Here is a 47,934-nt window from a genome sequence, read left to right on the forward strand (position 1 = left end):
AAGGATATGAGCTAGCTAAGTCTCTTGAACACAATAACTTGTGATCAAGAGACAGAGCATTCTGCTAGCCTTTTTCTTGTCTGATAATCACTATAAAACCCCCTTTTGAGTGATTTAAAATCATACAACCTCAACAAAATGTGCTGCAAAACACATTTTGTCCTCGACATGTGCAAAAAATTAAGCAAACTGGTAAAAACGGTGTTATTTCACCCCTCTATTTCTGTGATTATGTACTCACTTTGAAACAGTCAAACTCGTGTAGTTCACAATTACCCAATAAAACGGATGGATCAAAGCTTTATGAACCCTGTAGTTATAGCGGTATGTATCATGCTGATACTCGCGTTAATGCGAGTGAATGTAGTGGTCGCGCTAACCTTTAGTGCCATTGTTGGCGGCCTGATTGGTGGAATGTCTCTCACTGATGCCGTATCAGCCTTTGAAGGTGGTCTTGGTGGCGGCGCAACCACAGCGCTAAGTTATGCCATGCTCGGTACATTTGCCGTTGCTATCTCGCGTTCAGGTATCACAGATGTACTGGCACAAAAAGTGATCAAGCGTATTAGCGGTCATGATAATGCAGCAGCTGCAACGGGCGTCAAATATAGCGTTCTTATCATTCTAGTCTTACTTGCCATTTCTTCTCAGAACGTTATTCCTGTACATATTGCTTTCATCCCAATTGTTATTCCGCCGCTACTGCATGTTTTTGCCAAACTAAAATTAGACCGTCGTTTAATCGCTTGTGTATTAACCTTTGGTTTAGTCACTCCTTATATGGTGTTACCTATTGGTTTTGGCGGTATTTTCTTAAATAACATCTTGCTTAAAAACTTACACGATAACGGCTTAGATGTATTAGCCAGCCAAGTACCCGTGGCAATGCTTTTACCTGCTTGTGGCATGTTATTTGGTTTATTGATATCTATTTTTATCAGTTACCGTAAACCGCGTGAGTATTCCGTTGAAAAGATCCTTGCCAGTGAGCCTGAGAAAAAAGAAATCGATATGCGTCATGTCTATGTCGCTGTTGCTGCTATTTTTGCTGCATTAGGCGCGCAATTATACAGTGGTTCGATGATCATCGGTGGCCTTGTCGGCTTTATGGTGTTTACTTTCACTGGTGTAATTAAGTGGAAAGAAACCCATGATGTGTTCACCAAAGGTGTTCATATGATGGCAATGATCGGCTTTATTATGATTGCAGCAGCAGGTTTTGCTGCGGTAATGAAAGCAACCGGTGGCGTAGAAACCTTAGTGAATTCCCTTGAAGCTGTGATAGGTAATAACAAACCTCTTGCTTCATTGTTAATGCTCGTTGTAGGTTTATTAGTAACGATGGGAATAGGTTCTTCATTCTCAACTATTCCTATTCTTGCCACTATTTACGTGCCACTTTGTCTGTCTTTTGGTTTCTCACCAATGGCAACCATTGCAATTGTTGGTACAGCAGCAGCGCTAGGTGACGCAGGCTCGCCAGCGTCTGATTCAACATTAGGGCCAACATCTGGCTTGAATGCTGATGGTCAACACGATCATATCTGGGATTCGGTTGTACCCACCTTTATTCACTACAACCTACCTTTAATTGGCTTTGGTTGGCTGGCATCTATGGTGCTTTAAGTCAAACTCAAAAACAAAAAAAACCGCCATATTGGGCGGTTTTTTATTGTTTGAAAGCGAAATACTTAAACAATCATTTCATCTCAAACAATTACTGTGCAGAGAAATTACTCTGCAGAAGCTGCGTCGCGACGTGCTGCAGCTTCTTTAATTAGTGGCTGAAGCTCACCTTTTTGGAACATCTCAAGAATGATGTCACAACCACCAATTAGCTCACCTTCAATCCATAATTGTGGGAATGTTGGCCACTGTGCGTAAATTGGAAGTTCTGCACGAATATCTGGATTTTGTAAAATATCAACGTATGCAAACTTTTCGCCACAGCCCATTAGTGCTTGTGAAGCTTGTGAAGAAAAACCACAGCTTGGTAGCTTTGGTGAGCCTTTCATGTAAAGTAGAATTGGGTTTTCAGCGATTTGCTGCTTAATTTTGTCGATAGTTTCCATAACTTCCTCGTACAACCTTAATAGTAATAACTTAAACCCTACCATTCTACTTGGTTATCGTCACCAATAAAAATACTTTCCCACACTAAGCGAATGCTTTTAATGCAATACCAGATCCCAGTTTCAATGGCCTTGTTAAATAAAAGGTTATTGACGCATTGATAAACGAGGTATAGGGTATTTTTTTGTTTCCAAGTCTTTTAATAAAGAAAAAACTTGCTAAAATAAAGCGGTCAGATTCAAAAAATAAATACGTAGGCCTTGATGCTTACAGGAAGCAATAATGTCGTGGCAGACGCCACAAAACGAATATGGAGAATTGAGCAATGGCATTTGAATTACCAGCTCTACCTTACGCAATGAACGCACTTGAGCCTCACATTTCTCAAGAGACTCTAGAATATCACTACGGTAAGCACCACAACACTTACGTTGTTAAGCTTAACGGTCTTGTTGAAGGTACAGAGCTTGCTGAAAAGTCACTTGAAGAAATTGTACAGACTTCAACTGGCGGCGTATTTAACAATGCAGCTCAAGTATGGAACCACACGTTCTACTGGAACTGTCTAGCACCTAATGCTGGCGGTGAACCAACGGGTGAACTTGCAGATGCTATCGTTAAAGCATTCGGTTCTTTTGCTGATTTCAAAGCAAAATTTACAGAATCTGCAATCAACAACTTCGGTTCTGGTTGGACTTGGTTAGTTAAAATGGAAGATGGTTCATTAGAAATCGTGAACACATCTAATGCAGGTTGTCCTATCGCTGAAGAAGGTCTTAAAATGACTCCTCTTCTAACTGTTGATGTGTGGGAACATGCTTACTACATTGACTACCGCAACCTACGTCCAAGCTACATGGACGCATTCTGGGCACTTGTTAACTGGGATTTCGTTGCTAAAAACCTAGCAGCATAATTACAGATAAGTACCTTAATAAGAAACCGTGAATATTGATAAATATTCACGTTTTTTTTTATTTTTAAATTGAATGGCATCTAACAAAAACTTTAAAATAACATAGCTCTGACAATGGGCAATCCCAGCTAACCATTCACTGACATTATGATTGCGTATTTATTATACGCTTACTGCACACCGACACCCTTATCCCCCATAAGAGTTAAATGACGTGCACTATAAAAAATTATCTCCGCTACTACTCACTATTATCACTTTATCTTCAAGTACTTATGCTTTAGCTAGTGATAATGAAAAATCCCAAGCAATTCCTGTCACTGTCGAGCCTATTTCAACCAAAGAATTTGTTGCCACATTAAATGAAGTGGGAAAAATTAATGCCATTGATTTTGCAGAGCTCACATTCAGTGCTCCAGGTAAACTTGTCGCTATCAATTTCAAAGATGGTGATGTGGTAAAAAAAGGTCAACTAATTGCAAAATTAGATAGCAGTAAAGCCAAAGCTGATCTTGATAAAGCAGCAAGTTCATTAACAACCGCAAGAAATAAAGTTAAACGTGTCATCGAACTGAATAAAAAGCAACCTGGTGCTTTATCAAAACAAGATTTTGAAGAGCTACAAGATGCAGCCAACCTTGCTGCTGCTGATTATCGACAACAACAAGCCATTTTGAAAGATTATGCCATTACAGCCCCGTTTGATGGTGAACTTACCAACTTCACTAAATCAGCAGGAAGTATTATTGATGCAACGACACCTCTGGTAAGTATTTATAACCTTAACCCTGTAGAAGTCTCCTACACCATTAGCCAAAATGATTTAGGAAAAGCAGTAAAAGGCCAGCCAATTACGGTTACTGTAGAAGCATACAAAAATATGACATTTAACGGTATTGTTGATTACGTCGCACCAGCCGTTAATAAAAATACGGGACGTGTGGCTATTCATGCCCGCATTGAAAACCCTAACCATATTTTAGCCCCTGGAATGTTTGCGCAAGTTCGCCAAATGGTAAACGGTCGCACTGAACGCATAGTTGCACCACAAAACGCCATTCTTGCCCACAATGAAGATCGCTATGTTTGGGTCATTGATAAAAACAATATCGCAGTCAAGCGTTACCTGACATTAGGTGACAACCTTAATAATGGATATGTTATTGTAGAAAAAGGCTTAAAAGTGGATGAAAAGGTTGTTGTTACGGGACACCAAAGAATTGATGATGAAACTCTCGTTAATATCATCAAGACCCAAACCTCAACAGCAGATGCACCAGCACAAGCGCCAAAAAAGAAAACAACCGATCCTGCTACTGCTGCAAAAAAAGATGAAAAAAAAGGTGATAACACAGTAACGGAGCTGAACCATGAAGCTACCTGAAGTCTGTATTAAACATCCTGTTTTTGCCTCCGTCTTAAGTATTGCAATTATTCTTATTGGCCTGTTCTCTTTCCAAAAGCTAGCAATTCAATATTTCCCTGAGCACAACACCCCTAAAGCAACGGTTACCGCCAATATTGATGGTGCCAGTGCCGACTTTATGTCACGAAATGTCGCAACACATTTAATTAATGCAGCAACAGGGTTAGAAAGCGTCGACATTATGACGACTGACTGTACTCAAGGTAAATGCACGTTAAATGTGAAATTTGATGATGGCATTACTGATGTTGAATACGCGAACTTAATGAATAAGTTACGAAGCAGTATTGAAGCTATCGCTGACTTTCCACCAAGTATGGTTGATAAACCAACGGTAACCGATGACTCAGGCGACAAAAGCTCTGCCAGTAATATTATTACCTTTATTAATAAAGGTACAATGAGCTCGCAAGAAATGTATGACTACATTGGACAACAAATCAAACCCCAATTTAGACATATTGCGGGCGTTGGTGCTGTTTATGGTCCTTATGGTGGTGCAGCAAAAGCTGTACGTGTTTGGCTTAATCCAAACCGTATGATGGCACTTAATGTAAAAGCGGCAGATGTTGTTACAACACTCAGTGCATACAGCTCGTCATTTACTGTTGGTCAAATCGTGGGCGAAGCCCGTAACTTCCAAATCAACCCTGTCACTCAAGTCACTAGCGTTAAAGATATTCAGGATCTGGTGATCCGTGTTGATGATGGCAATATCATTCGTATTAAAGACATTGCTGATGTCAAAATGGGTGAAAACAGCCTCACACCGAGCAAATTAAAAGTAAATGGTGACACTGCAATGTCGCTTCAGGTGTTACCTCTTAAGAGTGAAAACCCTGTTGACGTAGCTGCTCGTGTGAAAGCTGAAATAGAAAAGATGCAGCAACACTTGCCTGACGGTTTAGAAATGAAGATGGTTTATAATCAAGCCGATTTCATTCAAGAATCTATAGATCAAGGCTTCCATACCCTATTTGAAGCTATCGTTTTAGTCTCTGTGATTGTAGTGATTTTCCTAGGATCACTGCGTATTGCATCAATCCCAATTATCACCATCCCAGTATGTATTATTGGTGTTTTTGCAGTGATGTCATTTCTTGGTTTCAGCATTAACGTGCTGACTATTTTAGCCATTATTCTTGCGATCGGCCTTGTGGTTGATGATGCTATCGTGGTGGTTGAAAACTGTTATCGCTATATAGAGGAAGGTGAAACACCCCTTAATGCTGCCATTAAGGGGAGTAATGAAATTATCTTCCCAGTAATAGCAATGACAATGACCCTTGCTGCGGTTTACCTGCCTATTGGTTTAATGTCAGGTATGACAGCTGATCTGTTCCGCCAATTTGCTTTTACCCTTGCAGCATCAGTGATCATCTCAGGCATGGTTGCATTAACACTGTCACCGATGATGTGCGCTTATTTAATAAAACCAGTAGCACAGCAACCTAAATGGTTTGCAGCAATTGATAAACAAATTCATAGGCTCTCAGAAAGTTACACGAAACAATTATCTAAGTGGTTTAACCGTAAGGCATTGATGGGAGGTATTGCACTGGCACTTATCGCGCTTTCGGGTGCCGCGGTATGGTCTATGCCACAAGTACTGTTACCAACAGAAGATACTGGCTTTATTGATGGTAGTTCAGAAGCACCGACAGGTGTAGGTCGACGTTATCACATCAAACATAACTCAGAACTTAATCATGTTATGGAAGATAACAAAGACATTGCTGCTAACTTATCGTATATCGAGGCCGCACCATCAAATCATATTTTACTTGAGCCTTGGGGTAAACGTACTAAGCCCGCAGATGAAGTTGTGGCAGAATTAACAGATAAATCAGCGAAAACATTGTCGGCATACAGTATGTCATTCAGTGTTCGCTCGGCTGATGGTCTAAATGCGGCAACTAATTTGAAACTGCAGCTTAAAACCGTTAATAGAGATAATACGAAGCTTAATGATACAGCGAACCGTGTCGTTAAAAAATTGAGTGAATATCAAGGGTTAACGCGTGTTAAAAGCTCATTACTGCGTGATCAACTCCGATATGACTTACGCATTGATCGCAATGCAATTATCTTATCAGGCGTAGCTTATACTGATGTAACCAATGCCCTATCTACTTTTCTTGGTTCGTTAAAAGCTGCGAACTTACAGGCTGATGATGGTTATACCTACCCTATTCGCGTTCAGGTTAACCGCAAAGATCTAGGCAACTTCGATATTATCGATAAGCTTTATGTGGCGTCAGAATCAGGACAAAACATTCCTCTGTCTGAATTCGTCTCGATTAAAGCGGTAACCTCCGAGTCTAACTTTAAGACTTACATGGGGCAAAATAGTGCTGAAATTACAGCAACCTTAATGCCGAGCTATACCGCAGGTGATGTGCGTAATTATATTGATGAGAACATACCAGAACTGCTTGATGACTCACAAAGCTATGCCTATGACGGTGTAGTGAAAGAGTTAATGGACTCACAAGATGGCACCCAAACACTATTTTTGATGGCGCTTATTTTCATCTATTTGATCTTAGCTGCGCAGTTTGAGAGCTTTGTTGATCCGTTGATCATTTTGCTTACCGTTCCTCTGTGTATTGTAGGCGCAGTACTGACCCTGTGGATATTTGGGCAAAGCCTCAATATTTACTCACAAATAGGCTTATTAACTTTAGTCGGGCTGGTCACTAAACACGGTATCTTGTTGGTTGAGTTTGCCAATGAGCAACGTAAACACGGTAAAAGCGCCATTGATGCTGCTATTCACAGTGCTCGTTCGCGTCTACGACCAATTTTAATGACTTCGCTCACCATGATCTTAGGTGCCTTACCATTGGCATTTGCATCAGGGCCTGGCTCGTTAGGTCGTGTAAATATTGGCTTGGTCTTAGTGGGAGGGTTAACCGCCGGCACATTCTTCTCCTTGTTCCTTGTTCCTGTCGCTTATGTAGGAATGAGTAAATTAAGAGAAAAAGACGTACTAAAAACTATCTTAAGTGGTCGTGGTTTACGTCAGCATAAACAACACTAAATCAAAGCTACTATAAACAAAAACGCCTGCATTATTGCAGGCGTTTTTTATTATCAACTGACAAATATTATGCTTTTTCAGAAAGGATAATACGCAGTGTACGACGAAGTGGCTCTGCAGCCCCCCATAATAACTGATCACCAACAGTAAAGGCATTAAGGTAGTCATCACCCATCGCGAGTTTACGTAGGCGACCTACTGGTACCGATAGCGTCCCCGTTACTTTTGCAGGGCTTAGCTCTTGCACTGTTACGTCACGATCATTCGGGATAACTTTTACCCAATCATTATGCGATGCTATGATTTCTTCAATTTCATCTAGCGGTACATTTTTCTTCAGCTTCAATGTCAGTGCTTGACTATGGCAGCGCATCGCACCAATACGTACACAAGTACCATCGATTGGGATTGGAGAATCCTCTAAGCCAAGAATTTTGTTTGTTTCAACAGATGCTTTCCACTCTTCTTTGCTTTGACCATTCTCACGCTTCACATCAATCCAAGGAATAAGAGAACCCGCTAATGGCGCACCAAACTCTTGTGATGGAAAATCACTTGAACGTAAGGTATCTGCCACTTTACGGTCAATATCAAGTATCGATGTTGATGGATTAGCAAGCTCACTTGTCACTGAATCGTTAATCACACCCATTTGGTTGATCAACTCACGCATGTTCTTTGCACCCGCACCAGAAGCGGCTTGATACGTTTGTGACGTCATCCACTCAACAAGTCCTGCTTTGTATAGACCACCGACAGCCATCAGCATCAAGCTAACCGTACAGTTACCACCTACGTAGGTATTTGTGCCGTTATGAATGCCTTGCTGAATTTGATCAAAGTTAACAGGATCAAGTGTAATAATTGATTCTGGCTTCATACGTAATGTTGATGCCGCATCAATCCAGTAACCTTTCCAACCAGCTTGTCGCAATGCTGGGTATACCTTTTCAGTATAACCACCACCCTGACAGGTAATAATAGCATCCAGTTTTTTTAAACTTTCAACATCAAAAGCATCTTGCAGCATGCCTGCATCTTTACCTAAATTTGGTGCTGGAATACCAATTTGAGAAGTTGAATAGAATACAGGGTCAATCAGTTTAAAATCGCCCTCTTCAACCATACGTTGCATCAGTACAGAACCAACCATACCACGCCAACCAACTAAACCTACTTTCATCATTTGCTACTACACTCCCTGTCGTAATTTAACTGCTGTTTCCATCTATAGAGATTTAACGGCTTAAAAACAAGCATAATTTTAACATCTAATTAAAAATACTATCGCAAAACAGAGTAACAATCTTCGTTAATTTATTGATATTTGAATTTCTTATCACTGGTATTAGATTTTTTTATAAGCTCAAAAATGCAACAACAAAGAATAATAAAACAGCAAAAAAGCTTAATACTTAACACTTAACGTATGTTTTTAGCGCTAAATATAGAATTAGCCACTCAAAACCATATAATTCAATTAAGCACGTATCTTTGAAAATCCCCCCCTATCCTGATAATCTCTCCAATCGTTTTTTACTAGGCATATTACTTAGTAATTACGTCTGTTTTAGATTTTTAAACTAATTAGAACACTATTATTATGTTTTAAAACAAAAAAACAGAGCAAGAGAACAAATATACAAACACAACATAAAAACCATTATTTAACAAAATAAATACAACAAAAGCAGTAATTTTGCTTATTTAGCAAAGCAAAAGACTCAGGTCACATAAAGAAACATTATTTATCGCGGTTTTAAAGTCACCTGCTACAGTAGCCGAGGTTTGTTACAAGCTGTGATGCACGTGATCTATCAACCAGTATAGAAATATTAATTACTGACTTTGGGCTAGCAGCTCATTTACAGGTACGATAAACAAGGTTAGAAGTATGGAAAAACAGACTGTCGTGAAACTACCCTCGTTGATGCAAGTTCTTGTTGCTCTCGGTATTTTCCTTGCACTAGCATTCTCATTTACCGCTAAGTTAAATTTACCTATTCAGCTAGCACTCTACATCGGCTGGTTCATCATTATAGGTTTGGGCATTAAACTTGGTCATGATTACAAGTCATTAGAAAAAGCCGCAACAAAGGGTATTGCGAACGGTCTTGGTGCCGTATTAATTCTACTTGCCGTTGGTGCACTTGTGGGTACTTGGATTGCAGGTGGTATTGTTCCAACCATTATTTACTACGGTCTAAAAGCCATCCACCCATCCATTTTCTTGCTAGCAACAATGATCATTTGTTCATTAACCGCATTAGCAACCGGTACTTCTTGGGGTGCAGCAGGTACAGCAGGTATCGCTATGATGGGTATTGGCCAAGGTTTAGGTATTCCCGCGCCTATGACCGCTGGTGCTGTTCTTTCTGGCTGTTACTTCGGTGACAAAATGTCTCCCCTTTCAGATTCAGTGATCCTTGCATCTTCTATGTCTAACGTAGAAATTATGGAGCACATTAAAGGCATGTTGCCGATCGCATTAATCAGTTATGTGATCACTGGTATTATGTTTACGGTTGTAGGTTACCACTACGCCGGTAACGTGGACATGTCTCAAGTTGATTCCGTGATCCAAGCAATGGATAAGCAATTTGTTATCTCGCCATTGTCATTTATTCCTGTAGCTATTGTCTTGGTATTACTGGCTTTACGCTTACCATCATTCCCTGTTATTACGCTAGGTTCTCTACTGGGTATTATTTGGGCGGTGATGATCCAAGGTATGGATCCTTTAGTTGCCTTTAATACTGCATGGGCACCGTTTTCAATTAGCTCTGGGGTAGAATTTATTGATGCTATTTTAAACCGTGGCGGTATGTCTTCAATGCTCGGATCTGTTGCTGTGATTATCTTTGGTCTAGGCTTTGGTGGCTTATTAGATAAAGTTGGTGTACTACAAACTATCGCTCGTTTATTTGAAAAACGCGTAAATTCCGCAGGTAGCCTATCCATTTCAACCATCGCTACTGCTTTCCTTGGTAACGTATTTGGTTCTGCAATGTATGTATCGCTGATCCTAACACCTAAAATTTGTGCAAAAAACTACGACCGCTTAGGCTACCAACGTAAGAACCTTTCTCGTAACGCTGAGTTTGGCGGTACGTTAACCTCTGGTATGGTGCCGTGGAGTGATAATGGTATTTACATGGCGAGTATTTTAGGTGTTGCGACGTTCTCATATGCACCATTTATGTGGTTAAGCTTCGTCTGTATTATCGTAACAATTGTCTGCTCATTCATGGGATGGTTTGTTGATCGCTGTCCACCGGCAACAGAAGCCCAATTAGCACAAGATGAAGAAGAGGAAGCACTCGCTGTTAAACAATTAACGTCATAATTTTTAACTAAATATAGAAAAAAGCCCCATTATATTAGCCAAATAATGGGGCTTTTTGTCTTTATACATCTTATACATTTCTTAGTTCAACCATCCCTTCCGTTACAATAAAATCAATAATAACCTCGAGTCCCTCCGCTTGCTTTAAATTGGTAAATACAAAAGGTTTGGTTGGCCTCATTCTTTGAGTATCTTGCTCCATCACCTCCAATGACGCACCGACATAAGGTGCTAAATCAATTTTATTAATAACCAATAGATCGGAGCGAGTGATCCCTGGTCCTCCTTTTCTTGGTATTTTTTCTCCTTCCGCGACATCTATAACATAGATGGTTAAGTCAGCCAGTTCAGGACTAAACGTCGCACTTAAATTGTCACCACCACTCTCAACAAACACGATATCTAAATTTTTATGTCGTCTTGCAAGCTCATCAACTGCCGCAAGATTCATCGAGGCATCTTCGCGTATAGCGGTGTGTGGGCAACCTCCCGTTTCAACACCAATAATTCTATCTGGCGCTAATGCTTCTGCGCGCGTTAAAATTTTGGCATCCTCTTGGGTATAAATATCATTTGTAACAACCGCAATATTTAATTTGTCACGAATCGCCTTACATAACACCTCAAGTAAAGCCGTTTTCCCTGAACCAACAGGACCACCGACACCAATACGTAATGGTTGTTTATATTCTGTCATTATCATAACAATCCTTTTATGAACGAAATAAGCGTGTATATTGCGTTTCGTGACGGCTACTAGCGATAGATAAAGCAGGCATATAGCTACCAATATTTAGATCAGAAATATGAGCTGAATGCTCTATTGCTGATGGAAAATGCTCAACTAATTGTATTAACGCTTGTTGTCCCGCCGTTTGCCCAAGAGGAACCAGTTTAACGCCAGCCATCACCATATTCTCAGCCCAGCTCCATAAATATCCTTGAGATAGTTGTATACATGGAATATTCCAATGATGTGCAGCCAAGACAAATCCTAATATCTGGTTTTGATTTAGCACGTTCATATGCTCAACACCATGTGTCGGTACATTTAATTGGGCTAATAATGTAAATAACGCGCGACCACGTTGCTGCTCTTCAGCGCGTAATTCTTTTGTTTCACGGCACGCATATAAGTACTCACTCCATGACGTTATGCTTTTGAAATCTTGAACTTCAATCGCTCGGTAATAACGTCTTAAAATCGGTAACTCAAGTGTTGCCATACTTTGTTCAACAATAGTTCTTAACCATGATACCAATGCTTTTACATCCTCAATCCATTTCGCCTCAACTGCCCATTCCAACCCTTGTGAATAAGTAAAACCACCAATTGGCAATGATGGACTCATCAATTGATATAATCGATATTGCGCTATTGCCGTTATTTCCTGATTAGAATCGAGATTATTTTTTTGCATACACTGCAACCAAAACGATAACCGTAAAGAGTGCCATACAGATAGATAACGAGAGCAAATCAAGCCACTGAGTAGGATGAAACAATACTGATTGCAATAGGTGATGTGTTGAATGCTCTGTTTGATGCCCCGCATGAGCCCACACTGATGATGAGAAAAAGCATAGTACTAATAGTAAATAGTATTTCATAACGCATATCCTTATCGAGTTATAAATGATTAATGATGATGGTGACCGCTAGAAGATCCACCATAAGCACCACTCTCAGGTTCAAAAGGTTCACAATCACACATCACATCGCCCCCCAACCCCCTTACCATCTCATCAAGTACATGATCATGTTGATAACGTAACCAGAGACGAGATAACTGCAATGGAACATGTCTGTTTCCTAAATGGTACGCAATTTTCATGAGCTTTAATGCATCACCACAATAGACTGTTGATACTTTTTCAGGGGCGGCTTTTATCTCAACGGTAATTCCACAGCGGCTGACCAATTGTTCTCCCCCTCTCAATATATGACCACGAGGTAAAAATAATCCGGCTTCCCGCCCATCGTCTAAATGAACTTTTAATCGACTTTTTATCCGACTTTCTATCGGTAAACTTAAATACGTCTGGGGTGGATTGATGCTATCTTTTTTTATCGCTATCAACTCTATCATTGGTGTCCCTCCATCATGTCTCTGCTTCCGTGACTTCGATTACCTCTTCATTCACTTCTTCTTTAAAATAAAAAATATCGTTGTGCCATTGGTAATTCAGATGCGGGTTCACAAGTTAGCAATTCACCATTCGCTCGTACTTGATAAGTCTGAGAATCGACGTCTATGGTTGGTTGCCAGCTATTCAGCTGCATGTCACTTTTTCCGATCGTTCTACATTGCTTCACAACACCAATTAGGCTACCTAATCCAAGCTGTTCAGCGACGCCTTCTTTTTGCGCTTGCTGTGATAAAAATAACATAGAGGTTTGTTTCGCAGCCTCACCAAAATGGCCAAACATCGGGCGATAATGCACAGGTTGAGGCGTCGGGATCGAGCCATTAGGATCGCCCATTGGTGCCATTGCAATCATTCCACCTTTAATGACTAAACTGGGCTTAACGCCAAAAAAAGCGGGCTTCCACAATACTAAATCGGCTAGCTTTCCTTTTTCAATCGATCCTACTTCATGTGACATCCCATGGGTGATCGCAGGGTTGATGGTATATTTCGCAATATAACGTTTTAAGCGAAAATTATCGTTATCTTGGCTATCTTCCGCTAATGACCCTCGCTGTACTTTCATTTTATGAGCCGTTTGCCACGTTCTAAGGATCACTTCTCCTACTCGTCCCATTGCTTGCGAATCTGAAGCGATCATCGAAAACGCACCGAGATCATGCAAAATGTCTTCAGATGCAATAGTTTCTCGACGAATGCGTGACTCTGCAAATGCAACATCTTCTGCAATAGAGGGAGATAAATGATGGCAAACCATTAACATGTCGAGGTGTTCGTCAACGGTATTAATCGTATAAGGACGGGTAGGATTAGTAGAGGAAGGAAGCACATTATGCTCACCACAAGCTCGAATAATATCGGGGGCATGCCCACCACCAGCACCTTCCGTATGATAGGTATGAATCACCCGATCACCTATTGCTGCTAACGTTGATTCAACAAAGCCTGATTCATTTAAGGTGTCGGTATGAATGGCAACTTGTACATCCATTGAATCTGCAACTGTTAAACAAGTATCAATCGATGCAGGTGTGGTTCCCCAATCCTCATGCAGTTTTAAACCCACAACACCCGCAGCAACTTGCTCTTGCAATGGTCGTGGTTGACTACAATTACCTTTGCCAAGTAAGCCAAAATTCATGGGAAAATGATCTAGCGACTGCAACATGCGGTGGATATTCCAACTTCCTGGTGTACAGGTTGTTGCGTTTGTCCCTGTTGCTGGTCCTGTCCCTCCGCCGATCATGGTGGTGATCCCAGAGGCTAATGCTTCTTCAATTTGTTGAGGGCAAATAAAATGAATATGTGAGTCTATACCTCCCGCTGTTAATATATTGCCTTCACCAGCAATAATTTCGGTTCCCGCTCCTATCTCAATGGTCACTTCTGGCTGAATATCGGGATTTCCAGCTTTGCCTATTGCACTGATCCGTCCGTTTTTTATTGCAACATCTGCTTTTACGATACCCCAATAATCTAAAATGATCGCATTAGTGATCACCAGATCAGGTGTATCAACGGTCGAGGCTTGCCCTTGCCCCATCCCATCACGAATGACTTTCCCCCCTCCAAACTTTACCTCATCACCATAAACGGTATAGTCCTTTTCAATTGATAACCATAACTTGGTATCAGCAAGTCTGACTTTATCTCCAATGGTAGGACCAAACATTTCTGCGTACGCTTGCCTTGGGATAGATGCCATTCTTCATCCTTAACAGGTTATAACTCACCCATAATTTTCCCTTGAAAACCAAAAACCTGACGTTTACCTGAATACTCCACCAGCTCAATGGTACGCTTTTGTCCTGGCTCAAAACGTATTGCTGTTCCTGCCGCAATGTTAGGTCTATATCCCCGGCAAGCCTCTCGTTCAAATACCAGAGCATCATTTACTTCATAAAAGTGGTAATGAGAACCTACTTGGATAGGTCGATCACCGACATTCATCACAACCACTTGTATTGTCTGTCGATCCGCGTTAATAGTAATATCACCTTTAGCAACCATGATTTCACCGGGTATTAGAGGCGGATCGGTTTGCTTTATTTTCGTCATAATCCCTCAAACAATCGGTTCGTGAATCGTCACCAGCTTTGTTCCATCAGGAAATGTTGCTTCCACTTGCACATCTGGGATCATTGACGGTATCCCTTCCATAACATCTGCCGATGTCAGTAATGTACGACCATAATCCATTAACTCTGCAACCGTCTTGCCCGCTCTAGCACCTTCCATAATCTCAGCACTGATAAAAGCCACACATTCTGGGTAATTCAATTTAATACCGCGCTTTAAACGATCTTTGGCCAGTAACGCCGCACAATAAAGCAGTAATTTATCTTTTTCTCGTGGGGAGAGCTCCATCCTTCACTCCTTATCCCTAATCGTTAAGTAGCCCAAATTCTTGGTTTCACGGGGATTTCTTGAAACCACTGTTGGCGTACTAATTGCCAAATCTCAACAAATACAGACAATATCGTTTCACTCCAATTAGCGAGAGCTCTAATCACCATTAATCCCTCTAACTGGGTTACACCTATTACCAAATCAAATAAGTGATACCTCTTGCATATAGTATTGAGCAACACTTGTACCATTTCAAATACGACAGGGTCTTTATTGGTTATATATAAACTTGACGATAAATTAAATTTTTGTAACCCATTGATATAAAAATGACTATCCGCCCCTTCTAATGCAAATCGCTCAATTAATATTTTTTTTTCCGCTATCTGTATTTCCGTCTTACCCATTAAGTAGCCTTTCTCAAAGCCCTCATTCAGTGCAGGTCGTCCAAAACAGTGCATTTCCCACCCCATAAATCGAGCGGTTTCTGCCAATATAATTGTGGTGTTTAGCTTCACCTTGGCATCGTTAAAAAAGATATTTTCTTGTGGTAACCACTCTAAAATCCCCCCATCAGCCACTGTCAGACGCTGTGTTTGCTCTGCCCATTGATCTGCAGAACGATAAAATTTTGTGGCGCCAGGGGTGGTAACTAATGCATGTGCATAACTATCAACATCAGTATGAATGGTGAGAGTATCCCCCCCTACAACACCACCAGGAGGATGTAGCAAATAGGTATGACAGATATTTTTTTCCGGATAAAACGGTCGTTGAACAGCCAGTGGACCATACTGCTGTCGATGTGCTAATACTGTTTTATGATTTTTGACAGCAAAGCCTAAGGCCAATTTGGCTTGCCAGCCTGAGTGTCGTTTCTGAGCATCGAAATCAATTGCGAAAGAAGGATCACTCATACAGTTAGATACTCCGTGATTAGCCCTTGCTCTAAATCTTTCATTGCGCCATTAGCAACATTTCTCCCACGATCCAATAAACAAAAATGATCACCCACTCGACGGGCAAAAGGCAACTTTTGTTCAACCAATAAAACGGTTAAGCCAAAATCGATATTTAGTTTTTGGATAATATCGCCAATTTCTTGCACAATATTAGGTTGAATACCTTCAGTTGGTTCATCCAGAATAAGTAATTGAGGATCAACAACTAGCGCTCTGGCAATCGCAAGTTGTTGCTGCTGTCCACCCGATAAATCCCCGCCGTAACGATGACGCATTTGGTGTAAAACAGGAAAAAGTTGATAGATATAATCAGGAATAGTCCGATTTGCCTTATCGCGCACAGGCAAACCAACAGATAAGTTCTCTAGCACAGTAAGCATGGGAAAGATTTGTCGGCCTTGGGGCACATAACCCACCCCTAAATAAGGGCGCTCTTCAGCTTTATCTTTCGAAATATCACAGGTATTAAGTGAGATAGCTCCCTGCTTTATCGGTAATAGCCCCATAATACATTGCAGTAAGGTGGTTTTCCCTACCCCATTGCGCCCCATAAGTACGGTACATTGCCCTTTTGGAACATGTAGGTTCACATCCCACAATGTATGACTTTCACCATAAAATTGATTAACGCCAGTGACATTAAGCATCTTCATTCCCCTAAATAGACTTGAATAACTTCAGGATCAGCTTGTACTTGCGCCATTGTGCCTTCTGCTAAAATCCCACCTTGATGCATAACTGTTACATGACTGGCAATCGAACGAACAAAATCCATATCATGCTCAACCACCACTACAGAATGCTTACCTGCAAGACTGTTTAACAACTCAGCAGTACGATCCATTTCTTTGTGTGTCATGCCTGCAACGGGTTCATCCACCAACAGTAATTTGGGGCTTTGCATTAACAACATACCAATCTCTAACCACTGCTTCTGACCATGAGAAAGGTTACCTGCAAGCTCGTCTTTCTCATTATGTAAGTTGATTAAAGTAAGTACTGACTCCAATGCATCTTTTTGCTCACCATTTAATGTTGCACGTAACAATTGCCATACTTTCCGCTCACCCGACATTGCAAGTTCAAGGTTATGCCACACTGATAAACACTCAATGACAGTGGGCTTTTGAAACTTACGTCCAATACCGGAATTCGCAATATCTGCTTCAGACATCCTCAATAAATTAAGTGATGAGCCTAACCAAACTTGTCCTGAATCTGGTTTAGTCTTCCCTGTAATAATGTCCATCATGGTGGTTTTCCCTGCGCCATTAGGCCCAATAATGCAGCGTAATTCCCCTTCTTTAATGTATAAATTCAGATCATCAATTGCTTTAAAGCCATCAAATGATTTATTCACCCCTTCTAAATACAATAAAATATTGTGGCTGGTATCGACTAAAGGATGCTGCTGTGTTTGCATAAACCGAAACACTTTTTCACGTTCAGTCAGCGCTTGAAAAGTTGAGCTTAACGGCAATATTTTAGATAACGCACTCATGATTTTGCCTCCTTAAAGTAGCGCTTAATGTGGCTAAATGTGGGTAAGCGGAAACGACGCAATGCTTGCGTAGAACAAACACCAATCACACCTTTCGGTAAATACAATGTTGATAAAACAAACAGCGCCCCTAGGGCAAATAACCACACTTCAGGTAACTCAACCGTAAACCAACTCTTGGCATAGTTAACAAGTAATGCCCCCACAATGGCACCAAATAAGGTTGCTCTGCCTCCAAGCGCAACCCACACGACAATTTCAATTGAGTTTAATGGCGAAAACTCACCGGGGTTGATGATCCCAACTTGTGGCACATATAAAGCGCCAGCAATCCCCGCAAGCACTGCTGATAAAATAAATAACCACAGCTTAATATTATCCACGTCATACCCCATAAATCGGGTTCGTTGCTCAGTATCTCGAATAGCCATCGCCACTCGCCCTAGACGACTATTAATCACATAGCGGCATAAACAATACGCCAAAATTAATGCTATGGTTGTCGCTGAAAATAACATCACTTTAGTCATGTCGCTTTGTAAGCTAAAACCTAAAATATCTTTAAAATCGGTTAAGCCATTATTACCGCCAAAGCCCATCTCATTGCGGAAGAAAGCAAGCATTAATGCATAGGTTAATGCTTGCGTCATGATTGATAGATACACCCCAGAAACACGCGAGCGAAATGCTAACGAACCAAAGACATACGCCAATAAACCAGGTACAAGTAGAATCATCAAGCAAGCAAAAAGAAACGAATCAAAGCCATACCAAAACCACGGTAATTCAGACCAATTAAGGAAAACCATAAAATCAGGTAACACAGGGTGACCATATACTCCACGCTCACCAATTTGACGCATTAAATACATGCCCATGGCATAGCCACCTAATGCAAAAAAAGCACCATGACCTAAACTTAATATTCCTAAATATCCCCATACTAAATCAACGGCTAACGCTAATAAGGCAAAACTCAAATATTTACCTAATAAAGAAACAGTAAAAGTTTCTATATATAACGGATGAGATTCAGGTAGCCATAAATTACAGATAGGAATAAATATTAAGATCGAAAACAATATTGATAATGTTATTTTTCCACCACGGTCTTGACTTAAAAACGACCTTTTATACAAAAATGATTGGCGGTTCATAGCAACTCCTTAGCTAATTAGCCTTCTGCAGCTCGACCTCGTTGAGGAAATAATCCTTTAGGGCGTTTTTGAATAAATAAAATAATAAAGATAAGAATAAATATTTTTGCTAATACTGCACCAGCCCAAGGCTCTAATACTTTATTAAAGATCCCTAAACTTAATCCTGCCACTAATGTTCCCCAAATATTTCCGACGCCACCGAAAACAACCACCATAAATGAATCGATAATATAGCTTTGTCCCATGTTAGGGCCGACATTGGTCAATTGTGATAATGCAACACCTGCAATACCGGCAACCCCCGATCCTAAACCAAAGGTTAATGCATCAACCCGTTCAGAGCGTATCCCCATCGCTTTAGCCATTGAACGGTTTTGCGACACCGCGCGAACTTGCAATCCAAGGGAGGTTTTTCTTAATACCAATAACAACGCAATAAATACTGCAAAACAAAACAGTAAAATATACAGTCGGTTATAAGTGATCATTAGCATAGGGTTAATACTAAAAGCACCAGACATAAATTCAGGCGTACTGACCGAGCGATTTAACGGTGAGAATACACTTCGTACCGCTTGCTGTAAGATCAAGCTGATACCAAATGTTGCGAGTAATGTTTCTAACGCTCGGCCATATAAATGTCGAATCACAAGCCGCTCTATAATAATCCCGACCAGACCAGAGACAATAAACGCTGCAGGGATCGATAATAATAAAGCGATAGCAATATGATGCGGTAACAATTGCTGCATCACATATGTGGTATAAGCACCAATCATGATCAACTCACCGTGCGCCATATTAATCACCCCCATTACACCAAAGGTGATCGCCAGACCAATCCCAGCTAGTACCAAAACGGAGCCTAGACTTAACCCAAAAAAGATCGTTTCTATACCTGCATATAAGCGTTGTTGTTGCTTGTAGCTATCAAGCCCTTGCTGGACGGCAAGTGCAGTAGCTGGTGCTAATGTCTGCGCCTGTAATTTACTGAGTGTTTGAAAGACGATAGGATTTTTATATTGGCTAATTTGATGAATCGCATCTCGTTGTCGTTGCCCTACTGCATGTTTTGCTTGGTAGTTTTCTATTGCCAATAATGCGATTTTTTTAACTTTACTTTGCGATTCCGTTTCATAAAGTGTTTTTATTTTTATATAGCGTTCAGGCGTTAACTTTCCTAATAATGACAACACTGATTGGTACCGCTGCTGTTCATTTTCACTCACTAAACCTAATAAAGCGAGTTGGATATTAATTTCTTTACGTAATTTATTATTCACCCGTATCTTTTTAAAATCCCTCTTATTATCAATAATCACATTTTTAGTATTTATTATCGGTCTAGCACTCATGCCGGTTTTAAAATCATTAATAACAACTAACTGTTTAGATGACTTATTTAAATATAATTCTCCATTTAACCAAGCGGTTAATATTTTCTCACTGCGGATCTTATTATCATTATTAGCCAACCATTCTATTGCTTTTATTTTTGGTGGTGTTTTCTTCATTGTTAATATCGATACCAATGATGAATAAGAATCAATTGTAGAAGCCCACACTGACGACGTTGTAATAAACATCATCATAACTATGAGCATAATCACTCTAAGCAGCATAATAAACATCCCTGAATAAATAGAAAAAGCCCCTGTACCCCGGGGCTTAACCAATGTTATTAATGCGTGCTACCAGCACATTTTTTATCGATAACATTATAACTGCCGCATGAGAACGGTTTGCTCCAGCTAGAATACAGATCGCGTGACCCAGGTAGATAATTCGACCATGCATCACCATTAACTAACCCTGCTGTTTCCCATACCACTTCAAACTGCCCATCATCTTGGATCTCTCCAATTAATACAGGTTTAGTAATATGGTGGTTAGGCAACATCGTTGAATAACCGCCTGATAAATTAGGCACAGAAGTACCAATTAACGCATCCTGCACCGCTTCAGGATCGGTGGTTCCTGCATTGGTAACAGCTTGTACCCACATATTAAAACCTATGTAATGGGCTTCCATTGGATCATTCGTTACTCGTGCTTTGTTTTTAATAAACTTCTGCCACTTTTCAATAAACTCACTATTTTTCGTCGTATCAACGCTCATGAAATAATTCCAAGCCGCTAAATGCCCAACTAAAGGTGAGGTATCCATGCCTGAAAGTTCTTCTTCACCAACAGAGAATGCAATAACAGGAATATCATCAGAGCCCACACCTTGCGCGCCTAACTCTTTATAAAAGGGAACGTTTGCATCACCGTTGATGGTCGATATAACCGCTGTTTTTTTACCTTCAGCGCCAAACTTCTTAATATCAGACACAATAGACTGCCAATCAGAATGCCCAAATGGGGTATAACTGATCATGATATCTTCTGCTTTCACACCTTTGCTTTTCAAGTAAGCTTCAAGGATTTTATTCGTCGTTCGAGGATAGACATAATCAGTGCCAGCTAACACCCAACGCTCGACATCCAATTCATTCATTAGGTAATTAACAGCAGGCACTGCTTGTTGATTAGGTGCTGCACCGGTGTAAAAGACATTCTTTGATGACTCTTCACCTTCATATTGGACGGGATAAAATAAGATACTATTGAACTCTTCAAACACCGGTAACATCGATTTGCGTGATACGGAGGTCCACCCACCAAACACCACATCGACTTTTTCTTTTTCAATTAATTCTCGGGCTTTCTCCGCAAATAGCGGCCAATTAGACGCTGGATCAACCACTACAGCTTCTAGTTTTTTGCCTAACAAGCCTCCTTTTTTATTTTGTTCATCTACCAGCATTAAGACGGTATCTTTTAATGTGGTTTCACTGATTGCCATCGTACCTGATAGTGAATGAAGTACGCCGACCTTGATAGTGTCTTCAGCAGCCCATAATGGTTGAGAGAATAACGTTAGAACGGATAATGCAGTAAGATTTATCAGCTTCTTCTTCATGATATGCTCCTTGTAATAAACACTTTATATTTTCCAAGAAACGTACCAACTCCCTCTTTTTTGAAATAGAACACAAGTCAATGATTCTAATAGGGAATATTTTTACTGCGTTATTGATACCTTTATTTATATGCACACTATTAGTGCGGTTATTGTTTTTGTTCACTAAAACCGTGCATAGAAAGGTACATACTCATACCTTTTTCCTTAATAACACATCCTGACGTGACGGATTTATATCTTGTCATTATTGATCATAAGACATTAATAATGCGCGCGATCACAAATGCAAAGATTCATATTTAGCAATATTACATTACAAATATGCCCATTGATCTTAATCAAGATCCGTAAAGCGTTTTTGACCAAAATACGGCTGACGCAATATTTAACGCCATTAAAAAAGTGGAATCACGTTCATTGCGGAATGATTATTGAAATATCCTCGATATCACCTTTTTATTCTTCCTAAAAGGATTTATAGCTATGAGCAATAATGCAACTGAAGGCCGTAAAGTTACGGTTGGCAGCTATCTTGCCCTCGCCTTTGCTTTTGTTTTCTTTTCTGGTGCCATGCAGTCAAATGAATGGTACGGCGTGCTTGATTTCACTACTCTAAACGGTTCATTCGGTAATGTTGTTTATTCTGTTAATGACACAGCAGAAGGTGTTGAAACGGCATCAACCTCGTTACGAGGTAAAGGAGGAAGCGGTGCGCGTGATGGTTTTATTTTCGCATTAACCTTGATTCCAACCGTAATGTTTGCCTTAGGTATGATTAACGTACTTGAGCACTACGGCGCTTTAGATGCCGCTCGTAAACTATTAACGCCATTGTTACGTCCTTTAATGGGTATCCCAGGTAACTCTGGTTTAGCTCTTATTGCATCGTTACAAAGTACCGATGCTGGTGCGGCAATGACACGTCAACTGCGTGACGAAGGGCATCTCACAAAGCGTGAAACTGATGTGTTTACCATGTTCCAGTTCTCTGCTGGTGCTGCAATTGTTAACTTCTTCTCATCTGGCGCTGTACTTTTCACACTCACAACCGCAAGCGGTGAATTAGCTGTGGGTTCGTCAATTGGTCTTGCCGTTGCCATTATGTTCATCTTCAAATTTATCGGTGCCAATATTTTCCGCGTTTACCTCAATATCACCGAAGGTAAAGAAGATAAAAATAGCAAAAACACTGTGATCGGTCAGGAGAACGCATAATGACTACCGCTAAAAAACCAATGGTGACAGACATCTTCGTTGAAGGTGCTAAAAAAGGCTGGGTGATTGCAACCACATCAACCGTACCCAACGTATTAATGGCGTTTGTTATCATCAAAGCACTGCAAATTACGGGTGCATTAGAGCTCATGGGCACGTTATTTTCACCTATCATGGCTATTTTTGGTTTGCCAGGTGAAGCGGCAGCTGTATTAATTGGCTCATGGATGTCGATGGGTGGTGGTGTAGGTGTGGTGATTACCTTGTTTGACCAAGGGATCTTAAACGGTGAACACATCGCTATTTTAGCCCCTGCGATTTATCTCATGGGTTCACAAGTTCAATACATGGGACGCATCATGGGTCCTATTGGTACTGAAGGTCGCTATATCCCAGTTATGATTGCAATTTCGGTGCTGAATGCCTTCGCTGCTATGTTTGTGATGAATATCCTAGTGTGATCATTTAACTTGCCGTGAGCCCTTTCACGGCAAGTCTTTTCACTACCGTATTGCTGATCATAACGGCTTTCTTATTGGCTTTTATTTCCCCTTTTAATAATGGCACCGCCCATATTCGGAGCTTTATATGTCTTTTTCTATTGATCGTTACTTAGAAGAACTTCGTCCTTTAATCAACATTGACTGCGGTACGCTAACCGTTGACGGTATTAACGCGATTGCTGAGATCATGGTGAAAAAATACCAAGAGTTGGGTTGGCACATTAAACGTATCGATTGTGGTATCGCCGGAACTGGCTTAGAAATTCGCAACAAACCTGAAGCCAAGCATATTGATGCCATGCTGATCGGTCACATGGATACTGTATTCCCTGTTGGTACAGCAGCTGCTCGCCCAATGACCACAGATGAAACAAAAGCCTATGGCCCTGGGGTTTCTGACATGAAATCGGGACTATTAAATATTGTTTATGCGCTACGTGGTTTAGATCCACACACCTTAGATAAACTATCTATTTGTGTTTGCATGAACCCTGATGAAGAAATTGGTTCGTTACATTCAGAAGAATGGTTAAAAAGTGTTGCCGTCAATGCAAAACATGTTTTCGTCGCTGAGGCGGCTCGCGCTGACGGCTCTTTAGTTAAAGCCCGTAAAGGTATGGCACGCTATCGCTTAAGCTTCCATGGTAAAGCAGCACACGCAGGTAATGAACCTGAAAATGGCCGTAGTGCAATCAGTGAGATGGCACACTGGATCATTGCGATAAATGAGCTAACCAATTTCGTCTCTGGTACTACCTTCAATGTGGGTGTAGTTAAAGGGGGGGCAGGTGCCAATATTGTTGCTGATTTTGCTGAAGCGATTGTTGATGTACGTTTCTGGGACAACGATGAGTATGCGGCAGCTGATGAGAAAGTTCGCGCACTATGTGAAACCCCGTTTACTGCTGACGTAAAAGTCATGGTTGAACGTGAAGCACATAAACCATCAATGGTACCAAGCACACAAACAGAGCTATTAATGGCACAAGTTGAAGCGATCGGTAAAGACTTGGGTATTGATATTACATGGCAAGCAGTCGGTGGTGGATCTGATGCAAACCTAACTGCAGTGTTAGGTATTCCAACATTAGATGGTCTAGGCCCTATTGGTGCAGGTTTCCACAGTGCAGATGAATGGCTAGATCTCACCTCGATAGAACCACGTATTCGTTTATTACAGCGTATTCTAGATAAGTTAGCGGCGTAAAAACAATAAAAGGCTGCATCAATGCAGCCTTCCTTTTCTCTTTGAGTGTTGATAAACCCACTCACAGAGAACAACACAACCGGTTCAAGTTTTCTTTGCTAAACCACTCCTGATTTAGCCCGTTTTTGTGAATATCTCGGCCTTTCCTGCTGATATCTGGGCACTATGTAAATTGTCTAATTTAAATTGTATCGCCCTAATTGGATGACGCCATAAGTAACGTGGAAATGTCCAACGTAATACATGGATCATTTGTAATCGTTTGGCAGATTGATAGCAATGCCCAATACAATGCGAACAACTTGGCTTATCATCGCCCAGTCGACAACCTGTTACGCGCTCCTCAACATACTCGATAAGACTTTCACATTCAGGACAAATAATTGCCCCACGGTGCAACGTTTTACAATATAGGCGAATCATCGCTTTCACTGCGTTCAGTTCACGTTGCGAACGAACTGAATGATTGTTTTGAACTATCATAGTGGCGTTATTATCCACCGACACTTTAAAGATCCAATGATAAAGATCAATTTTTCAAAACAATCCTCTATTTATGAGCAGATTTCGAAAGTCATCACGAAATATTGATTAAAAGACACACTTTAATACATTGTTCAAAAATAAATAACACAGCGTACCAAATAAAAAAACATTTTATTAGCAGCGTATTTTTGTCACACAAAAACAAAAAATCCTCCTTAATTAAAAATAAACAAGGAGGATTGATAGCATTAAATTGCTACTAAATACATCAATAAACGTATAGAACGTTGATTAATTATCCGAATTTAAACGACGTAATAGCTGATCTTTTAAATTCGGTGGTGTGCCTTTAATCGTTAACGTATCGGTTTCTGCATCATAGAAAATACGCTCTCCCAGCAACATACTATCGAAATTAAGCGTCATACCACCGCCAGATCCGACAAACTTAGTCAGTTTACGCATTGCAGTACGGTCAGCTGGAAAACTTTCTTCTAGCTCATAACCTTGCTTTGACGTGAATTCATAGAAGTTAGTCCCATCGTCAGAAGTCGGTAACTCACCCGCAAGCTCTTTCACCGCGACTTCATCACCCGCTTGCAGTTGACTATTACAGTAATCATAAACCTGCTTACGGTATTGCTGCTTTTCTTCTTTATCTAAACGCGAATCAGCACAGAAATCTTCCACAGCTTGCATCAGCACTTGGTTTTGTTCTTTAACATCTAAACCAACGTCTGCTTGCATAAAGTCTAAGAAAAAGTCTGCAATTTTACGCCCCACGCGACCTTTAGCGAACGTTAAGTAACGCTTAGATTCAGGATCAGTTTCCCACGAAGACAAATCAATACGTGCAACAATATCCATTTTAGCGATATCAAGGTAGTCAGTCGCGCTAATGCCTAACTGCTCAGTCACTTTCATACTGTGACACGTTGGTAGCATACCAATAAACAGATAATCTGTTGCCAATGACTGGTATTCAGCCATCACTACTGTACCAGCTTCTGCAAACGGGTATTTAGCCAATTCAGTTTGTAAACGCTTAACAGCCATATCTGAAAACGTTAAGAAATCTAGCTCACCTTGACGGAATTGCTTCAGCCAATGAGAAAACTCGCTGTCTTGAGCAAAAAGTGCAAAACCTTTCGCCCCTTTACTACTGTAAATGCGATGGAGTTCAGCCACGAGATCTTCAGTCGATGCATCGTTCTCAAGAGTCTGATTTCTTAGATGTATTTCTAGTTCATCTTGGTCGTTTTTTGTCAATTGATGAAGAATGACATTAGAAAGTGTTAGGCTCATAATGAAAAGGTTTTCAAGAAAAGTGAACTCTAGGTTATCATAAGTCGCTTATGTAAACATTAAACAAGATTTCTTATGCCAATTACTTCAAAATATAGCACTAAACAAGTTGAACAAATCATTGATGACATGTTCGATGTACTTGAAAAACATAAAACATCACCAGAATTAGCACTGATGGTTGTTGGTGATATTGCAACCAATATTATTAACGCGAATGTGCCAGCTGCTCAACGCGCAGTGATTGCAGAAAAATTTGCTAAAGCTCTGCAGACCTCAATTAAAAAAGACTAAGTTTAATAGTCATATTAGACTTGCATTGAAGACTGAGAAGAATTGACATTTATGGTCGCCAGCGGAAATACCTACAAAGAGAAAGTCTCACAGCTGATTAGCTGGGGACATTGGTTCAGTTTCTTTAATATCATCGCCGCCATGCTATTGGGTACGCGATATATTACACATTCAGACTGGCCAGCAACGCTGATCGGGCAACTTTATCTTTTATTAAGTTGGGTTGGCCATTTCGGGTTTCTTGTTTTTGGCATCTATATTCTGATCATATTTCCAGCCAGCTTTTTGATACCTTCACAACGTTTAATGCGTTTATTTGGGGTATTAGTCAGCACTGTTGGTTTAACTGCCCTACTGCTTGATACTTATGCTTATCAAACAGTAGATTTACATTTAAGCCCATTAGTATGGGATTTATTGTTAAGTGGCGATAAGACAGAATTAAATGCTAGCTGGCAATATCTATTTGTCGTTGTTCCAGTCATCTTCCTCTTTGAGCTCATGTGCTCTGAGTGGGTATGGCGCAAACTTAGAAAGCTAACCCGTAAACATGTCGGCGGTCCAATCGCCCTTGTTTTTGGTGTTTGCTTTCTAGGTAGCCATCTAATTTATATCTGGGCAGATGCAAATTTATACCGTCCCGTAACCATGCAACGCTCTAATTTCCCTTTCTCTTATCCAATGACGGCAAAAACCTTCATGGAAAAGCATGGTTTACTTGATCGACAAGAATACACAAAGCGCCGTGCTGAGCAAGGTGTGCAAAATAGCGAGCTTGTACGCTATCCAATCAGTAAGTTAAGCTTTAATGATCAAGGTACTGGCCAAAATCTAATGATCATCATGGTTGATAGTCTACGTAGTGATATGTTGACATCAACCGTTATGCCGAATTTAACAGCATTTGCTCAAAATAATCTAAATTTCACCGATAACTACAGTTCAAGTAATAGCGATTCAACTGGCGTATTTGGTTTGCTATACGGCTTGCCGAGTGGCTATGCCAATAGTATTCGCGCAGAGGAAAAGTCACCGGTATTACTTAATACATTGCAAGATCGCGGTTATCAATTTGGTTTATTCAGTGGCGAGAATTTTGATTTACCGATTTATCGTGAAGCTATTTTTGTAAATACTAAACTAGCAGCAACGGACTCACTCCACTCTGATGACGTTGAAAGTGATTCACATGCAATAAAAGATTGGAAGCATTGGTTTAACAAACAAAATTCCAATAAACCATGGTTTAGCTTCCTTGAATTGACCTCTGTTCAGCAGTTTAAAGAAGGTGAACATTATAAGCCTCGTTTTACTCCCTCATTAGGTAGCAATGCCATTAATGAAAAAGGAGTGGATTCAACATTGCTGCTAAAAAACAGTTACCGTAATGCGGCCTACCATATCGATGAGATGCTTGGACGTGTATTTGCTCAATTAGAAGCAAAAGGTGATATGGCTAATACCATTGTCGTGATTGCCTCAAACCACGGTACTGAATTTAACGAAACAGGTAACAATACTTGGGGATCGGGCAGTAATTACAGCCAATACCAAATAAAAGTGCCACTGATCATTCATTGGCCTGATCATTCCGCGCAGGAAGTCACACGCTTAACCAGTAATTTAGATCTGGTACCGACACTGATGGAATCATTACTTAATGTGGCTTCAGCAAGCTCAAATTATAGTTCAGGCGTAAGTTTATTTGATCAAAATAATGATCGTCGCTGGTTATTAGCTGGAGATGACTCTGATATTGTTGTTGTTCAAAATAAACAAACAACCGTGGTTGATAAATACGGTAATTACAATGTTTATGGCAAAAATTACCAATTAGAAGATGAAGGTAAGCCAAAACTTTCAACATTAATGCAAGTCATGAATGAATTGAAACGTTTCTATGAACCCAAACATTATCAAGATAATGATAAGTAGTCATTTATCATAAACTACAAAATAAAAAGCAGCGTTTATTCATCGCTGCTTTTTATTTGTCAGTGATAACCATCCCTTGTCTCGTTATAACAATGTTCAAATCCATCTTGCCAACCATGGGTATATTTGCCTTGCTTTGCCATACGTTCAGGATCACGCCTAAAGCCTTTTTCATAGGTCATTTCATCAAGCGTTCTGCTGTGACAGCCGTCTTGATAACCATCAAGATAAGCGCGTGTAAACCCTAACTCAGATAGTTGTTGATGACGACTTGTCGAACACCCCATTAATATAAAATATAAACATAAATAAAAGAAAAGCGGGTAATATTTCATTATTAACACTCACCTTGTATTCTTTACCCTTTTTACAGCTATTTGCTATAAAAATACCTGTATTTCACACAAGCATAGTGGTGAAAGCCCTTTTTTTGTGTCTAAATAAAAAGACAATTCAAGTCTCGTTCTGATCGCATTTTTAGCGCTTATTTTCAATAACAACACAAATTTGTGGGTTATATCGCGCCTATTTATTAGTGAATTGTTAAAATATAAACTGTTATAAATATTAAAAATAAATTAGGCTCAATTGGAATTAATCCTTTAATGAAAAAGCACGTTGATCTTTTTTATCAAAACATTACAAAGCAATGGGGAAATGCACATAGCTTACGTACTATATGTGAACTGACTTGCCGCAATCTTATGGAGTTTTTTGACGTTCATCATTGCCAGCTAATTGTGGCTTACAAAGGCCAATGGCAGTCTTTAGTACAAGTGAACGAAGCTGGTATTCAATACAGTTTTCCACCAGTTGTTATTTCAAAAGAAACCCATGCTGATATTTATTCATCGATCGTCGGGCAAAACAGTACTCAACCTTTCATTACCTCTAATTCTGATTTTCATCGTGCTTGGCTGCCATTACAACGTCGTGAACAACGTATCGGCTGGCTAATTATAGATTTTCCTCATGCCGCGAAAGTCGATATTCAGGCATTAAGTCAATTGTGTACACTCCTTGCCACCGAAATTGATGCCGACCTTTTATCGCAAACAATCAAGACAGAAAATAGCTGTCGCCGCCATGTAGAGCAAGAGTTAAGAAACAGTCAATACGAGCAAGATCTACTACTTGAGCAACTTCAAGCGATGCATAGTATCTCGTTCATGTTATGGCGTACGAAATCAATCAAAGAAATGATCTTTATCGCCGTTGATGAAGGAAAAAAACAACTCGAAATTGATCGTATGGCTGTCTTTCTATTTGATAAACAATACCGCATGCATGGTACCTATGGTACAGACATTGCGGGTAATACCATTGATGAATATTATTTTGAGTCTGTGATCCCAGATCAATGGTACGCCGCACGAACACTTGAAGAAAAAGAATATCTCGCCGTTCAAGAAAACACCCCACTTTATCACGACTTAAAGCAAGTTGGCTTTGGCTGGAGTGCCTATATTGCCTTATGGGATGAAGATACTCCAATAGGTTGGATTGCTTGCGATAATCTTTTAACAGGTCGTCCATTCCGTACTTATCACCACCAGTTATTAAAACAGTACGGTTTTATCATTTCGCAGCATTTAGTTCGTCACCAGGCAGAAGATCGCCTCAAACGGCTCAATAGAGATCTTGAAAAACGGGTACTAACCCGTACTGAAGAGCTCAATAACGTCAATAAAATGCTGGAAAAAATTTCTCGTCTTGATCCATTAACCAATATCGCTAATCGTCGCGTATTTGATGAATCGATTGCTGATGAGTGGCGTCGAGCTGAAAGGCATCAGTTACCGATCTCTTTACTGATCATGGATATTGACCACTTCAAGCAATATAACGATCATTTAGGTCATGATGCCGGTGACGTCTGCTTAAAGAAAATAGCCCATGGGCTGGCTGATATCGAAAAACGTGCGGGCGCTTTATTTGCTCGTTTCGGTGGTGAAGAGTTTGTCTTATTACTGCCAGGTCAAGACAGTAAAGCCGCTGTTTTTTCTGCGAAAAAGATCTTAACTACGATGAATGAAATGGCGTTGCCTTTCCCCGATAATGAAGAGTCAGAAACGAAAACAAACCCAATAGTTACCCTCAGTATTGGTGTGAGCTCTATGATACCGACTCAAGGCAGTAATTATAAAATGCTATTTAATACTGCAGATAAAGCCTTGTACCGTGCAAAAGGTGAAGGGAGAAACTGTTACAGGCTCTTACTCTAGCTTCAATACAAAGTGGTTACTCACTCAATAACGTAACCACTTGGTGTCCTCTATATCTTCTATTTTTCTTTTGGCTTTCGTTTCCGCGTTGTTTTACCCGTAGTATTAGATGAAGATTTTGCACTTGCCGTTTTCTTTGAATATCGACGCTTCGCTCCCCCTTTGCTCCATTCGGGTGACTTTAGATCACGTAAGCTTTGCGGAATATCGGAGACTTTTACTTTTTCCATCAAGGTTGTGACTTGTATTTCTAATGTGCCCATAAACGGTTGATAAGCATATTTTTTATCTGCCATATCTTGCAATTGATGTTCCCAATGTGCCGTCATATCAGGATACGTTGCTTCATTCGGCAAAGCATAAATTAAGCCGCGCCCTGCATCTGTTGCATGGATTGTTTTTCCTTGTCTGTGTAACAGTTGGCGTTTAAATAAAATCTCTAAAATACCCGCACGCGTCGCTTCTGTGCCTAAACCATCAGTATCACGTAGAATTTTCTTTAATGAGGGATCAGAAACAAAGCGTGCTATCCCCGTCATTGCTTGCAATAAAGTCGCTTCCGTAAATGCTTTAGGTGGCTCCGTCATTTTGTCTTTAATTTCACCGTCACGGCAGGTTAATACCGTTCCTTTCGTCAATGGCGGCACTTTATCTGCCAGTTCGTTATCATCACCTTTATCATCTCGACCTAATAATACCCGCCAGCCCGCATCCATCAGTTGACGTCCTTTTGCTACAAAGTGACCTTTAGCGATAGTAAAGACTAACTTAGCTTCCGCATAAATCGCTGCCGGGTAAAACTGCATCAAATATTGTCGAGCAACTAGTTGATATACCTTCGCTTCACTAGGACTTAAACTCTGTGGACTCACCGCTTTTGGCGTTGGAATAATCGCATGGTGAGCATCCACTTTTTTATCATTCCATGCTTTGGATTTTAATGATGTATTTGCGCCAGAAACCGCATTCGATAAGCTATTGTCAGTATTAGCAATAGCACGGCAAACCTCACCGGCCTGCTTGAAATGATCGTTAGGTAAATAGCGACTATCAGAACGTGGGTAAGTGATCACTTTATGCTTTTCGTATAACGACTGACAGGTACTTAACACATCAGCCGCACTCATGCCAAAGCGTTTAGCAGCATCAATTTGTAATGCAGATAAAGAGTAAGGCAAAGGCGCGGTTTGCTTGGTTTCTTTACGTTCTGATTCTGCGACTTCCGCAGGTTGCCCTTTTATACGACTCACCACATTTTCACAAAGCTGCCGACTGAGTATTCTTCCCTCTTCATCTTGATAAGGCTCGCAAGCTTTACTTGGCACCCACTTCGCACAAATTTCTTGCTCAGCATAGGGAATTAGAGCAAATACATCATAAAAAGGCTTAGGAACAAAATTAGCAATTTCATCATCACGACGTACCACTAATCCTAATATCGGTGTTTGTACTCGCCCAACAGACAATACTCCACGATAACCGCCTTTTTGTCCGAGTAATGTATAAGCTCGGGTCATGTTCATACCATAAAGCCAGTCAGCCCGAGAACGAGCTAATGCTGATACCGACAATGGTACAAAATCATGATTACTGCGCATGGAAGATAACGCTTTTTTAACCGCAGCAGGGTTAAGATCAGAAATAAGTAACCGTAATGCAGTCTTTTTCTTTGTAGCCGATAATTTAGCGTAATCTATCACCTCATCCACCAGCAATTGCCCTTCACGATCAGGATCGCCAGCATGGACAATTTCTGAAGCCGATTGTGCTAACTTTTTAATTACTGCTAATTGCTGTTTTGCTGCTTTACGAGGAATAAGCTGCCATTTTTCAGGAATTATTGGTAAATCATTTAAATCCCATTTTTTATAACGCTCGTTATAAGCATCAGGTTCGACTTGTTCAAGTAGATGCCCAATACACCACGTAACAATATCGCCATTACCGACTTCGATATAACCATTATTATTTTTATGCGGTCGAGGAAGTACTGCGGCAATCGCCCTGCCTAAACTTGGTTTTTCTGCAATGTATAAACGGCTCATCAAAATCTTTATATGGCAGTGAATAATGCTGAAACTGTACCTAAAACCGCGCAGTGCAGCAAGAAATACTGGATATAAAACCAGTTGGCAATGCCGCGTTTTGTTTCCTAAATGTGATAAAATACTTTTTAATCAATAGTACACAGCTGATTCATAAGAGAGATAAATGCTTAATCTAAAAACATTGACCCCCGTATTCGCTGTTGTATTGCTGCTTGGCTTACTCTGGGTTGGGAAAGATTCATTACATAATTTTATTGAACATAACAATTTCAGCCATCCCGCCAAGCCAAACTTTGGTGCCTTCCTCAACATTGATGAAAAAAAGAAAGCCTTCTTTGACTATCTATACCCATTTGTTGAAGAAACTAATCAACAGATCTTAGAAGATCGTCAACAACTAAAAATCCTGAGTAAAGATCCCGCCAAGATCGATATCGATAACGACTTAATTACAACGCTTAGTCAGCAATATGATCTGCCATTACCCAAAAAAACAATTACTCAGCAATGGCTAACAGAATTATTAAAACGCGTTAATATTATACCTGCACAATTAGTCCTCGCGCAGGCGGCATTAGAATCATCATGGGGAACATCACGCTTTGCTGAAAAAGGAAATAGTTATTTTGGTGAATGGTGCTTTACCAAAGGGTGCGGTATTCCACCATTAGATGTTGATCTTGAGCATTATCATGAAGTGAAACGTTTTCCTTCTGTCCATGCTGCAGTAGAGTCTTATTTTAATAATATAAATACCAATGATGCTTATAGTGAACTGCGTAATATTCGTGCAAAACTGCAACATGATCATCAACCGATCACCGCACAAGCATTAGTTCATGGCTTACTCGAATATTCACAAATTGGGCATCAATACATCCAACGCTTATTAGACTTGATAAACTCAAATAAAGATCTTATTCCTACTACGCCTACTTCATAGATATAAAAAAGCTGATCGTTAATGATAATATTAACTGATCAGCTTCTATTTCATGTTATCAAATCACATTATGATTGCGCTTCAAACCATGCTTTTACCGCTTGATAATCACCACGAAAAACAATGCGGTCAGCTTTTTTACTCAGCTGATAGGTGTACATTGGATCGTAGTATTGTTCGAGTAGAGGCACCAGCCAACCATCATGTTCAGATACCGAACCGGTTGATTGCATCACGTTAATTGCATGCTTCTGCGCATCTAAAATTTCTTGATGACGCTCTAAACCTAAACGCTTACGGATATTAAACATACCTTTTTCAAGATATTCTGCAAACAAGATCCAGCCTTGCTCTTCGCCGTAATGGGTAACATAATCACGTTGCATGGTGATCACATAATCATCCAATAAACGACCTAAACGCACTTCTATTGGATCTTCAATAACAGCGATGGGTGCTTGTTTCATCGAAGCTTGAAGTGATAATGGCACCATCACGCAGCCAATACTTTTGCCTTCATCCTCATAGATAAAACGTTCAACACCACGTGCCTGTTTTTTCAACATTTGAACAGCTAAGTCATTTTCAAAGGCGATTTGAGTACGTTGTGGTGTCACAAATCGACCAAATGAAGAGCCACGGTGATGCGCGGCACCTTCAAGATCAATGCCGTTTGTAAGCTCATTGACCATAATGGTTTTGCCATTACCTGTATTACCCGCCACAATGGCTGTCGGCTTTTGTGCGATTTCTTCTATCGTATCAATTAAGAATCGACGAAGCGCTTTATAGCCACCTGTAATAAACGGGAAATCAATCCCCGCTTCTTTGAGCCATTGTTGGGTAATTTGAGAGCGTAAACCACCACGAAAACAGTATAAGTATCCCTGTGGGTTCGCTTCACAAAATGCTTTCCACTCGGCAACTCGCTGCGCTTTCACTTCACCATGAACTAATTCATGACCCAGTTTAATCGCTTCTTGTTGGCCTTTGTTCTTATAACATGTACCTACTGCTGCACGTTCATCATCCGTCATCAAAGGACGACTAACAGAAGTAGGAAATGCGCCTTGAGCGAACTCAACGGGCGCACGCATATCCATTAACGGTGTATCATTAATAAACAGACTGCGAAAATCTTCGCAATTGGGACGTTGCATTAGCAAACCTCGATTAAGGTATCGCCATCCATCGGCTCTAACTCACCAATCGCTTCCAGCAAAATGTCATATTTCTTCGCAATTTCAATTAGTTCAGCTTCACATTCAGGTGTTGCCGCTAATAATAAACCACCCGATGTTTGTGGATCGCACAATACCGCTTTTTGCTGCGCAGTCATCTCACCCAATTTACTACCGTAGCTCATGAAGTTACGCTCAGTACCGCCAGGCACACAACCCTGCTCAATGTACTCATACACGCCAGGTAACGTTGGTACTTTATCAAACCACAGTTTTGCTTTTAAGTTACTGCCTTCACAGATCTCAGTTAAGTGACCCATTAAGCCAAAACCAGTGACATCGGTGAGTGCTTTAACACCCGCAACATCAGCAAAATCTGCGCCCGGTTTATTTAATTTGCACATCCAATCGCGTGCCAATCCTTGGTGCTCATCAGCCAACTTAGATTTCTTTTCTGCTGTCGTTAATACACCGATACCGAGAGGCTTAGTGATATACAGCTTACAGCCTGCTTCTGCACTGTCATTACGCTTCACACGAGCAGTATCAACAATACCTGTAACAGCAAGACCAAAAATTGGCTCAGGAGCATCAATAGAGTGACCGCCCGCAAGTGAAATTCCCGCTTCGCGGCATACAGAGCGACCGCCTTCAATTACCTGTTGAGCAATTTCAGGGGCTAAAATGTTGACAGGCCAACCTAGAATAGCAATCGCCATAATAGGCTTACCGCCCATCGCATACACATCGCTGATCGCATTCGTTGCGGCAATACGACCGAAATCAAATGGGTCATCCACGATAGGCATGAAGAAGTCGGTAGTACTTATCACTGATGTGCCATTACCTAAGTCATAAACGGCAGCATCATCTTTACTTTCATTACCCACCAAAAGGTTAGGATCTGAGAATGGGGCTAACTGGGTGCGTAAAATGGTGTCGAGAACTTGGGGAGAAATTTTACAACCACATCCGGCACCGTGACTGTATTGGGTTAGGCGAACATTTTCCATGACACGCTCCAAAAAAGGGAAAGAGTCAGGGATTCTACTCCTGCCCCTAACACCTGTCATCTTTAGAGCGAATATCACGCTATTTTTCCATTGATATAAATCAAAAATAGCGTTAAAAATAATCAACCCGAGCTAAAAAAGGTGACACCTCTCACGGTATTGTTCACTGAATAGGTATCACCTCTTTAAAAAACAAGCCTGAAATGTTTAGTCGTTATAGGTATTCAACAAACTGAGTGAGATCGCGTTCATGCAATTTTGCTTCACGGCATCCTGCAGAGCCGAGATATAAAAAGCCAACAATCATATCTTCCCCACTTATACCTAATGCTTCACGTACAACAGGGTGATAGGCCCATGATCCCGTACGCCAAAACCCAGAAAAGCCTTGCGCGACAGCCGCCATTTGCATCGCTTGTACCGCACATCCGGCAGATAAATGTTGCTCAATCACCGGCACTTTATGATCTTCTGTGACTTTACTCACCACGGTGATCACCATCGGTGCACGAAATGGTGCTTTTGACGCTTTTTCAATCACAAATTCTTCAAGATCATCAGCTTTAGCCGCAGTAACTAAAATATCAGCAAGACGCTGTAACCCATCACCTTGAGAAACAATAAAACGCCATGGCATTAAACCACCATGATCAGGGGCACGTAGACCTGCACGAAAGATATTGTCTAATGCTTCGCCTTCTGGCGCTGGTGCCGACAACTTAGGAATTGAGCGGCGATTGAGTAATAGTGATAACGCGTCCATGGCAACCTCAAATGAAAATAGTTATTGTTTGAAATATACCATGTAGACCGTTTGAGATTAAGGATCTCATGAGCAAATTTAACGAGCGATTAAAGACAACTTGTTTACACACCAAAAAACAAAACAGAGATAAAAACCAATCAACAAAACAAAGGTAGCGCTAAACACCACAAAAACAACCAAAATACAGTGTTAGACACCAACCGTTCGAATTAATACAAACGATTGAACTGTGACGCAGATCTAGTTTAGCTTTTAATGCCAATCGGTTATTAAAAACTGGTTTATTTCATTATATTTTCACCAAAAAATAGTGACACATTCTATCTTTATTTATTTAACCTATTTATTACACCAGTAACATTCAAAATATAAAAACAATAACTATTAAGGCGTAATTATGATCATTGGTATCCCTAAAGAAATTAAAACCCACGAATATCGCGTAGGCATGATCCCTGCGTCAGTTAAAGAAGTTATCTCTCACGGTCATCGTGTTTTGGTCGAAACGAACGCAGGTACAGGTATTGGTTTTAGCGATCAGGACTACCGCGATGCTGGTGCACATATACTTGATACCGCAACCGATGTGTTTGCAGAAGCTGAAATGATTGTAAAAGTAAAAGAACCTCAAGCGATTGAGCGTGCCATGCTTCGTGAAGGTCAAATTCTATTTACTTACCTACACTTAGCCCCAGATCCAGAGCAAACACACGATTTAATAAATAGCAAAGCAGTTTGTATTGCTTACGAAACGGTGACAGATAAAAACGGTCGTCTTCCCCTACTCGCCCCCATGTCTGAAGTCGCAGGTCGCATGTCGATTCAAGCCGGTGCATTTGCACTCGAAAAATCACGCGGGGGAAGTGGCATGCTACTTGGCGGCGTGCCGGGAGTTGAGCCAGCAAAAGTAGTCATTATTGGCGGTGGTGTTGTAGGTGCAAATGCCGCTCAAATGGCATTAGGTATGCAAGCGGATGTTACCGTGATTGATCGTAATATTGATGTACTTCGCCAGCTTGATGCCCAATTTAACGGTAAACTCAAAACGGTTTACTCAACCAATGATTCAATTGAAAAGCACGTATTAGATGCTGATTTAGTGATTGGTGGTGTGTTAGTTGTCGGTGCTACAGCACCCAAACTGGTTACCGCTGAGATGATCAAGAAAATGAAGCCTGGCTCTGCGGTTGTGGATGTCGCCATCGACCAAGGCGGTTGTGTTGAAACCTCCCACGCAACGACCCACAGCGAGCCGACCTACATTGTTGATGACGTCGTACACTACTGTGTTGCCAATATGCCAGGAGCTGTGGCTCGTACCTCTGCCGTTGCCCTTAACAATGTGACACTGCCTTATATTGTGAGCCTTGCCAATAAAGGCTACAAAAAAGCACTTCAAGACGATAAACATCTATTAAATGGTCTAAACATTTACCGCGGGCAAATCACTTGTAAAAGTGTCGCAACATCACAGGATTTACTTTATGTTGATGCAGGCTCTGCTATTGCCTAAACCATAAAATAAAAACGCTCCCGTAGGCAATCTTCTCTCATTGCTGTAGCGGGAGTGTAGTTGTCATTACTGGCTGTTTTCTTGCTCTATTGATTTAACCATCAATACAGATAGCTTAGGCTATTCCTCCCGTTACCCCCTACCTCCACATTCCCTTTAAAAACAATCAATAACCATAAAATCAAAATCTTACGGTGACAATTTTTATTCAAAAACAGAGAAAATGAGACAGTTTAGATGACAGCGCAGTGTCTAAAAATATGGGAGATTTTGTCTAAATGGGGAAGAAAATTTGAGATGAAAAAATGAAAATATTCAACCCGCCCACATCCTAAAAAAGGATTAAATATAGAAAAAAACGTACCCCATACATTGATACGAATCAATACTAATAATGGTATTAATGCGCTACAATTCTCACAATTCTCACAATTCTCACAATTCTCATTAATCCTTATGAAAAAACGCATTATGGTTGACATGTCAGCCACCCTTATCCATCACGGACATATCCGCCTTTTAAAGCAAGCTAAAGAAATGGGTCATGTTGTTGTAGCGCTGACAACTGATGATGAAATTCAAACCAAAAAAGGGTATACCTCTGAGCTATCTTATGAAGAGCGAAAAGAAGTATTAGAAAGTATTCGTTATGTGGATGAAGTAGTGCCTTGTAATTGGCTTATCGATAATGATTTTCTAATTGAACACAATATTGATTTATTGGTTCATGGCTGTGATAACGTAAACCACATCCCTGAAGAAAAATTAGTGATATTCCCTCGTACTGAAGGTGTGAGTAGTTCTGAACTACGTGAGCGTGTTTTAGATTCATTAGTCTCAATGAATTTAAACGGTAAAAAAGGACCATCGGATAAGATCGCTCACATGTTGATCAATACCATCAAAAGCGAATTTAAGTTGGACTAAATGAAAAAAACATTACTTGCTTTATGTTGTGCGGTAGTGAGTTTTTCTGCACTGGCTAAAACTGAATTAACTGTTTATACCGCAATAGAAAATGATCGTCTTGCGGATTATAAAAACGCATTTGAAAAACAAAATCCTGATGTAGAAATTAATTGGGTGCGTGACTCTACCGGAGTGATCACGGCAAAACTTTTGGCTGAAAAAGAAGCACCAAAGGCTGATGTTGTCTTTGGCGTTGGTGCCAGCAGTCTACTTCTACTTGAAAAAGATAATTTATTAGCGCCTTACAAGCCGCAAGGCTACGATTTATTATCATCAAAAATGCGTGATAACAATAATCCACCACATTGGGTTGGTATGGATGCGTGGGCAACAGGTTTATGTATTAATAAATTTGTGATGAAAAAGCATAACTTACCATATCCTAAAACGTGGCAAGATTTAACTAATCCTATGTATAAAGGATTGATTGCAACAGCTAACCCAGCCTCTTCTGGTTCAGGTTTTATGAACCTTACTGCTTGGATCCAAATGTGGGGAGAAGAGAAGGCTTGGGCATATCAAGATGCATTAAATAAAAATATAAAAATGTACACCCATTCAGGAACAAAACCTTGCAGCATGGCAGCACAAGGTGAAGTCGCGATTGGTATTTCATCTTCTTCGTTTGCTCATAACTTGATTAAACGTCGTGCTCCTATTGAGGTTATCTTACCTGAAGGCGGTATTGGTTGGGAGATGGAAGCGGCAGCTATCGTTAAGGATACTCCTCATCTAAAAGCTGCAGAAAAACTTATGGATTGGGTAAGTTCTGATGATGTCGCTAAATTAGGTGTGAAGTTCTCAGGTATTACAGCTCGAGAATCATTCATGACCCCAGAAGGAAAAATCAGTTATCAAGCCATGATTAACAATGACCTATCTTGGGCGGCTAATAATCGTGCAACTTTAATTCAGCAATGGCGTGATAAGTACGAATTAAATTAATCACTACTCCATACTAAATATTTTGATTGTTTACTTTCTGAGAGAAATACGTGAGTTTTATATCTATTGATCACGTCATTAAAGATTATGAAGAGTACCGTGCATTGCATGGTATTTCTTTATCTATTGATCGTGGCGAATTTATTTGTTTTCTAGGCCCATCTGGCTGTGGTAAAACCACGCTATTAAATATTATTGCTGGCTTGCACTTTCCTGAACAGGGTAAGGTCATGTGTCTTGATGAAGACATAACTTATTTGACACCAGCAAAAAGAAAATTTGGCATTGTTTTTCAAAATTACGCGTTATTTCCCAATTTAACCGTAAGCGATAATATTACTTATGGTTTACGTGGCAAAGAATGGAATAAAGCAAAACGTAATGAGCGCGCCGATGAATTATTGAGCTTAATTGGTTTGCCGCATATTGCTCAGCGCTACCCTGTTGAGTTATCTGGAGGTCAACAACAACGCATAGCGCTTGCACGTGCTATTGCAAATAAACCTCGCTTATTGTTGCTTGATGAGCCTTTATCCGCTTTGGATGCAAAAGTTCGAGTCACGTTACGTAATGAGTTAAAAATATTACAACGCAGACTTGGAATTACGGTGGTTATGGTGACACATGACCAAGAAGAAGCTATGGCATTAGCAGATCGCATCGTAGTAATGAATGAAGGTCGTATTGAACAAACTGGTACACCTGAATCATTATATTTAGCACCTGAAAACCGTTTCGTTGGTGAATTTATCGGTAGTATGAATATGCTATCCATCCCGCAATGGGCACAAGGCAAAACGATAGGGGTGCGTTACGAACAAATTCAAGTTCGTTCAGCAACAGAGGGAAACTTACAACACCCACATACGTTAGTGGTTCGTGTTATGTCTTGGCATTTAATGGGGTCATTTTATCGCCTTGAGTTATTGATGAGTGATCAAAACACTCAATTATATGCCGATGTGCCTTATCAGTATTTTCAAGATAATCAGTTATCAGAACAGACACTTGTTGCTATTACCATTCCACCTGAATCCTGGTGTGTTTTATCATGAGTGTGACAACTTTATTTAAGAAAAAGCAGTCTCAACTCAGTGGATTATTATTGCTAGCGTTACCCTGTATATTTTTATGGGTAGGGGTTGGTGAGCCACTAAAACAATTATTAATCCGTAGTGTTAGTAATAATGATGGCCAATATATTGGCTTAAAAAACTTCATTGACTACTTTTCCAACTCAGGATTAGTGGATGCATTGCTGCATTCTGTGTTTGTTAGCCTTGTTGTTATGGTGGTTAGTGTCTGTATTGCATTTTTGGTTGCGTTTGGTTTAGTTCGTAGTCAATTATGGGGTAAACTTGCCTTACAAGCACTGATTCAAATTCCATTATTTGTTCCCTCTATCTTTCCATGTTTAGGTTTAATCTACTTATTAGGTGGGCAAGGCTTAATTTCACAATACTTAACCGACTTTGATTTATATGGTCCAACGGGGGTGATATTAGGTGGAATAATTTTTACCTTACCTCATGCAGTATTGTTATTGACTACCACATTACGCGGTATTGATTCACGTCTTTATCAAGCAGCGAGTAGTTTAGGCGCGAGTTCTTGGCGCCAATTTACTTCTATTACTTTAGCTAATAGTGCTTACGGTATTATCAGTGCTTGTTTTGTTGTCTTTACTCTAACGATGACAGATTTCGGTATTGCAAAAGTGTTAGCAGGACAATATTCCATGCTAGCAACTGAAATTTATAAACAAGTGATTGGACAACAAAACTTTTCAATGGGAGCAACAATTAGCCTTGTATTAATTGTACCTACTTGTATCGCTTTCTTTGTTGATGGATGGGCTCGTAAGAAGCAAGCGCGTTTAGCGAACAACCAAACCGTACAAGAAGCCACTCCTTCTATTGTACGAGATAGTATCTTAACGATTGTATGTTGGTTACCTTGTGCTGCTTTACTCGCAGTTATTGGTGTTGTCGTTTGGGGGTCATTAATTTCCTATTGGCCTTATGACTTTAGCTTTACATGGGCAAACTATGACTTTGACGCCTTTGGTTATGGCTGGCAACCTTATTGGAATTCACTGATATTAGCGGTAATGGTCGCTGTTTTTGGTGTCATCATTACGTTTTGTACTAGTTATGTTTCGCTACGAGCAACAGCACCTAAGTTTATTATCGGGCTGGTTCGTTTCTTTGCGTTATTACCCTTGAGTATCCCTGGTACGGTATTGGGTCTTGCTTATATTTTTGCATTTAACCGCCCTGATTCATGGCTTAATGCATGGCAAGGTACTTTTGCTATTTTAGCGTTTAACACCATAGTCCATTTATTTTCAGTATCGTTCTTAACCTTTAACAGTACTGTTGGTCGGCTAGAATCAAACTATGAGCACGTAGGGCGTTCACTTTCTGTTCCGCAATGGTTAACGTTTTTTAAAGTCATCGTCCCATTATCACAATTAACATTATTAGATATTTTCTTTTATCTGTTTGTTAATACGCTAACTACTGTGTCTGCAGTGGTGTTCCTTTATGGTTCTAATACGGTATTAGCATCTATCGTGATTTTAAATATGGATGATTCGGGTAACTTAGCCGCTGCATCTTCAATGGGTAGCTTATTATTGGTTACTGCTTTATTTGTTAAATCACTTCATCTTTTGGCTATCCGTCAGTGCCGTTAAACTGACATTTTTCAAATGAGTACACTATGTTAAGTTTGTTGTATGACATATTTATATCGCCATTAATTATGGGGATGAATTTTGTATTAGTGAATGCGTATTCCGTTCTGCATTCTTATGGTTTAGCTATTTTAGTATTAAGCCTTGTCGTTAATACTGTATTGTTACCGCTTTATCACATGGCTGATAAGTGGCAGCAAGAAGAGCGTGAAAAACAAAATAAAATGGCGGATAAGGTTGCTGAAATAAAGCAAGCCTTTCAAGGCCAAGAACGTTTTATGATGTTGAAAACATTGTATCGTCAAAACCATTATCATCCAATAATGGCTGTACGTAACAGTGTCGGCTTTTTAATTCAGGTGCCTTTTTTCTTTGCGGCTTACCAGTTGCTTAGCCACTTTCCTGCGTTAAATGGTCAATCTTTTGGTCCTTTTGCTAACTTAGGTTTACCTGATGGTTTATTAACGATTGGTGATTTGCATATTAACGTGATGCCGTTTGTGATGACAGGAATTAACCTGATATCAGCATTTGTATACTCCAAAGGGTTATCGTCTAAAGATAAAATACAGTTATATGTATTTGCGGGTATTTTCTTAGTTTTACTTTATACTTCTCCAGTTGGCTTAGTGCTTTACTGGACGTTGAATAATGTTTATTCCTTGGGTAAGAATTTAGTTTCTGCAAATGCGGATAACATTGAAAATTCAAAATTTGTTTCATTGCTTAAAGCCCCATTTACATTTGTTGGTAAAGCGTATGAAAACGTAGTGCCTAAAAAAATTCGTGATATAACGATTATTCCAGAGATTAAGTCATCTCTTATTTGTTTTAGCTCGCTTTATATCATTGTATTTTTAATTGCTGCTTATGTGCCAATTAATGTCTACTTATCAGATCCTGCCTTTTTCCATATTACCTTATCTGATGTGGTTAAATATGGTGTGAGAACTATTGTCGTTACACTTGCAGTTTTTGGTGTTATTTATTTATGCTTAAGTGAAAAATTAAAAGGTAAAGTAACTTTTATTATTACTTTTTTATCTTTAATTGCATTATTTAATGTATTAGTCCCATTACGTAATTATGGTGTTATAGATACCTATTTATTAACTAATGAACTTCAATTATATAAATATAAAACTTCACTTGCTATTGATTCTGCTATTTTTATATTACTTTATTTAGTCCTATTTATTTCAAAAATCCACGTAATAAAAATATCAAAATTAATTTTAATTATAATTATATCTATTACTTTAATTACAACATTTAATATATTTAAAAATAATAACGTAAAAGAAAAAATAACTATTGTAAATTCAAGTAACAACCTGCTACCTAATTACAATTACAACCTAAACTCTTATTCTAAAACAAATAAGAATATTGTTGTTATTATGTTAGACATGTTTACAGGAGATCATGTTTCACATATTTTTAAAAGTTATCCAAATCTTAAAGAGAATTTTACTGGTTTTACTTGGTATCCTGATACAATAACAAGTGGTCACTCAACGTTTATTAGTGAACCAAGTATTCATGGTGGACATTCATATACAACAGAAGCAATAAACAAAAGAAAAGAAAAAATAACTAGTCTTACTGATGAAATAGCAAAAGGATACAAAGTTTTCAACAATAACTTTGGTAGTCATGGCTTTGATATTTCACTTTATGGAACGCAATTTGCTAGTTGTGAAAATATTGAAAAACATGTAAATACAAAATATCTAAAAGTATGTAAGACACTGCAGGAGCAAAGTGATTATTTTGAATATTATTTAAAACAAAAAGATTTAAAAGAAAACTTCTCATCTGTTAATGACAATAAATTCCTTTTGGCATATGGAGTATTTTCTACATCCCCTTATTATGCAAGAAAAAATATATATGATACAGGTGAGTGGCTCGGAGTTGTAAAAAGCCAAAAAAATCAAAAGTATTCTTTTGATAAAAAATCATTTGGTAAGTTTGCATATTTAGATTTAATGAGTAATATTTCAAATACAAAATCAAAAAATCCAACATTTAAATACATTCAAACAGAAATAACACATTTACCATTTAAAATCAGTAAAGATCTAAAATTGACTAATAGTGATCCTTACCCAAATACAGAAGGTATGTTAACAAAAGTAGATGGTATCATTCCAGAGCATTTATATACAGAAGCTTTCTCATTAAAAGCTATCAGTAAATGGATAAAATGGCTAAAAGATAATAATATATATAACAATACAATGATTGTTCTTGTTTCTGATCATGGAGAGGGAGATAGCGTATCACTATCTAAAGCCTTTGGCATGAATGTTAGTGGTCATTATAAATACGGTGAAAATCAAGGTTATCCTGGTCGCTCGCATGGATTACTAATGATTAAAGACTTCAATAATAATAGTCCATTTAAAGTATCTGATTCTCATATGATTACTTCTGATGTTCCAAGTATTGTATGTGAAACAATAGGTGGATGCGACAATATAGAAAAGGACCCAAGACTTCATAATAATAAACGGCAACGTATTTTTTCTGAAGGCTCCTGGTCTCCAAAAAATCATAAAGTTAATGAATATATTATATACAGCCGATATATCATAGATGGCAGTATTTTCAATAAAAATAATTGGAAAAAAGTAAAATGAAAAAAATAATCTTATCTATTTTTATTGCGCTAACTTGCTTTCAAGCACCGGCTTTTGCCTATCTTGATCCTGGTACGGGCAGTATGTTGCTATCTGCACTGATTGGTATCGTAGCTACTGCATTCTTTATGCTGAAAACGCTATATTACAAACTGTCAGGTGGCTTTTTGTCATTATTTGGCGTCAAACTTGAGAAGAAAAAACATGGCATTGTTTTTTACTCTGAAGGTAAATCATATTGGCGTACTTTTAAGCCTGTATTAGAAGTATTGGATAAGAAGGGAATTCAAGCAACCTATTTAACGTCTTCTCAAGATGATGAGGGGCTTCAATTTCAATCAAACACCATTGATTGTAAATATATTGGCGAAGGTAATAAGGCATATACACAACTTAACATGTTAGAAGCTGATATATGTGTAATGACAACACCTGGTTTAGATGTATTACAAATTCAACGTTCTAAAGGTGTGAAACATTATTCTCATGTTGTTCACGCACCAACTGATGCTGGATTGTATAAGCTATATTCTTTCGATTATTACGACAGTGTACTTTGTAGCGGCCAGCACCAGGTTGATTCACTACGTTATTTAGAACAGTTACGTGGTACTGAACCTAAACTTTTAACTCATGCTGGTTGTCCTTATATGGACGTATTAGCAGAGCGCTTAGATAAAGAAAAGCCTGTTGTTCGTAATATTAAAGGTTTACCTCATGTGTTAATTGCACCAACGTGGGGTAATAACGGCTTGTTAAAACGTTTTGGTCTATCGTTATTGAAGCCGTTAGCAGAACAGGGTTATTCAATTACGATTCGTCCACACCCGCAAAGCTTTGTTGCAGAGCCTGAACTCATGGATGAATTACAATCAAAGTTAAGTGATTTTGCGAATGTTCAGTGGGATAGAAGTGCGGATAATTTTGATGTATTAGCGAATTCTGACATTATGATTTCTGATTTATCAGGTGTGATTTTTGATTACGCTTTTGTGTTTGAAAAGCCAGTTATCACTATGCAGTTTGAAGTTAACTTACTTGGTACAGAAGCAAATGATCTACCAAATAAAGTATGGGAACTTCAAGTGCTTGATAAAATAGGTAAACAAATATCAGTTGATGAACTTAATACTCTACCAGAATTAGTCCAATCATTAACAAATAATACAAATATTCATCGTGATATTATTACATTACGAGATGCTAGTTTATTTAATTATCGTCACTCAGGTGAAATTATTGCTCAGCAGTTAATTAATATTCAAGCTAACGTGAATGGAGCTCAATTGAATATTCAAAATATGCAAGAAGATCAAATGGAATCACAAAAACTAGCTAGCTAGGTTACATTTCATATGATGAAACCTCTACAGTGATTTGATCCTGTAGAGGTTTTTATTTCAGATATGCTAGAAGCCGTGTTGAGTGCCTGTTTTATAGCTATGGCGAAAAAATAGGCACTCATGCGTTCGTCCTGGAGAGTTAAGGTGATCAAAAAATGACATAGAAAGATAGCGGCTTAGGCTATTAAGCCCTAAAACATCCCTTACTATCAAGAAACACTGATGATTTTCAACCCTATCAAGACAAACAGTCAGTCTTTGAGCTCCGCCAATAATTCACTATCACTCTCGATATGATCTGGCGAAGCCTCACTTTCAATCACTGTTGCTCCTGCAAAGATATAACACACAGGTCGTCGTGATTATTGACGAAAATAAAAACAATAAAATCACCCAAAATAGTGCCATAACGATTCAACTTTACATCCAAGTAAACTTGAAAGTTCACCCATGCTTATTTAGTATATTTGTAAAATATATTTCTCGATTATTTACCAGCTAAAACACTTCTTCAACATACTGATATAATAATGGTAAATTATTGCAGCATCAACACCTGAATATATTGTCCGAATATCTCTATTTATATTTAATTATATTACTGTTCGTTATTTATAAATTAAATGTATTTAAAACGAATACTTATCAATAAATTTTTTGTATCGAGTAGGGTGAGGCGTTGCCGCCTCATCCCTCTCACAGACCCGTACGTACGGGTCTCGTATACGGCTCATGCACATTTCCATTCAATATATTCACTGAACACATACCCTGTTGCAACGTGCCCAAGATCAACTAAACCTTG

The 47,934-nt window shown here is 39.5% G+C and carries 41 protein-coding genes; 19 read left to right on the forward strand and 22 right to left on the reverse strand.

All coding sequences use genetic code 11. The features are described 5' to 3' along the window. The first annotated feature begins 303 nt into the window (after positions 1 to 303). On the forward strand, positions 304 to 1,626 hold the full coding sequence (locus tag I3259_RS14380) for a Na+/H+ antiporter family protein (protein WP_238030244.1): 1,323 nt from the start codon (positions 304 to 306) through the stop codon (positions 1,624 to 1,626). Between the two features lie 107 nt (positions 1,627 to 1,733). On the opposite strand, the gene I3259_RS14385 is transcribed toward I3259_RS14380, so the two are convergent. Further along, positions 1,734 to 2,072, reverse strand: a complete 339-nt coding sequence (locus I3259_RS14385; RefSeq protein WP_107206138.1) for a Grx4 family monothiol glutaredoxin — start codon at positions 2,070 to 2,072, stop codon at positions 1,734 to 1,736. A 326-nt stretch (positions 2,073 to 2,398) separates the two neighbouring features. Here I3259_RS14385 and sodB point away from each other — a divergent pair, with 326 nt between their 5' ends. The 3 genes from sodB (at position 2,399) to I3259_RS14400 (ending at position 7,458) form a co-directional block, all read left to right on the forward strand. Then, positions 2,399 to 2,989, forward strand: coding sequence for a superoxide dismutase [Fe] (gene sodB, locus I3259_RS14390; protein ID WP_238030245.1), 591 nt, complete (start codon positions 2,399 to 2,401; stop codon positions 2,987 to 2,989). A gap of 214 nt (positions 2,990 to 3,203) precedes the next feature. Then, the gene (locus tag I3259_RS14395; protein WP_238030246.1) at positions 3,204 to 4,373 is read left to right on the forward strand and encodes an efflux RND transporter periplasmic adaptor subunit; all 1,170 of its coding nucleotides are present in this window, start codon (positions 3,204 to 3,206) and stop codon (positions 4,371 to 4,373) included. Beyond that, complete coding sequence (locus tag I3259_RS14400) at positions 4,360 to 7,458, forward strand: efflux RND transporter permease subunit (RefSeq protein WP_238030247.1); 3,099 nt, start codon at positions 4,360 to 4,362, stop codon at positions 7,456 to 7,458. The genes I3259_RS14395 and I3259_RS14400 overlap by 14 nt, the downstream gene beginning before the upstream one ends. A gap of 67 nt (positions 7,459 to 7,525) precedes the next feature. Here I3259_RS14400 and asd read toward each other — a convergent pair whose 3' ends face one another. Further along, positions 7,526 to 8,644 (reverse strand): aspartate-semialdehyde dehydrogenase, encoded by a 1,119-nt coding sequence (gene asd, locus I3259_RS14405; RefSeq protein WP_238030248.1) that lies wholly within the window; start codon positions 8,642 to 8,644, stop codon positions 7,526 to 7,528. A 708-nt stretch (positions 8,645 to 9,352) separates the two neighbouring features. Here asd and nhaC point away from each other — a divergent pair. Then, positions 9,353 to 10,804, forward strand: a complete 1,452-nt coding sequence (gene nhaC / locus I3259_RS14410) for a Na+/H+ antiporter NhaC (RefSeq protein ID WP_238030249.1) — start codon at positions 9,353 to 9,355, stop codon at positions 10,802 to 10,804. Between the two features lie 70 nt (positions 10,805 to 10,874). On the opposite strand, the gene ureG is transcribed toward nhaC, so the two are convergent. The 13 genes from ureG to urtA form a co-directional block, all read right to left on the reverse strand. Beyond that, on the reverse strand, positions 10,875 to 11,501 hold the full coding sequence (gene ureG, locus I3259_RS14415) for an urease accessory protein UreG (protein WP_238030250.1): 627 nt from the start codon (positions 11,499 to 11,501) through the stop codon (positions 10,875 to 10,877). 16 nt (positions 11,502 to 11,517) lie between these two features. After that, the gene (locus I3259_RS14420; RefSeq protein ID WP_238030251.1) at positions 11,518 to 12,225 is read right to left on the reverse strand and encodes an urease accessory protein UreF; all 708 of its coding nucleotides are present in this window, start codon (positions 12,223 to 12,225) and stop codon (positions 11,518 to 11,520) included. After that, positions 12,212 to 12,415 (reverse strand): hypothetical protein, encoded by a 204-nt coding sequence (locus tag I3259_RS14425; RefSeq protein WP_238030252.1) that lies wholly within the window; start codon positions 12,413 to 12,415, stop codon positions 12,212 to 12,214. The genes I3259_RS14420 and I3259_RS14425 overlap by 14 nt, the downstream gene beginning before the upstream one ends. Before the next feature lie 29 nt (positions 12,416 to 12,444). Then, a complete protein-coding gene (gene ureE, locus I3259_RS14430) occupies positions 12,445 to 12,894 on the reverse strand; it encodes an urease accessory protein UreE (protein WP_238030253.1) in 450 nt (149 codons plus the stop codon). Between the two features lie 62 nt (positions 12,895 to 12,956). Next, a complete protein-coding gene (gene ureC / locus I3259_RS14435) occupies positions 12,957 to 14,660 on the reverse strand; it encodes an urease subunit alpha (RefSeq protein WP_238030254.1) in 1,704 nt (567 codons plus the stop codon). 17 nt (positions 14,661 to 14,677) lie between these two features. Then, positions 14,678 to 15,013 carry an urease subunit beta gene (locus I3259_RS14440; protein WP_238030255.1) on the reverse strand — a complete coding sequence of 112 codons (336 nt, stop codon included), beginning with the start codon at positions 15,011 to 15,013 and terminating at the stop codon, positions 14,678 to 14,680. Between the two features lie 6 nt (positions 15,014 to 15,019). After that, positions 15,020 to 15,322, reverse strand: coding sequence for an urease subunit gamma (gene ureA, locus I3259_RS14445; protein WP_238030256.1), 303 nt, complete (start codon positions 15,320 to 15,322; stop codon positions 15,020 to 15,022). 23 nt (positions 15,323 to 15,345) lie between these two features. Beyond that, positions 15,346 to 16,221: an urease accessory protein UreD gene (locus tag I3259_RS14450; RefSeq protein WP_238030257.1), complete on the reverse strand. Its 876-nt coding sequence runs from the start codon at positions 16,219 to 16,221 to the stop codon at positions 15,346 to 15,348. Then, positions 16,218 to 16,913 (reverse strand): urea ABC transporter ATP-binding subunit UrtE, encoded by a 696-nt coding sequence (urtE, locus tag I3259_RS14455; protein WP_238030258.1) that lies wholly within the window; start codon positions 16,911 to 16,913, stop codon positions 16,218 to 16,220. Before urtE ends, I3259_RS14450 begins: the two co-directional genes overlap by 4 nt. A gap of 2 nt (positions 16,914 to 16,915) precedes the next feature. Beyond that, positions 16,916 to 17,767, reverse strand: coding sequence for an urea ABC transporter ATP-binding protein UrtD (gene urtD / locus I3259_RS14460; RefSeq protein WP_238030259.1), 852 nt, complete (start codon positions 17,765 to 17,767; stop codon positions 16,916 to 16,918). Continuing rightward, positions 17,764 to 18,924 (reverse strand): urea ABC transporter permease subunit UrtC, encoded by a 1,161-nt coding sequence (gene urtC / locus I3259_RS14465; protein WP_238030260.1) that lies wholly within the window; start codon positions 18,922 to 18,924, stop codon positions 17,764 to 17,766. The genes urtD and urtC overlap by 4 nt, the downstream gene beginning before the upstream one ends. Positions 18,925 to 18,941: 17 nt before the next feature. Next, positions 18,942 to 20,519: an urea ABC transporter permease subunit UrtB gene (gene urtB, locus I3259_RS14470; protein WP_238030261.1), complete on the reverse strand. Its 1,578-nt coding sequence runs from the start codon at positions 20,517 to 20,519 to the stop codon at positions 18,942 to 18,944. Between the two features lie 89 nt (positions 20,520 to 20,608). Beyond that, complete coding sequence (urtA, locus tag I3259_RS14475; RefSeq protein ID WP_238030262.1) at positions 20,609 to 21,892, reverse strand: urea ABC transporter substrate-binding protein; 1,284 nt, start codon at positions 21,890 to 21,892, stop codon at positions 20,609 to 20,611. Positions 21,893 to 22,378: 486 nt separating this feature from the next. Here urtA and I3259_RS14480 point away from each other — a divergent pair, with 486 nt between their 5' ends. The 3 genes from I3259_RS14480 to I3259_RS14490 all read left to right on the forward strand — a co-directional run bounded on the left by I3259_RS14480 (position 22,379) and on the right by I3259_RS14490 (position 24,820). Next, positions 22,379 to 23,110, forward strand: a complete 732-nt coding sequence (locus I3259_RS14480) for a nucleoside recognition domain-containing protein (RefSeq protein WP_238030263.1) — start codon at positions 22,379 to 22,381, stop codon at positions 23,108 to 23,110. Further along, complete coding sequence (locus I3259_RS14485; protein ID WP_238030264.1) at positions 23,110 to 23,571, forward strand: YjiG family protein; 462 nt, start codon at positions 23,110 to 23,112, stop codon at positions 23,569 to 23,571. The genes I3259_RS14480 and I3259_RS14485 overlap by 1 nt, the downstream gene beginning before the upstream one ends. A gap of 127 nt (positions 23,572 to 23,698) precedes the next feature. Then, complete coding sequence (locus I3259_RS14490) at positions 23,699 to 24,820, forward strand: M20 family metallopeptidase (protein ID WP_238030265.1); 1,122 nt, start codon at positions 23,699 to 23,701, stop codon at positions 24,818 to 24,820. Between the two features lie 114 nt (positions 24,821 to 24,934). Here I3259_RS14490 and I3259_RS14495 read toward each other — a convergent pair whose 3' ends face one another. Then, entirely contained in the window at positions 24,935 to 25,303 is a 369-nt protein-coding gene (locus I3259_RS14495) for a nitrous oxide-stimulated promoter family protein (RefSeq protein ID WP_107206467.1), read from the reverse strand. A 294-nt stretch (positions 25,304 to 25,597) separates the two neighbouring features. Then, positions 25,598 to 26,611, reverse strand: a complete 1,014-nt coding sequence (gene yejK, locus I3259_RS14500; RefSeq protein ID WP_238030266.1) for a nucleoid-associated protein YejK — start codon at positions 26,609 to 26,611, stop codon at positions 25,598 to 25,600. A gap of 75 nt (positions 26,612 to 26,686) precedes the next feature. On the opposite strand from yejK, the gene I3259_RS14505 reads away from it, so the two are divergent. Together I3259_RS14505 and I3259_RS14510 are read left to right on the forward strand one after the other, a co-directional pair. Next, complete coding sequence (locus tag I3259_RS14505) at positions 26,687 to 26,905, forward strand: YejL family protein (RefSeq protein WP_045083319.1); 219 nt, start codon at positions 26,687 to 26,689, stop codon at positions 26,903 to 26,905. A 51-nt stretch (positions 26,906 to 26,956) separates the two neighbouring features. Further along, entirely contained in the window at positions 26,957 to 28,840 is a 1,884-nt protein-coding gene (locus I3259_RS14510; protein ID WP_238030267.1) for a DUF3413 domain-containing protein, read from the forward strand. Between the two features lie 59 nt (positions 28,841 to 28,899). Here I3259_RS14510 and I3259_RS14515 read toward each other — a convergent pair whose 3' ends face one another. Beyond that, positions 28,900 to 29,175 (reverse strand): hypothetical protein, encoded by a 276-nt coding sequence (locus tag I3259_RS14515; RefSeq protein ID WP_238030268.1) that lies wholly within the window; start codon positions 29,173 to 29,175, stop codon positions 28,900 to 28,902. Between the two features lie 270 nt (positions 29,176 to 29,445). On the opposite strand from I3259_RS14515, the gene I3259_RS14520 reads away from it, so the two are divergent. Next, complete coding sequence (locus I3259_RS14520; RefSeq protein ID WP_238030269.1) at positions 29,446 to 31,065, forward strand: GGDEF domain-containing protein; 1,620 nt, start codon at positions 29,446 to 29,448, stop codon at positions 31,063 to 31,065. 59 nt (positions 31,066 to 31,124) lie between these two features. Here the strand turns inward: I3259_RS14520 and I3259_RS14525 are convergent, their stop codons facing one another. Then, positions 31,125 to 33,110, reverse strand: a complete 1,986-nt coding sequence (locus I3259_RS14525; RefSeq protein WP_238030270.1) for a DNA topoisomerase III — start codon at positions 33,108 to 33,110, stop codon at positions 31,125 to 31,127. A 166-nt stretch (positions 33,111 to 33,276) separates the two neighbouring features. Here I3259_RS14525 and I3259_RS14530 point away from each other — a divergent pair, with 166 nt between their 5' ends. Beyond that, complete coding sequence (locus I3259_RS14530) at positions 33,277 to 34,056, forward strand: glucosaminidase domain-containing protein (protein ID WP_238030271.1); 780 nt, start codon at positions 33,277 to 33,279, stop codon at positions 34,054 to 34,056. 68 nt (positions 34,057 to 34,124) lie between these two features. Here I3259_RS14530 and mnmH read toward each other — a convergent pair whose 3' ends face one another. The 3 genes from mnmH to I3259_RS14545 all read right to left on the reverse strand — a co-directional run bounded on the left by mnmH (position 34,125) and on the right by I3259_RS14545 (position 37,013). After that, on the reverse strand, positions 34,125 to 35,216 hold the full coding sequence (gene mnmH, locus I3259_RS14535) for a tRNA 2-selenouridine(34) synthase MnmH (RefSeq protein ID WP_238030272.1): 1,092 nt from the start codon (positions 35,214 to 35,216) through the stop codon (positions 34,125 to 34,127). Next, positions 35,216 to 36,250 (reverse strand): selenide, water dikinase SelD, encoded by a 1,035-nt coding sequence (gene selD / locus I3259_RS14540; RefSeq protein ID WP_238030273.1) that lies wholly within the window; start codon positions 36,248 to 36,250, stop codon positions 35,216 to 35,218. The genes mnmH and selD overlap by 1 nt, the downstream gene beginning before the upstream one ends. 214 nt (positions 36,251 to 36,464) lie before the next feature. Beyond that, positions 36,465 to 37,013: an NAD(P)H nitroreductase gene (locus tag I3259_RS14545; RefSeq protein WP_238030274.1), complete on the reverse strand. Its 549-nt coding sequence runs from the start codon at positions 37,011 to 37,013 to the stop codon at positions 36,465 to 36,467. Positions 37,014 to 37,413: 400 nt separating this feature from the next. On the opposite strand from I3259_RS14545, the gene ald reads away from it, so the two are divergent. The 7 genes from ald to I3259_RS14580 all read left to right on the forward strand — a co-directional run bounded on the left by ald (position 37,414) and on the right by I3259_RS14580 (position 47,129). Continuing rightward, complete coding sequence (gene ald, locus I3259_RS14550; RefSeq protein ID WP_238030275.1) at positions 37,414 to 38,529, forward strand: alanine dehydrogenase; 1,116 nt, start codon at positions 37,414 to 37,416, stop codon at positions 38,527 to 38,529. 471 nt (positions 38,530 to 39,000) lie between these two features. Further along, positions 39,001 to 39,456: an adenylyltransferase/cytidyltransferase family protein gene (locus I3259_RS14555; protein ID WP_269130364.1), complete on the forward strand. Its 456-nt coding sequence runs from the start codon at positions 39,001 to 39,003 to the stop codon at positions 39,454 to 39,456. Next, positions 39,457 to 40,443 (forward strand): putative 2-aminoethylphosphonate ABC transporter substrate-binding protein, encoded by a 987-nt coding sequence (locus I3259_RS14560; RefSeq protein WP_238030277.1) that lies wholly within the window; start codon positions 39,457 to 39,459, stop codon positions 40,441 to 40,443. 50 nt (positions 40,444 to 40,493) lie between these two features. Further along, positions 40,494 to 41,498: an ATP-binding cassette domain-containing protein gene (locus I3259_RS14565; RefSeq protein ID WP_238030278.1), complete on the forward strand. Its 1,005-nt coding sequence runs from the start codon at positions 40,494 to 40,496 to the stop codon at positions 41,496 to 41,498. Beyond that, positions 41,495 to 43,141 carry an ABC transporter permease subunit gene (locus I3259_RS14570; protein WP_238030279.1) on the forward strand — a complete coding sequence of 549 codons (1,647 nt, stop codon included), beginning with the start codon at positions 41,495 to 41,497 and terminating at the stop codon, positions 43,139 to 43,141. Before I3259_RS14565 ends, I3259_RS14570 begins: the two co-directional genes overlap by 4 nt. Before the next feature lie 26 nt (positions 43,142 to 43,167). Further along, entirely contained in the window at positions 43,168 to 45,786 is a 2,619-nt protein-coding gene (locus I3259_RS14575; RefSeq protein WP_238030280.1) for a YidC/Oxa1 family membrane protein insertase, read from the forward strand. After that, positions 45,783 to 47,129: a CDP-glycerol glycerophosphotransferase family protein gene (locus tag I3259_RS14580; RefSeq protein WP_238030281.1), complete on the forward strand. Its 1,347-nt coding sequence runs from the start codon at positions 45,783 to 45,785 to the stop codon at positions 47,127 to 47,129. The genes I3259_RS14575 and I3259_RS14580 overlap by 4 nt, the downstream gene beginning before the upstream one ends. The last annotated feature ends 805 nt before the right edge of the window (positions 47,130 to 47,934 follow it).

Source organism: Photobacterium sp. Ph5 (genome assembly GCF_022129445.1).
Taxonomy (GTDB): domain Bacteria; phylum Pseudomonadota; class Gammaproteobacteria; order Enterobacterales; family Vibrionaceae; genus Photobacterium.

Bases quoted from the DNA above. Each gene is read 5' to 3' on its own strand.
- nhaC (WP_238030249.1), top strand. From the start codon at position 9,353: ATGGAAAAACAGACTGTCGTGAAACTACCCTCGTTGATGCAAGTTCTT.
- urtE (WP_238030258.1), bottom strand. From the start codon at position 16,913: ATGCTTAATGTCACTGGCGTTAATCAATTTTATGGTGAAAGTCATACA.
- I3259_RS14420 (WP_238030251.1), bottom strand. From the start codon at position 12,225: ATGCAAAAAAATAATCTCGATTCTAATCAGGAAATAACGGCAATAGCG.
- I3259_RS14440 (WP_238030255.1), bottom strand. From the start codon at position 15,013: ATGACGAAAATAAAGCAAACCGATCCGCCTCTAATACCCGGTGAAATC.
- selD (WP_238030273.1), bottom strand. From the start codon at position 36,250: ATGGAAAATGTTCGCCTAACCCAATACAGTCACGGTGCCGGATGTGGT.
- urtA (WP_238030262.1), bottom strand. From the start codon at position 21,892: ATGAAGAAGAAGCTGATAAATCTTACTGCATTATCCGTTCTAACGTTA.
- I3259_RS14530 (WP_238030271.1), top strand. From the start codon at position 33,277: ATGCTTAATCTAAAAACATTGACCCCCGTATTCGCTGTTGTATTGCTG.
- I3259_RS14515 (WP_238030268.1), bottom strand. From the start codon at position 29,175: ATGAAATATTACCCGCTTTTCTTTTATTTATGTTTATATTTTATATTA.
- I3259_RS14425 (WP_238030252.1), bottom strand. From the start codon at position 12,415: ATGAAATACTATTTACTATTAGTACTATGCTTTTTCTCATCATCAGTG.
- I3259_RS14495 (WP_107206467.1), bottom strand. From the start codon at position 25,303: ATGATAGTTCAAAACAATCATTCAGTTCGTTCGCAACGTGAACTGAAC.
- mnmH (WP_238030272.1), bottom strand. From the start codon at position 35,216: ATGCAACGTCCCAATTGCGAAGATTTTCGCAGTCTGTTTATTAATGAT.
- I3259_RS14450 (WP_238030257.1), bottom strand. From the start codon at position 16,221: ATGAGTGATCCTTCTTTCGCAATTGATTTCGATGCTCAGAAACGACAC.
- urtC (WP_238030260.1), bottom strand. From the start codon at position 18,924: ATGAACCGCCAATCATTTTTGTATAAAAGGTCGTTTTTAAGTCAAGAC.
- I3259_RS14505 (WP_045083319.1), top strand. From the start codon at position 26,687: ATGCCAATTACTTCAAAATATAGCACTAAACAAGTTGAACAAATCATT.
- I3259_RS14510 (WP_238030267.1), top strand. From the start codon at position 26,957: ATGGTCGCCAGCGGAAATACCTACAAAGAGAAAGTCTCACAGCTGATT.
- I3259_RS14555 (WP_269130364.1), top strand. From the start codon at position 39,001: ATGGTTGACATGTCAGCCACCCTTATCCATCACGGACATATCCGCCTT.
- ald (WP_238030275.1), top strand. From the start codon at position 37,414: ATGATCATTGGTATCCCTAAAGAAATTAAAACCCACGAATATCGCGTA.
- I3259_RS14485 (WP_238030264.1), top strand. From the start codon at position 23,110: ATGACTACCGCTAAAAAACCAATGGTGACAGACATCTTCGTTGAAGGT.
- I3259_RS14560 (WP_238030277.1), top strand. From the start codon at position 39,457: ATGAAAAAAACATTACTTGCTTTATGTTGTGCGGTAGTGAGTTTTTCT.
- asd (WP_238030248.1), bottom strand. From the start codon at position 8,644: ATGATGAAAGTAGGTTTAGTTGGTTGGCGTGGTATGGTTGGTTCTGTA.
- I3259_RS14490 (WP_238030265.1), top strand. From the start codon at position 23,699: ATGTCTTTTTCTATTGATCGTTACTTAGAAGAACTTCGTCCTTTAATC.
- I3259_RS14385 (WP_107206138.1), bottom strand. From the start codon at position 2,072: ATGGAAACTATCGACAAAATTAAGCAGCAAATCGCTGAAAACCCAATT.
- I3259_RS14400 (WP_238030247.1), top strand. From the start codon at position 4,360: ATGAAGCTACCTGAAGTCTGTATTAAACATCCTGTTTTTGCCTCCGTC.
- I3259_RS14380 (WP_238030244.1), top strand. From the start codon at position 304: ATGAACCCTGTAGTTATAGCGGTATGTATCATGCTGATACTCGCGTTA.
- I3259_RS14545 (WP_238030274.1), bottom strand. From the start codon at position 37,013: ATGGACGCGTTATCACTATTACTCAATCGCCGCTCAATTCCTAAGTTG.
- I3259_RS14580 (WP_238030281.1), top strand. From the start codon at position 45,783: ATGAAAAAAATAATCTTATCTATTTTTATTGCGCTAACTTGCTTTCAA.
- I3259_RS14575 (WP_238030280.1), top strand. From the start codon at position 43,168: ATGTTAAGTTTGTTGTATGACATATTTATATCGCCATTAATTATGGGG.
- ureA (WP_238030256.1), bottom strand. From the start codon at position 15,322: ATGGAGCTCTCCCCACGAGAAAAAGATAAATTACTGCTTTATTGTGCG.
- I3259_RS14520 (WP_238030269.1), top strand. From the start codon at position 29,446: ATGAAAAAGCACGTTGATCTTTTTTATCAAAACATTACAAAGCAATGG.
- I3259_RS14480 (WP_238030263.1), top strand. From the start codon at position 22,379: ATGAGCAATAATGCAACTGAAGGCCGTAAAGTTACGGTTGGCAGCTAT.
- ureE (WP_238030253.1), bottom strand. From the start codon at position 12,894: ATGATAGAGTTGATAGCGATAAAAAAAGATAGCATCAATCCACCCCAG.
- I3259_RS14525 (WP_238030270.1), bottom strand. From the start codon at position 33,110: ATGAGCCGTTTATACATTGCAGAAAAACCAAGTTTAGGCAGGGCGATT.
- I3259_RS14570 (WP_238030279.1), top strand. From the start codon at position 41,495: ATGAGTGTGACAACTTTATTTAAGAAAAAGCAGTCTCAACTCAGTGGA.
- sodB (WP_238030245.1), top strand. From the start codon at position 2,399: ATGGCATTTGAATTACCAGCTCTACCTTACGCAATGAACGCACTTGAG.
- ureC (WP_238030254.1), bottom strand. From the start codon at position 14,660: ATGGCATCTATCCCAAGGCAAGCGTACGCAGAAATGTTTGGTCCTACC.
- yejK (WP_238030266.1), bottom strand. From the start codon at position 26,611: ATGAGCCTAACACTTTCTAATGTCATTCTTCATCAATTGACAAAAAAC.
- urtD (WP_238030259.1), bottom strand. From the start codon at position 17,767: ATGAGTGCGTTATCTAAAATATTGCCGTTAAGCTCAACTTTTCAAGCG.
- ureG (WP_238030250.1), bottom strand. From the start codon at position 11,501: ATGACAGAATATAAACAACCATTACGTATTGGTGTCGGTGGTCCTGTT.
- urtB (WP_238030261.1), bottom strand. From the start codon at position 20,519: ATGATGATGTTTATTACAACGTCGTCAGTGTGGGCTTCTACAATTGAT.